Source organism: Synechococcus sp. CBW1002 (genome assembly GCF_015840915.1).
Classification (GTDB): Bacteria; Cyanobacteriota; Cyanobacteriia; order PCC-6307; family Cyanobiaceae; genus CBW1002.
This window is the reverse complement of record NZ_CP060398.1, coordinates 2026945-2082351: the sequence shown is the minus strand read 5'-3', so window position 1 is coordinate 2082351 and position 55407 is coordinate 2026945. Positions and strand designations below refer to the sequence as shown.

The window sequence follows — 55407 nt, the reverse complement described above, 5'->3', positions numbered from 1 at the left end:
CTGCTGGGCTTCCAGCACCATCCGCCGCGCCCGGTGGCGAGCCTCCCAGCGTCGCCGCCGCTGCGACTCCGCCTCCCTCCAGGCCGCGAGAGCCGCCTCGTAACGCTCCCGATCGAGTTCCTGGTCTTCAGGCCGATAGCGAGCCTCAAGCTCCTCATCAGGGGGCTGTGGTCGTGGTGCGGGGGTGTAGGCCTCCAGGCGCTGATCGGCGAGGGTCTGCCGGGTGCGGCGCAGCTCCGTCACCAAGGCGAGCATGGGCTGGCGCTGCTGACGGCAGCGGGCCAGATCGGCCTGCAGCCGTTGCTGAGCCTGCTCCCGTCGCCGCCGTTCCTGGGCTGCCTCTGAGGCCAGGCGCTTGTCCACACCGGGCAGGCAGCGCAGCTCGCGCCAGGGCCCCAGCAGGGGAGGTCCCGAAGCAGCGGCCAGGTTGCGGCAACGCTGCCGGCCAGCCTCACTCACCCCAACCCCTGCCAGGGCACAGCTGCTCAGCAGCAGGGACAGGGCCAGCAAGGGCGTGACCAGGCGGAAGGGTCTCGCGACCAGACCGTCTCCGGCAGGGGGTGGGTCAGGGGAGGGGAAGCGACCGGCAGCCACGCGGTCTAAACCTGCATTGGATCGGCATGGACGCTAGAGCCCGAGCCGGGCGATGGGTTGACTCGTCCCAGGGCACCCTGCCGGCACGCCATCCCGGCAGGGTGGTCATGCGCTGTGGTGCAGCCTGTGCTGATGTAAGTTCTGCCTACCCACGGCGGGCGTCGCCAAGTGGTTAAGGCAGCGGCTTGTGGCGCCGCTATTCGGGGGTTCGAGTCCCCTCGCTCGCCCTCTTTCAGACCGGTGGCTTGTCCACCGGTTTTTTGCTCTGAAGCGTGATCGAGTCGCAAGCGCTGCAGGGGTGCCTTGTCGTTTCGCTTTCCGTCTACGGCTTCGGTGTACCAGGCGATTCCTGTGCCATGGAGCGTGTCTGAGACGCATCGTGCATGGGCCGGTTGGACCACAGCCCCCAAGTCCTGATCAGGAAGCCTCTGTCTCCTGATGCTGGCCCCCCAGGGCATCCAGGAGCCGATCGGCACCCGGCCAATCCCGCACCGGATCAGCGCAGACCAGCCCGGTCTCCTGCGCCACGGCCACCATGGCCGCAGCGGCCTGATCGGCGCTGAGATGGGCGGTGTTCAGAGCAATCGCCGCCACCCGAGGCGGGGGTGTGAGCCCCGGACGTCCCAGGGCAGCCACCGCTTCCAGGGTGGCGATCAGCTCGGCCAGCGCGGGCAGGGCAATGCTGGGGTGGCGCTGGATGGTGGTCTGGCCGGACCGATGCACCAGCAGCAAGGCCGTGGGCTGGCAGCCACGCAGCAGGGGCAGGGTTGCTGTGGAGCCGGGGTGGCAGAGGGATCCCTGGCCCTCCACCACCAGCAACCCCTCACCGCCAAGGCCATGCGCCGTTGCCAGCACGGCCTGCTCCACCGCCCCGGCGGCGTAATCGACCCGCACCGCATCGAGGGGAATGCCATGGCCGCTGATCAGAATTCCAGCCTGGCCGGTGCCCACGAACCGGGCCGGCAGGCCTCTCCTGCCTGCGGCGGCGACCAGCTCCAGGCAGGCACTCATCTTCCCGACCGCCATGTCACTGCCCACCGCCAGCACCCGCCGGCAGGGCAGGGTCGCCGCCCGGGCCGATCCCACCACCAGGCCGGGTGGCTCCTGCCGCAGATCCCAGATCCACTGGCCGGGCTGCAGCCGCGCCGCCAGCTCCGGATCGTCGCCAAGGCGACTGTGCAGGCCACTGGCCACGCACAGGCCCGCCTCCAGGGCCGCGGCCACATCCCCCCAGAGTGCCGGCGGCAACTTGCCGCCGGCGGGGGCCAGACCCACCACCGCCACGCGAGGTCCGAGCGGCAACGCCTCACGGAGGCTGGCCAGAACCGGCAGATCCCGGGGGATTCCTGTCAGCTCCTGAACGCGGCGACCGGCGTTCTCCGGGTCAATCACCGCCACGATCGGCCCATGGCGGTAGCGCAGCATCGCCAGGCCGGTCTTGCCGCCCAGATCCGTGAGCCCGCCGTGCTGCAGCAGCACGATCGGTGCGTCGTCCGTCAGCACGGCAGGTCCCCTAGCGAGGTTTCGGCAAGCCCTCCGTCCACCCCAATCCCCGGGCGATCGGACGGCCGCAGCTGGTCTCCCTCAAGCTCTGGCCCCAGGAAGGGATCGTCGACAAGGTTGAGGTGGCTGTCCAGATCGGGCCAGCGCACCAGTGGCAGCAGCTGGGACGCGGCGCCGTTGAGCAGGGCCGCATCGGAATAGCAGCCGAGCATCACCCCCAGTCCAAGCCGCTCGGCTGTGCGGGCCATCAGCAGGGCCTCGCTCAGACCACCACTCTTGAGCAGCTTGATGTTGATGCCGTCCACGTAGGGGGCCAGCCGCAGCAGATCCTCCACATTCCAGCAGCTCTCATCGGCCACCAGCGCCATCGGACAGTCGAGCTCCAGGGCGGCGAAGCCAGCCGTGTCCGCCTCCGGATCGCTGAGCGGCCCCAGGGGCTGCTCCACCAGCACCACGCCCTGGTGCTCCAGCCAGGGCAGCAGCGACCGGGCCGTTTCGAGGCCCCAGCCACCGTTGGCATCCACCTGCAGCTCACAGGGCTGCCCCGTGACCTGGCGGCGGCGCTCCAGGGCCACTGCCACCGCCTCCACCAGCTGCCGGTCGTGATCCGGCCCATCGGGGCTGCCGAGCTTGAGCTTGATGCGGCTGGCCGGCATCGCCTCCCACCAGCGCTCCAGCCGTGCCAGCACCGCCGCCACCGTTCCCAGGCCAAGGGTCACGCTGGTGGGCTCGCCGGCCTGGCGGTCCAGACCCCAGAGGCGCCAGAGGGGCTGGCCCAGCCGCTGCCCCCACCAATCCCAAAGGGCCAGGTCGACGGCGCAGCGCGCCGGCGGTGAGAGGTCTGCCAGCAGGGGCTGCAAGGCCTGCATCGGCTGGGGGGCCAGAGGCTCGATCCGGGGCAGGAACGCCGCGAGTTCTACCGCCAGTGTCTCGGTCTCGAAACAGCGGTGGCCGGTGTCGAACCCGCCGGTCTCCCCACGACCGATCACGCCCTCATGTTCGATCTCCAGCAGCAGGTGCTGCACCGCCGCCGTAGTGCCGCGGCTGATCGCCAGCGGCACCGCCTTGGTGAGGGTGAAGCGGTGTAACAGGCAGCGCATGCCAGCCAACAGCCCGTCAGGACAGTCAGATTGGAGTCACGCTGACACAATCACCGACGAGGCACCACATCGGTAACAGGAAGCACAGATTCGCGGGCCGAGGTGGCCTCAGATCACGGCAATCCAGACCCCTGCGATCCGCACCTTTGCGGCCCTGTTCACTCCATGCCCCATAGCGATGCGACCGCCTCGGCTATTCAGCAAATCCTGGAGGAGGTACACGCCCGCTTCCTGAACCTGCGTGACGGCGCTCCAGCTGACTACATCCCGGAGCTGGCCAAGGCTGATCCCGATGACTTCGGCATCGTGATCGCCACCACCGATGGCCGGGTCTACGAGGTGGGACAGACCCGCAAACTGTTCACGATCCAGTCGATCTCGAAGCCGTTCGCCTACGGCCTGGCCCTGAAATTGCTCTCGGCCGATCACATGCAGACGAAGGTGGGCGTTGAGCCCTCCGGCGACGCCTTCAACGCCATCAGCCTCCATCCGGTCAGCGGAATTCCCCGCAACCCGATGATCAATGCCGGCGCCATTGCCACCACGGCCCAGATCTGGGCCCACGATCCGGAGCGGGCCGAATCGATGCTGCTCGATTTTCTTTCGGACATGGCCGGCCATCGCCTGGAGGTGGATGAGGCGGTATTCCGTTCCGAGCGGGACACGGGGCACCGCAACCGGGCCATCGGCCATCTGCTGCGCAACTTCGATGTGATCAATGCCTCGCCGGAGCCCGGCCTGCAGCTCTATTTCCGCCAGTGCGCGGTGAAGGTCACCTGCCAGGACCTGGCGGTGATGGCGGCCACCCTGGCCTGCCAGGGCCGCAACCCACGCACCGGTGTGGTCACCCTGGATCCGGCGATCACCACCAATGTGCTGGCGGTGATGGGCAGCTGCGGCATGTACGACTACACCGGCCAGTGGCTCTACAACGTGGGCATGCCGGCCAAAAGTGGTGTGGGCGGAGGTGTGATGGCGGTGGTGCCCGGACGGGTGGGCCTGGCCGTCTACTCGCCGCCCCTCGATTCCTTCGGCAACTCCAGCCGCGGCATCGCCGTGTGTGAGGAGCTCTCCCATCGGCTGGAACTCCATCTGTTCGACCAACCCGCCCGCAGCGGCACCACGATCCGCTCCTCGGCCACCGGCAAGAACCGCTACTCGCGCCGATGGCGGAGCGCCGCCGAATTCGGCCATCTCGATCGTCATGGGGAGCGCATCCGGGTGCTGCAGGTGCAGGGGGTGCTCGATTTCGCCGCGGTGGAGGAACTGTTGTCTCACCTGGAGGCCAGTGTCATCTCCGAGTCGTTTGTGGTGATGGATCTGGCCCAGGTGGTGGGCCTGCCGTCGATCAGCGCCGGCCTGGTGCTGAACCAACTGGAGCTGCTGGCCCAGCGCGGCATCCGCTGCCTGCTCTGCCGGGGCGAGCATCTCGAGGGTTTCTGGCCAGGGGAGTCAGACACCCTTCCCCCCGACTGGTTCACGAGCCTCGACACGGCCCTGGAAACAGCGGAAAACCTGCTCCTTGAGAAGCTGCGGCTGGAAGACGCGCCAAACGCCCTGGAGTCCAACACGATCCACCTGCTCGAGGTTTTGCCGGAGGCCAGTCGGGCGGTCCTGGAACCATTGCTGGAACGGCGATCCTTCACCAAGGGTGAGGTGGTGTTCCGCCGTGGTGATGCCGGCCAGGAGCTGTTCCTGATCGAGGCGGGTTGCTTCAGTGCCGGTGAAGAACTCCAACCCGGTAAACGCATCCGTTTTGCCACATTCAGCACCGGCGTGAGTGTGGGGGAGATTGCCTTTCTCAATGGCACACCCCGCACCGCGGACATGGTGGCCGAGGAAGATGGCAGCTGCCTGGTGCTCCAGCGCGAGGCCTTTGACCGGTTGCATGAGGAGCGGCCGGATTTGGTGATCGAGATCCTGCTGGCCCTGCACGGGGATCTAGCCCTGAAGCTCCAGCGTGCCAACCAGCAGCTCTCGCTGCTGGAGCAGCGCTGAGCCTTCCAGAGCCCCACGGCGGTTGATGTCCGAAACTGGCGTCATGCAGGCCCCCTCCCGCCCCCAACACCCCGTCCCCGCAGAGCCGCTCTCTGCTCCTGTGCTCGACCCGGCAAAGCCACAGCAACGCGGCAGCTACTGGATCACCACCTTTGGCTGCCAGATGAACAAGGCGGATTCCGAGCGGATGGCAGGGATCCTCGAAGCGATGGGCTACGCCCCCGGCCGTGATGAACACACGGCCGATCTGGTGCTCTACAACACCTGCACGATTCGCGACAACGCCGAGCAGAAGGTCTACAGCTACCTGGGCCGTCAGGCCCAGCGCAAACGCGCCAACCCCCATCTCACCCTGGTGGTGGCGGGCTGCGTCGCCCAGCAGGAGGGGGAAGCGCTGCTGCGCCGGGTGCCGGAACTGGATCTGGTGATGGGTCCGCAGCACGCCAACCGGCTCGACACCCTGCTGAGCCAGGTGGAGAGCGGCCAGCAGGTGGTGGCCACCGGCGATCACCACATCCTGGAGGACATCACCACGGCCCGGCGGGACAGTGCGGTCTGCGCCTGGGTGAACGTGATCTATGGCTGCAACGAGCGCTGCACCTATTGCGTGGTGCCTTCGGTTCGGGGCGTTGAGCAGTCGCGCCGCCCCGAGGCGATCCGCCTGGAGATGGAAGGGCTGGCGGCGCGGGGTTACCGGGAAGTGACGCTGCTGGGCCAGAACATCGACGCCTATGGCCGCGATCTGCCCGGCATCACCCCCGAGGGGCGCCGTCAGCACACCCTCACGGATCTGCTCCGCTTCGTGCACGACGTGCGGGGCCTTGAGCGGATTCGCTTCGCCACCAGCCATCCCCGCTATTTCACCGACCGCCTGATCGACACCTGCGCCGACCTGGAGAAGGTGTGCGAACACTTCCACATCCCCTTTCAGAGCGGCGACAACGACGTCCTGCGGGCCATGGCCCGCGGCTACACGGTGGAGCGCTACCGGCGCATCCTCGACCGGATCCGGGAGCGCATGCCCGATGCCGCGATCAGCGCCGATGTGATCGTGGGTTTCCCCGGTGAGACCGATGCCCAGTACCGGCGCACCCTCGATCTGGTGGAGGAGGTGGGCTTCGATGCGGTCAACACCGCCGCCTATTCCCCCCGACCCAACACCCCCGCCGCCGCCTGGCCGGACCAGCTCAGCGAAGCAGTCAAGGTGGAGCGCCTGCAGGAGCTCAACGCCCTGGTCGAGACCCAGGCGAAACAGCGGAGTGCGCGCTACGCCGGCCGCTGCGAAGAGATCCTGGTGGAGGGCTCCAATCCCAGGGATCCGGCTCAGATGATGGGGCGCACCCGCACCAACCGGCTGACGTTCTTCCCGTCCAGCCGGCCTGATGGCAGCGTGATCGCTCCTGGTGATCTGGTCTCGGTGCGGATCGATCAGGTGCGTGCCTTTTCACTCAGCGGCGCCGTGCTCTGAAGCGATCGCTGATACCTTTGGCCCCTCTTCTCTGCCTCGATGGTCGTCGCGCCCACCCACCTCGGCCTGGTGTTCGGGGGGGCCTCCGGTGAGCACGCCGTGTCGATCCGCTCCGCCAACACCGTGGTGTCGGCTCTGCGCCGCGGTGCCAACGCCGAGCGCTATCGGCTCAGCTGCTTTTACATCGATCCCCAGGGCCGCTGGTGGCCGCCGGACGTGGCCGAAGCCGTGCTGGCAAAGGGAACACCTGCCGAACCCGGCGACCTGCCCCAGGCGCCCTCCCGCCCAGGCTTCCAGGGCTTTCCACCGGGTGCTCTGGAGGTGGAGGTGTGGATCCCCGTGTTGCATGGCCCGAATGGGGAGGACGGCACCATCCAGGGCCTGTTCACCCTGATGGGCGTTCCCTTCGTGGGCTCCGGCGTGCTGGGTTCCGCCGTGGGCATGGACAAACAGGCGATGAAGGCCGCCTTTGCCGCCGCCGCCCTGCCCCAGGTGCCCTACGCCTGCGTCGATGCCGCCGAACTCGCTGAGAACTCCGAGGCCCTCTGGACCCGCCTGGAGCAGCAGCTCGGCTATCCCTGCTTCGTCAAGCCCGCCAACATGGGCTCCTCGGTGGGAATCAGCAAGGCGGTCGACAGGCCAAGCCTGATCGAGGGCCTGCGCCAGGCCGCCGCCCTGGATCACCGGCTCGTGGTGGAGCAGGGCGTGGTGGCCAGGGAACTGGAATGTGCCGTGCTGGGGGGTGGAGCCAGGCCGTTGCAGGCATCGGTCGTGGGCGAGATCCGCTTTGATGCCGACTGGTACGACTACACCGCCAAATACAGCGAAGGTCTCAGCCACACTGTGATCCCAGCCGCGTTGGCACCCGAGGTGAGTGAGCGGATCCGCAACCTCGCCATCGCCGCCTGCCGCGCCGTTGGGGCCACAGGCCTGGCCCGGGTGGATTTTTTCTACGACGAGGCTGGTGCTGAGCTGCTGCTCAATGAGATCAACACCCTGCCGGGCTTCACCTCCCAGAGCATGTACCCGATGCTGTGGCAGGCCAGCGGCTTACCGCTTGAGGAGTTGTTGCATCAACTGGTGCAGGGCGCGAGAGAATGGGCTATGGCATCGGCAGCTGGAGACCCAACCCCATGACGCACGGCCTGCTCTGGCTTCCCCTGCTGCTGATCTTCATTCTCCTGCCGGCCCTGGGCTGGCTGGAGCGGCGTCGCCAGCACCTCTTCCGCACCTGGGCCGCCGGTTCGGAACTGGCCAAGCTGGATGGCTGTGGTGCCGCACGGCTCAAAGAGGGGGTGCTGAGCTGGAGCCGTTTTGAAGCCGGCACTCTCAAGCAGGCGGATGCCTTTCCGATCAAGCAGCTCGAACTGGTGGAGCTGCTGTCGCTCCATTCCGGTGAAGCGCCGCTCACCGATGAGAGCCATGGCAGTTGCCGGCTGCGGCTGGTGGGCGATGGCCGGCAGATGGATCTGCCCTTCTCCGATGCCGATCGGGCCCGCCGCTGGATGGATGAACTGATGGCGCGTTCCCGTTGCGACCTGTGAAAGCAGGCTCCCTGCAACCGGGGGTGGAACGGCGGCGTGAGCTGCGGCGCCAGCGTCGCCAGGAACGCCTCCGGAACACCTGGCGCCTGTTGGTGCTCAGCGGCCTCACCGCCGGCCTGGGCTACGTCCTGTTGCGCCAGGGCTGGACCCTCACCCGGCCTGATCAGGTGGAGGTACTGGGCAGCCGTCAGGTGAGCCGCGAGCAGGCCATCCAGGCCGCCGGCCTGCGCTTCCCACAGCCGTTGCTGACGGTCCATCCCCACGCCCTGATGGAGAGGCTTGCGGCGGCCCTGCCGGTGGAGAAGGTGCAGGTGAGTCGCCTGATGCTGCCGCCACGACTCCGCATCAACCTGGTGGATCGCCAGGCCGTCGCCCGTGCCGAACGCCGCACGCCCAAGGGCCTGGAGCAGGGTTACGTGGATCGTCTTGGGAACTGGATGAGTGCCCGCCAGAAGATCGGCGTCCCGTCGGCCGAGGTGATGGGCCTCAAGGTGGTGGGATGGAACGAACGCCATCGTGGCTCCCTGACGCAGCTGCTGGAGAATCGCCAGGCGATTGGGCCAGATCTGCGCCAGATCCGTTTTGAGCCGGATGGCTCCCTCTGGCTGGATACGGCCAGTCTTGGCCGCATCCGCCTGGGTCCGATGGACGGACAGTTGGAGCGCCGCCTGGCGGTGCTGCGCCACCTGAAAGAGGAGCTGCCGGCCCAGGTGAAGGGCCGACGGGTGCAATCGATTGATCTGAGCGATCCGAACCAACCGGAACTGGGCCTGCCGGCTCCAGCCCGTGGTGCGTCGGCCGCCAATGCTCCGGGGGCACCGGCGCCGGTACCGATCGGTGCCCAGTGAGAGGCCTACGGCGGTTTCCCGGGCTGGTTTTGGCCAGCACACCCACACAGGGCCTTGTCATTTCAGGGTTTCAACAGGAATCTATTCACCTCGATTCGGTGCTGGACGCCTTCCGCCGACATAATGCAGCCGCAGACCAACGGCACATGCCCTCCGATGCAGCATGACCAGGACCGACAGTTGCACCTGCCGGCCCATTCCGGCCATGCTGGACTACAGGTCGACGCCGACTTGAGACAGACACTCGTGAGCAGCAACGGCATCGTCCCCAGTCAGTCCGCCCGCATTGAGGTGATCGGTGTGGGTGGAGGCGGAAGCAATGCCGTCAACCGCATGATTGCCTCCGACCTCCAAGGGGTCGGCTACCGGGTTCTCAATACCGACGCCCAGGCGCTGCTTCAATCTGCGGCTCAGCAACGGGTGCAGCTTGGCCAGAAACTCACCCGCGGCCTCGGAGCAGGCGGCAATCCTGTGATCGGCCAGAAGGCCGCCGAGGAGTCGCGCAATGAGCTGCTGGAGTCGCTTCAGGGTTCGGACCTGATCTTCATCGCCGCTGGCATGGGCGGCGGCACCGGCACCGGGGCGGCGCCGATCCTGGCCGAGGTGGCCAAGGAATGCGGAGCCCTCACGGTGGGCATCGTCACCAAACCCTTCAGTTTCGAGGGTCGCAAGCGCATGCGTCAGGCGGAGGAGGGCATCGCCCGCCTGGCCGAACATGTGGACACCCTGATCGTGATCCCCAACGACCGGCTGCGCGAAGCCATCGCCGGGGCTCCTCTGCAGGAGGCCTTCCGCGCCGCCGACGACGTGCTCCGGATGGGCGTCAAAGGCATCAGCGACATCATCACCCGCCCTGGCCTGGTCAACGTCGATTTCGCCGACGTGCGCTCGGTCATGTCCGAGGCCGGCACTGCTCTGCTGGGCATTGGTGTGGGGTCGGGTCGCTCCCGCGCCATCGAAGCCGCCCAGGCCGCCATGAGCAGCCCCCTGCTGGAGGCGGCCCGCATCGACGGAGCCCGCGGCTGTGTGATCAACATCAGTGGGGGTCGGGACATGACCCTCGAGGACATGACCACCGCCTCTGAGGTGATTTACGACGTGGTCGACCCTGATGCCAACATCATCGTCGGCGCCGTGGTGGACGAAGCCATGGAGGGCGAGATTCACGTGACCGTGATCGCCACAGGCTTCGACAGTGGCGGTCCCTACCGCGTGGAGCGCCCGGCGGTGACCCAGTTCACCCCTGCCGAGACTCTCAATGCCGACAGTTCAGACCAAGGCGCCAATATCCCCGCTTTCCTGCTCAAGCGCCAGACTCGCGCCGACTGAGTTCCTGCTGCCAGAAGGCGATCTGGGAAGAATTTTCACAACCTAGACATCCGCTTGAACCAGTGGTTGAGACGAGTTCTCTTCCAGTCCAGACAGCAGTTGTTCAACAGGCAGCTGTCAGGAACCTCCCTGGTTTCCTGGTTGCTACCGCTTGAGCGGAGCAATGTCTGAGAGGCCAGGTTCTGAGTGAAGGGATCATCACTCCGGCTGAAGGAGTCTCTCGCTCCAACAGTTGCCGGACTTCACTCTCCTGTTTCCCCTCCGATGACTTATCCGGAGGACTGTTGCAATCGAATGGGTGACCCGGAGTCCACGCCTGCTCTGAGCATCCCGTGTGGCTGCTCCCTTCCGGTCCTGACCAGATTTAGGCGTCAGGGCCGCGTGGGTCCGAGTCGAGGCAATGCTAGCAATGGGCCCTCCGCTGCCGTTCCGCCGTGCCCCTGCGCCCCGGTGATCTGCTGAGCCGCAAGCAAGCCGGCCTGCCGATCGCCATCCTCACCGCCTGGGATGCCCTCTCCGCGGCCCTGGTTGAGGAGGCGGGGGCCGATGCCGTGCTGGTCGGCGACTCCCTGGCCATGGTGGTGCTGGGGCATCCCACCACCCTGCCGGTGACGCTGGAGGAGATGCTGCACCACTGCCGGGCGGTGGGGCGGGGTCTGCGGCGGCCGCCGGCCCATCAGCCGCTGCTGATCTGCGATCTGCCATTTCTCAGCTATCAGTGCGGTCCCGATCAGGCGATGGCGGCGGCCGGCCGGGTGCTGAAGGACAGTCCGGCCGCCGCTGTGAAGCTGGAGGGGGCCGAACCGGAGACCCTGGCCGTGATGGACCGGTTGGTGCGTCATGGCATCCCGGTGATGGGGCATCTCGGGCTCACCCCCCAGGCCGTGCACCAGCTTGGCTATCGCCAGCAGGCAAACGATCCAGCCAGCCAGGAGCAGCTGAAGCGGCGTGCCAGGCAGCTGCAGGAGGTCGGCTGCTTTGCCCTGGTGCTGGAACATGTGCCATCGGCTCTGGCCACGGAACTCAGTCGGCAGCTGCTGCTGCCGGTGATCGGCATCGGCGCCGGCGATGGCTGTGATGGCCAGGTGCGGGTCACCGCCGATCTGCTTGGTCTGACCCACCGCCAGCCACCCTTCAGCCCGCCGCTGATCGATGGCCGCGGCCTCAGTGTGGAAGCTCTTCGGGGCTGGGTCGCGGGGCTGAACGCTTCGCCTGCCGCTCCTCCCACCCCTGATACCAGTCCAGCAGCTCCCGCAGCACCGCATTGCTGAGGGCAAGCCCCTTGGGATCGCTCAGGCGCCAGCGGGGGCCCTCGATCAGCAGCTGCCCGCCCTCCAGGAAGGACTGCAGTCGCTCTTGCAACGCGATCAGATCAGCTGCCGCCAGCCCATGGGAGCGGGCCAGTGCGGCCAGATTCACCCCCTCCCGCCGCCGTAACCCCACCAGCAGGCGCTCATCCAGCGGCATCCCCATGCTCTGGCTTGCCCCTGCGGCATCGGCGTTGTTCGGATCGGCTGCCGCGGCCAGCCAGGTGGCATAAGCCTCGCGGGTGCGAGGGCGGGCCAGCCGCGCGCCATCGGGAGCGCTGGTGGCCCCCATGCCAAAGCCCCACCAGCCGCCTCCGCTCCAGTAGACGCGGTTGTGGCGCGAGGCATGGCCAGGTCGGGCGTAGTTGGAGATCTCGTAATGGCCGTAGCCGGCAGCCTGAAGCCGCTCCCAGGTGAGCTCCATCAGATCCGCACCAAGATCCCCGTCCGGCAGATCCAGATTCCCCTGCTCCAGGCGACGGGCGAACACCGTGCCCGGCTCCACGATCAGGTCATAAATCGACAGGTGGGGAGGCGCCTGGGCCACCGCCGCCTCCAACTGGGCCCGCCAGTGGCGTTGCACCGCCTCAGCGGCCCCAGCAGCGGTCTCTGAGGCCTCTGGGGCCGCCAGCATCAGGGGCAGACCCTGGATCAGATCCAGGCTCCAGCTGCGCAGGCTGCCGCGTCGTTGGGCGGCGGCCAGCCAGCCGCAGGCCTCCAGCAGATCAGAACGGCGGTGCCGCCGCCCCAGGCCCGCCAGCACGGTGTCGTCGAAGCTCTGGCCCCCCAGGCTGACCCGGTTGATGCCCGCCGACAAATAGCCCTCCAGCCGCGTCTGATCGAAACTGGCCGGATCGAGCTCCAGGCTGAGTTCGGCGCCTGCCGCCAGCCCATAGCGCCTCTGCAGCGACGCCAGCAGCCCCTCCACCTGCTCCGGCGTCAGCAGCGACGGTGTGCCGCCGCCCAGGTACACGGTGGAGAGGGATGGCCCCGGGGGCGACGCGGCGATCTCCGCCTCCAGCAGGGCCAGATAGGCGGGAATCGAGGGTGAGCGGCTGCCATCGGCCCGATCCCCCAGGGGTACCACCGGGAAGTCGCAGTAGAAGCAACGGCGATGGCAGAAGGGAATGTGCAGATAGGCACTGCGCGGTGGCCATGGCCATGGGGCCGTCATGGGCGGTTACCTGGCGCAGCCAAACAGGCGGGGATCCGGCATGCTGCCCGCACCTGCACATTGAGCCCCACCGGGCGGATGCTGGACACCCTCATCCTGATCCTGTTCCTGATCTCCGGCGCCGCCACCGGCTGGCTGGGCGTTGATCTGCTGCCCGAACCGCTGCTGCTGCAGGTCACCAACCTGGAAGGTCTGCGCTGGGTGATGGGGGGCTTCGGCGCCTTCTTCGGGCTGATCGCCGGTATCTTCTTCGGCCAGCTGCGCCGCCGCCTGATGGCCCAGGTGCGCAGCATGCCCACCGATCTGCTGGTCAGCCGGGCGGTGGGGCTCATCCTCGGTCTGCTGGTGGCCAACCTGTTATTGGCTCCGATTCTGCTGCTGCCCCTGCCGTGGGAAGTGGTGCTGGTGAAGCCATTGGCGGCAGTGCTCAGCAACGTGTTCTTCGGTGTGTCCGGCTACAACCTGGCCGAGGTGCATGGCCGCACCCTGTTGCGCCTGTTCAATCCGTCCAGCACCGAAGCGATGCTGGTGGCCGATGGCGTGTTGCAGCCCGCTACGGCCAAGATTCTCGACACCAGTGTGATCATTGACGGCCGCATCCGTGGCCTGCTGGATTCGGGGCTGCTGGAAGGCCAGGTGATCGTGGCCCAGGCCGTGATCGACGAGCTCCAGGCCCTGGCCGACTCCGGCAATGCCGAGAAGCGCGGCAAGGGGCGCCGCGGCCTCAAGCTGCTCACCGAACTGCGCACCGACTACGGCCGGCGGCTGGTGGTGAACAGCACCCGCTACGAGGGCGCCGGCGCCGACGACAAGCTGCTCGCCCTCACCGCAGACACCGGCGGCACTCTGTTGACCGCCGACTACAACCTGGCCCAGGTGGCCCAGGTGAAGCAGCTGCGGGTGCTCAACCTCAGCGAGCTGGTGATCGCCCTGCGTCCCGAGGTGCAGCCCGGCGACGGCCTGCAGCTGAAGATCGTGCGCGAGGGCAAGGAGGCGGCCCAGGGGGTGGGCTACCTGGAAGACGGCACCATGGTGGTGGTGGAAGACGCCAGCGGTCGCATCGGCGAACGCCTGCCGGTGGTGGTGACCGGGGCTCTCCAGACTCCCTCCGGTCGCATGGTCTTTGCCCGCTGCGAACCGCAGCCCTCTGGCGGCAAGACGGGCGGAAAGCCGACCCCCACAGCCCCTCGCGGCAGCCAGACCAACCCCCGCTAGGCTCCTGGCCAAGCCTCAGGTGCTCAGCGGATGTCGGTGTCGGCCCCCTACTACGGCGATTCAGCCGTCCTGCGCACGCCGCCGCCGGACCTGCCCAGCCTCCTGCTGAAGGAGCGGATCGTCTATCTCGGTCTGCCCCTGTTCAGCGACGACGATGCCAAGCGGCAGATGGGCATCGACGTGACTGAGCTGATCATTGCCCAGTTGCTCTACCTGGAGTTCGACAATCCGGAGAAGCCGATCTTCTTCTACATCAACTCCACCGGCACCAGCTGGTATTCGGGTGATGCCATCGGCTTCGAGACCGAGGCCTTCGCCATCGCCGACACGCTCCGCTATGTGAAGCCGCCGGTCCACACCATCTGCATCGGCCAGGCCATGGGCACGGCCGCCATGATCCTGTCGGCCGGCACGAAAGGCCACCGAGCCGCCCTGCGTCATGCCTCGATCGTGCTGCATCAGCCCCGCAGCGGCGCCCGTGGCCAGGCCACCGACATCCAGATCCGGGCCAAGGAAGTGCTGCACAACAAGCAGACCATGCTCGAGATGCTGGCCGCCAACACCGGCAAGAGCGTCGAGCAGCTCTCGCGCGACTCCGACCGCATGACTTACCTCACGGCCGAGGAAGCTGTGGAGTATGGCCTGATTGACCGGGTGCTCACCAGCCAGAAGGATCTGCCCGGCCCCGCCAAGGCGGCCGGCATCAGCTGAGCCGATCAGTTTCGTTCCAGTGCGGCCCCGGCCGCCATCCCCCAGTTCCCCTCCGCCACTCGCACGTCGTCATGCCCATCGGCACCCCCAGCGTTCCCTACCGCTTGCCCGGCAGCCAGTACGAGCGCTGGGTCGACATCTATACCCGCCTTGGGGTGGAGCGCATCCTGTTTCTTGGCTCCGAGGTGACCGATGCCGTGGCCAATGCCCTGGTGGCCCAGATGCTGTATCTGGATTCTGATGATAACTCCAAGCCGATTTATCTCTACATCAACTCTCCTGGTGGATCGGTGACCGCCGGCTTGGCGATCTTCGACACCATGCAGTATGTCAAGAGCGATGTGGTGACCATCTGTGTTGGCCTGGCGGCCAGCATGGGCGCTTTCCTGCTGGCCGCCGGCACGAAAGGCAAGCGGCTGGCGCTGCCCCACAGCCGGATCATGATTCACCAACCCCTCGGCGGCACCAGTCAGCGACAGGCCTCGGACATTGAGATCGAAGCCAAGGAGATCCTGCGCATGAAGGACATGCTGAACAACAGCATGGCTGAGATGACGGGCCAACCCTTTGAGAAGATCGAGAAGGACACCGATCGAGATTATTTCCTCAGCGCCGCTGAGGCCAAGGATTATGGACTGATTGATCGTGTGATTGCCCACCCGAGCGAGGCCTGAGCCGTGAAGGATGCAGCGGCATCCTCAGAACAGGAGCAGGGGGCGTCAGCTCATTCCACCAGGAATCTCCTGCCGGGGCTGCCGCTGGTCGATTCACCGTTGTTCCCCACTCTCCGATCCAAGGGTGCGTTTGGCCAATATCTCGCTGCAGCGGAATCCCTTCACAACAAAGGATATGCCATTGTAGATCTTGATGAAGCCACGATTGCAACCTTTGCGGAACCTATCTGCAGCTCCCTGAAGCCATGCTTCGATCTTGCTGCTTGGCGCCACTCGACGGATCACCATTCCCTTCGCATCCAGGATGCCTGGAAGAACGAAGCCAGCGTGAGGCATCTGGCGCTTCTTCCTGAAATCCTCGATCTTCTGGAGACTGTCTATGGGCGCAAACCCTTTGCCTTTCAGACCCTCAATTTTCCAGTCGGAACTCAGCAGCACTTTCACAGTGATGCGGTCCACTTTCACAGTGAGCCAGCCGGATTCATGTGTGGAGTCTGGATTGCCTTGGAAGACATCCACTCCGATTCAGGCCCCTTGGAGTACTTCCCATGCAGTCACCGGCTTCCCTACCTCCAGCTTCGCGATATCGGCAAGCAGGTGTCGGACGACCTCCCAGCCACTCAGGAGATTTTCCATGCTGTCTGGCAGGCCATGGTCCGCAGTGAAGGACTGCAGAAGCTGACCTTCACGCCTCGGCGGGGTCAGGCGTTGATCTGGGCGGCCAATCTGTTGCACGGGGGGGCGGCCGTCAGGGATCGGGGCCTAACGCGATGGAGCCAGGTCACCCATTACTTCTTCGAAAACTGTCTTCACTACACGCCTCTGCACAGCGACTGGCCATGGGGCTCAATCGCCTGGCGCAGGCCCCTGGATGCGGCGACCGGTGCGATCAGACCAGTCACCATCCCCGACTGGAAAGACGATGCTCTGATCGCACGGTTGGCCGACTTCACTCCTGAGAACTATCTGACGGTCAATCCTGATGTGAAGGCAGCGGGGGTGAATCCCTGGGTCCACCTGCTTCGGCATGGATTGCGAGAAAGACGGTCCTGGTGACGTCTGCTTGAAGGATCCCCTTGGGCGCAGCCGTACACTCGCCGTTTGCCCTGCCCGCCGCCGGATGGCCCAGCTCTTCTACGACTCCGATGCTGATCTCAGCCTGCTGAACGGCAAGACGGTGGCGATCATCGGCTATGGCTCCCAGGGCCATGCCCATGCCCTCAACCTCAAGGACAGCGGCGTCAACGTGGTGGTGGGCCTGTATGAGGGCAGTCGCTCGGCCGACAAGGCCAGGGCCGATGGCCTGGAGGTGCTGAGTGTGGCCGATGCGGCCGCCAAGGCCGACTGGATCATGGTGCTGCTGCCCGATGAGGCCCAGAAAGCGGTGTATGAGGCGGAGATCGCGCCGCACCTGAGCGCCGGCAAGGTGCTGAGCTTCGCCCATGGGTTCAATATCCGCTTCGAGCTGATCAAGCCCCCCGCCGATGTGGATGTGGTGATGATCGCCCCCAAGGGCCCTGGGCACACGGTGCGCTGGGAGTACCAGAACGGCATGGGCGTGCCTGCCCTGTTCGCCATCCACCAGGACGCCTCCGGCAATGCCCGCGGCCTGGCGATGGCCTACGCCAAGGGCATCGGTGGGACCCGTGCCGGCATTCTCGAGACCAATTTCAAGGAAGAGACCGAGACCGATCTGTTCGGTGAGCAGGCCGTGCTCTGCGGTGGCCTCAGTGAGCTGGTCAAGGCTGGCTTCGAGACCCTGGTGGAGGCCGGCTACCAGCCGGAGCTGGCCTACTTCGAGTGCCTGCACGAAGTGAAGCTGATCGTCGATCTGATGGTGAAGGGCGGCCTCACCGCCATGCGCGACTCGATCTCCAACACCGCCGAATACGGCGACTATGTGAGCGGTCCGCGCCTGATCACGGCCGACACCAAGGCCGAGATGAAGCGCATCCTGGCCGACATCCAGGACGGTACCTTCGCCCGCAACTTCGTGGCCGAATGCGAGGCCGGCAAGCCCGAGATGACCAAGGCCCGCAATCGCGACGCCGCCCATCCGATCGAGCAGGTGGGCAAGGGTCTGCGTTCGATGTTCAGCTGGCTCAAGGCCGCCTGATCCCGACCCGGCGCCTGTCACCATTCTGGGTCCGTGCCCTGCCGGCACGGACCGTTGTCGTGACCGCCCCATGCGCTCGCTCCGCCTCTCCCTGCTCTGGGGCAGCGCCCAGGCCGGCACCAGCCTCACCCTGGCCTCCACCGCCTGGATGGTGAGCGGCCTGACGCCGTCGCCGCTGCTCAACAGCCTGTTGCCGGCCCTCGGCACCCTGCCGGTGCTGTTGCCGCTGCGGCGCCGAGCCTCCGGCTATGGACTGCAGCTGGTCAGCGTGCTGCTGCTGCTGGGCGTGAGTCTGGGCAAGGCCTCCAGCTGGCCGGACATCGGGCTGCTGATCGCATCCCTGCTGGCGGTGTTGCTGTTCGGCATCGGCGGGGAACTGAGCCAGTTGCCGTTGCAGCGGCGCCTGCTGCGCAACCCGGAGCTCTCGATCGAACGCCTGCGGCAGGGCAGTGACCTCGGCTCCCTGGCGGGCAACCTGCTCACGGCCGTGTTGTTTCCGGCCGTGAGGCAGTTCGTGCCGGCTCTGTTGTTGCTGCTTCCCCTCGGGGCCACTGCTCTGATGCCGCGGGAGCAGGCTCCGGTTGGCTCGGCTGATGGCGCTGCGGAAGCGACTGCCGCGGCTGCGGCCCTGCCCTCGATGGCCCCGCTGCCCCTGGATCGCCACTGTGTGCTGCAGGGGCTGCTGTTCGGCAGCCTCTTCGCGCTGCTGCCCCTCTGGGTGCGGGCCGTGGGGGCAGGCAACTGCTTTGACTTCGCCATGGTGCTGGCGGCCTACGGCGTGGGCCGCAGCCTTCAGGGCCGCCTGCCGGTTCTGGCGACCTGGGCCCGCTATGGGCTGATGGCTGGCCTGCTGCTGCTGACCCAGGTTCAAGCCTTGCCGGGCTGGGGGGCGGTGCTGCTGTTCGTGCCCATCGGGGCTCTGGCTGCCGCCGCTGATGGAGCCTTGGTGGATCGCCTGGCCGTTCGGGGCGACGCTCCCCTGCGCTGGCAGACCTTGCAGCGCTCCGGCGCTGTGGGCGGCCTGGCCGGCAGCCTGGCGATGGGCCTGCTCACCCAGTCGCTGGGCCTGGGCCAAGCCATTCCGCTGCAGGTGCTCGCCTTTGTGGCGATGGCGCTGCTGCTGGGCCGGCCGCCACGGCCTGCGGTCTCCAGCTGAGCGATGGAGGCCTCTGTCCTGCCGCCGCTGCTGCGGCTGGTCCCCCTCGCCCCGATGCTCGCGGTTCTGGCGGGCGTGGCCCTGGATCGGCTGGTGGGTGATCCGCAGCGCTGGCTTCACCCGGTGCAGGTGATCGGCTGGGGCATCGGATGGTTCCGTCGGGTTGCTGAAGATTGGGCGGGCGATCGGCCCGGACGCTTGCGCCTGGCTGGCACCGGCCTCACCCTGCTGGTGGTCGGTCTGAGCGGCCTGGCTGGTTGGCAGGTCGAGCGGCTGACCCTTGTGCATCCGGTCGCGCTGCCGCTGCTGGTGATCGCCCTGGCCAGTGCTCTGGCCGGCCGCAGCCTGGAGCAGGCTGTCCGGGCCGTCGTCGCGGCTCTGCCGCCGTTCACGTCAGGGCGCTCGCCCGCTGATCTGGAGCTGGCCCGCCAGCGGCTGGCCTGGATCGTGGGCCGCGATGTGGATGGCCTGTGCCGCTCTGAGATCCTGCGGGCTGCCGCGGAAACCGCCAGCGAGAACGCGGTGGATGGTGTGTTCGCGCCCCTGTTCTGGATGCTGCTGGGTGCGCTGCTCTGGTGCGCCTGGCCTGATCGTGCTCTGGTCGTCCTGCCCGGCCCCCTCTGCCTGGCCTGGAGCTTCAAGGCGGCCAGCACCCTGGATTCGATGCTCGGTTACCGCCAGGGCCGTCTGCGTTGGCTCGGCACCGCCGGCGCCCGCCTCGATGATCTGCTCACCTGGCTGCCCTGCCGGCTGGTGGCCCTGAGCCTGCCGTTGGCGGCGGGTCGGCCAGGTTCAGCCCTGGTGAATTGTCGCCGGGCTCTGTTGCAGGGGAGGCCGGACCCGTCCCCCAATGCAGGCGTCTCTCAAGCCGCCTATGCCCTGGCAGCGGATGTGCACCTGGGGGGGCTGAACCATTACGGCGGCCTACAGAAGCTGAAGCCGGTGCTCCATGCCGCCGGAAGGCCCGCCGATGCACTGGCGGTGACCCGCATGCTTCAGCTCACCAGACGGCTCACGGGGCTGTGGTTGCTGTCGGCCCTCGCCATTGCCCTTGCCCTTGGCGGTTGCATTGACGTGTCACCGTGGTCGACTCAGTAAGCGCCGCGGTCCGTGGGGTCGAGGATGACACTGAAGGTGCGCAGGATGATGCGCAGGTCCATCCAGAAACTCCGGTGCCGCGCGTAGGACACATCCAACTTGACCCGCTTGGCATAGGTGAGGTTGTTGCGGCCGGAGACCTGCCATAGGCCGGTCAGACCGGGCCGCACGGCCAACACTTCATCCATACGGTCGGCGTAGCGATCCAGCTCCTTTTCCACGATCGGCCGCGGACCCACCACGCTCATCTCACCGCGCAGCACATTCACGAACTGGGGCAACTCGTCAAGGCTGGAGCGACGCAGGAATTTGCCGAGGCGGGTGATGCGTGGATCCTTGCGCAGCTTGAAGTCGTTGCGGTATTCCTCCTCCAGATCGGGCGATTCCGCCAGCAGGGCGGAGAGCAACCTGTCGGCATCGCGCCGCATCGTGCGGAACTTGATGCAGCCAAAGCTGCGATAGCCCCGTCCCACCCGCTGCTGCACATAGAACACCGGCCCGCGGGAGGTGAGCCTGACCAGAAGGGCGAGCAGCAGGAACACCGGCGCACCCAGGCTGAGCACCGCCAGCGAAAACACGATGTCGCCGCTGCGCTTGATCACCCGCGAGCGCCTCGACTGCAGGCGAATCAGCTGATGGGCGGAGGGTCGCTTCACCAGTATGAGCGGGGAGGGCAGGGACAGCCGCCGCAGGGTTCCTGGCGGGGCCGTCCAGGCACCGACCAGGGAACCACCCCCAGAGAAAGCAGGGGTGGGTGCGGCGGAGATGGACGCGGACCCTGCGTTGGCAGGTCGGGAGGCAGGGGCAAGAAACGTAGCGGCAGACGGCAGCGAAGCCGCACGGCGGTGGCGGCAATCTAAAAATCGGAGTCAGGCCGCCCCATCAATCGGTGGCAGCTCCTCCAGAGGCACAGGGGCCCTGGCATGGGCGAGGCGGTGGCGATGGGCTAGCCACAGGGTCTCCAACCGCTCCTGCATGCGGCGACGGAAGCAGGCCGGGGAGAAACGCTGGGCCCAGTCGTGCTGGGCGTCAGCGGGAAACCGCCGCCAGAGCCGCTCCGTGTGGAAGTGATCCAGGGCCGCCGCCAGGCTCTCCACCGATTGATCAGGGAACAACAGCCCGGTGGGCTGGGCCGCGCCGCTCTCCAGACAACGCACACTATCCAGCAGGCCGCCCTGCCCCAGCGCGATCACAGGGGCGCCGGCCGCCATTGCCTCCACCGGCGCGATCCCGAAATCCTCCAGCCCCGCATAGACGTAGGCACGGCACTGTTGCAACCAGGTGGTCACCTCATCGGCGGGGCGGTGGCCGAGAAACTGGACGTTGGGGCCTGCCATGGCTTCGAGTCGCCGTCGTTCGGGCCCATCGCCGATCACCACCAGCGGTAACCCGAGGCGATTGAAGGCTCCCACCACCAGATCGACCCGCTTGTAGGGCACCAACCTGCAGACGCTGAGATAGGTGTCGCTGCGAGGCTGGTCCCAGCGGAATCGAGCCACCTCGACCGGCGGATGCACCACCGTGGCGGTGCGTCGCCAGCAGCGCTGGATCCGGCGGGCAGTGAAGCGGGAATTGGCGATCAGATGGTCGACCCGGCTGCTGCTCACCACGTCCCACTGACGCAGGCGATGCAGCTGGCCGCGGATCAGCGGTCCGAGCGGACTGCGCGCCAGGGCGGAGCGCGCCAGATAGGCATGCATCTGATCCCAGGCGTATCGAACCGGCGTATGGACATAGCTCACATGCAGCTGATCGGGTCCGGTGATCACACCCTTGGCCACCAGATGGTTGCTGCTCAGCACCAGCGGGTAGCCGCCCAGGTCGAGCTGCTCGATCGCCAGGGGCAATAGGGGCAGGTACTGCTGCACATGGCTGACGCCCCACGGCAGCGTCTGGATGAAGGAGGTCTCAATCCGCCGGCCATGCAGCCAGCTCCCCGGTCGCTGACTCTCCCCATCCACCAGGGCAAAGAGCTGGGGATGGAGCAGGGCATCGAGCTGCTCGACCACGGCCTCCGCCCCCCCCACCGCCCGGGGTGTGAACCACTCGTGCACCAGCGCGATCGAGGTGGGCAGGGCTGTCATGGCGGGAAGGTTAGGCGGCCTTCATCACGAAAACTCTCAGCACCTTGCCCCCTCTGGGTCAGCTGTCGAAGCTGGGGCCACCACTTGGGAGTTCCCGCTACGGGTCACCATGCCCATCCGCGAACTGCTCGAAGACGCCCTGCAGGAACCTGCCATCGGCACGACTCCCTGCTTCAGCTGGCATGCAACCCCGGTCGGTATCGCTGCGCTCTGGTGTGCCGGTGAGGCTCCATCGGCTCCTCCGTTCGATGACGCCCTCAAGGAAGGTCTCCAGGTGGGGCTTGACCTGAGCCGGGAGGAACGTGAATTCCATCAACTCAGCTCAGGGCTGGTGCTGCTGTTCCACTCCTGAGGGGGACCAGCGAGCTCGCCTGCCACCACGCACCACTCGTGCACAACCCAGCGCACGCAGCCCTGGCGCACCAGCGGATCGCAGGAGACCAGCCGTTCGGCCTCGTCGCGATCGCTGGCCATGAACAACAACATCCCGCCAGCTCCACTGAGGCCCTGACGATCCCTCCAGTAGCCGCTGCTGGGGCGATGACCCGCAGCCTCCAGCTCAGCCAGCCAGCCCCGATGGGCCGGCACCGCCGCATCGAAGCGTGCCTTGTCCACGATGCCCTCCTCGAGCTTCACGAACCAGCGCTGTCTTGTCGCCCGCTCCACTGCGCCCATGCCGCTGGCCCCAAAATTAGGAAGCGCTGTCGTATCCAAGGGTGCTGTCGTGACCTGAGGCGCCAGATGCTGAGGTTTAGAGTCTCGTCACCGGGGCGTGGCGCAGCTTGGTAGCGCGGGTGCTTTGGGAGCACTAGGCGGCGCCTATCAGCAAAGATGTCCGCTCAGGGTACTGATCTGAGTACCTCAGAAAGCCTACTCCGGATGGAGGATCATGGGCTTCGAGATCGGATGTTGATCGTCATCGCGCGTTGATCAGGAGCGCAGGCTTGAGCGGCCGGCCCCCGGTCGGAGGCTGAGGCCGGCCCGCCTCTTGCGGGCGGTCCAACCACAACCCCCTGGGGCCTGGGTTTCTGATCTTCAAGCAGCGACAGTGTCCTGCGGTCTGGGATGGTTGACCCGCACGACTGTTGGCTGAGCCCAATCGCGAGGTGGCCTGGCCCAGCGGCGTGGATGTTGCGCACGCGCCTGCTCATAGGTCTGCTGACGGACTCTGCAGATCGCGTCAGCTTCTCCGTAGTGACGTTGATTGGGCGTCACATACTTGATGCCGCTGTGACGATGCTCAGCGTTGTACCAGTCAACAAAACCATCGACCCAGGCACGCACTGAGAGAAGATCCCGGAAACGACGCACTGGATAGCTCTGGTGATATTTCATGGTTCGGAACCATGACTCAACGTAGGCGTTGTCATTGCTCACCCGCGGCCGCGAGAATGACAGGGAGATGCCGAGCTCGGCCAGCTTGGCGGCCAAGGTGTAGGAGCGCATGGGTGCTCCGTTATCGGCGTGCAGGATCGTGGTCGACCCCGAGCTGATCCCTTCATCACGGCAGACACGATCAAAGAAGTGCTTGGCCAGTTCGCCGCATTCACGATCGTGCACCTCAACGCCAAGGATGCGCCGGCTCCACACATCCATCACCATATAAAGGTAGTAGAATTGACCCTTCGCAGGCCCCGGCAACAGGGTGATATCCCAGGCCAGCACTTGATGGATGCCCGTTGCCTCCAGCACGGGTGGCTCTCTTGGCTCCCGCGGTGGGCGGCTCCTGCCGCGATGATTTAACAGGCCTTCCTGGCGCATGATGCGGTAAATCGTTGACTCCGATCCCACGTAGACTCCCTCCTCGGCAAGGATCGCCACGATCTGACCAGGCGTGAGATCGGCAAAGCGTGGATCGTTGACAGTGGACAACACCTGTTGGCGCTCCTCCTCGCTGAAACGATGCATGACATGCCTGGACGCTCCCTTGCGTTGATCGCAGCTGAATCCCTGGGTCCGAATCATCAAGCCCCATCGCCTCAGCGTGCGTGTCGCCAGGCCGAAAAGATCAGCAATGGCCTTGGCCGAAAGGCCACGACTGATGCCTTCCTGTAGAAGCGCGACGATCGCACCGCGATCGCCAGACGGAATCAAGGATCCTCGTCCGGTTGAAAGATCTGGTTGAACTTTTTTGAGAGCATCAACAACGTCGCCGCTTCTGTCAGTGCTTTTTCTTTCTTCTGCAATTCACGCTCCAGCTGGCGATTCCGCCGGACCAGTTCCTGATTCTTGCGTTGCAGTTCCCGCTGATCAGCCATGCTCGGCGCGCTGGGGCCATTGGCATCCTCGGCGGCCTGGCGCCAACGGGCAACCTGCTTGGGGTACAGCCCCCGCTCCCTGCAGAACGACCCGAGCTCGCTTCCGTTCAGTCCTGCGGCCTGGATCACGGCTGCCAGCTTGTCGGCAGCGCTCCACTGCTCCGGCGGCCGGTTCGTGGCAGGCACCAGCTGGCCCTGCTTCTGCCACTGGCTCCGCCAGTTGTAGATGGTCTGCGCCGTGATCCCGGTGTCGCGGGCGATCTCAGCCACGCTCTCAAGGTTCGGAGGGCTCATCCGCAGGCGGACGGCTTGCCGCAGAGCGGCGTCATAGGGCGGTTGCATAGTCGTCGGTTGGGCCCCCAGGTGGACGGGTCAAACCGAGCGGACTTCTTCCTAAGAAACACCAACGGCCAACAGGGATCTCGGCTGACTGACCACACCTCAAGCAGAGGCAACAAGTTGAAAACCAAGGGCAATGGCGCGTCGCTGGAGACCACGAATCTGACGATCCCTTGATTCCTCCTGATATGCGGCAGCACCGGGATCCTGATATACCAAACCATCACGGAGCGTCTTGTAGTAAAGAATGGCAAGCTTTCGGGCAGTAGCAATTAATGCTTTACTCTTTCCGGCACGTGCTGCCAGACGACGTTGAAAAGCACCCAGTGCAGTATTCGTTCTTCCCAGCGGTACGGCAGCCATCCAAAAGGCACTACCTGCTCGCGTAGTGCCCTGTCGTGTTCGTGAAGAAAGTACCTTTCCCCCTGAGATCCTGTTCTGAGGACTGAGTCCCAGCCATGACACAAAATGCTGGGCACTGGGCCAGCGCTTCATGTCCAACCCACACTCACTAATGAGCGTGAGAACTGTTGTTGGTCCTAATCCCGGAAGCCTTAGAAGATTGTGGCCTGACAAGGCTTGAATTAGGTGGGTTGGGTTAAATGCAAAGCCATGTCCGCATATCTTCCAATCCCCAGGTTGACTGCCTGGATCTTGATAGTCCGAGCCGGCAAGCTCTGTCATCAATGATTGTGCCGCAAGCTCGCAGGCCCTGATCTTCTCTGAATAGGTGTCAAAGAGCTCAACTGCGATCTTCAAAGAGAACAAGTGATCGTCTTGGTAGTTCCCCTCAAGAGCAGCCGCAATTGTTGCCGCGCTCTCCTTGCAGCGTCTGTCTCGGAGAGAAGCGAGTCTTTCGGGGTCCCTCTCACCTGAAAGTATGGCATCGATGATTCGCCTACCGGTTAGTCCGCTGATATCTCTGACAACATGATGAAGCTGAAGATTCATAAGCATCAGCGCCTTCTGGATGTGTTGCTGATGAGACGAGCGGTATCGAACAAGTTGATCACGCTGCCGCAGATATGAGCGTAGTTCTGTGATTTTTTGGTCTGGACGAAAGCTTGCTCTCACCAGGCCGTAGCTGTGGAGCTGCTGAAGCCATTGTGCATCGTTGATATCCGTCTTGCGGCCCGGAACATTCTTGGCGTGCCTGGCATTAACAAGAAAGACGTCAATGCCTTTGCCAGAGAGAATCTCGTAAAGCGGAACCCAGTAGATTCCAGTGGACTCCATGGCAATGGTGCTAATTCCAACTGCCAGCAGCCATTCGGCGAGTGCGATTAGATCCTTTGTGAAGCTTGAAAACTTGCGGACGGGATTCGGATCAAGCTCGACAGGAACAGCAACAACGTGGAATCTACTGCCGACATCAATTCCAGCGGAACGAGGGTTAATGACTTTCAGACGAGCTCGGCGCTTGCCTGCTGAAATTGGTTCTCCCATGGCTTAAGGACTCACTAGGTGATCGGGAGGGCATCAGGCAGGATTCGCGCACTAAAATCAGCAAATTCCTAATCGGGATCGGCCGACTAACTCATTGGTCAGTCGAGCCGTCGCCAGGGCAGGGAGCGCAATTCGAATCCCAGGCCACGTTTGCTTTCGGGGTCAGGCCTCCAAAGATGTCATCGGCCATGGCCCGATGTCCTCATGACCAGAGTGGCAAGGGCGCTCTGGCTTGGCCGTGGGTGTTTCGGGCGCGAGGGCGTACGCGCGTACTGGTTCGTTTGCTGACACTGGGGGAGGTCGCAGGTTCGAATCCTGTCGCCCCGACTGACTTTTCACCGATCGACCAAGGGAGATGGGAGAGATTTGGGGAGAGATTCCCGCTCCGCTCCCCGCCGGGTGATCTCTCCCGCTCCAGATGGGAGAGGTTCTCTCCCGTGCTCGGTCGGACCGGATGGGCCACTGAAGCCTGATTGCCGTGAGGCCTCCAGGATTGAGGTCCTGATCCGCCAAGGGCCGAGGTTGTGTCCAATCGCCTGATCATTTCCGACAACCGTGACGACCCGGGCAACCCGCTGGTGCTCGATGGTGAAGCCATTGACGCAGCGGCGCGGGATCCCCTGGCGATCGGCAAGCTGATGGTCGATCAGGTCTGGGCCGAGGGGAGCGATCCCACAGGTGGGGGCCTGTACTACGAGCGCAGCAGCAACCAGCACCGGCGGCTGCAGGCCTTTGAGACCGGCAGCGAAGACTTCATGACCGGCGGCTGGGTGCGGGTGCTGGCCAGCGCCGAGCAGGTCCGCAAGGAGCGTCCTGGGATGGAGCGTGCTGCCAAAGCTGGCCTGGTGAAGATCCATGGCACCCACCGGGGCGTGCTGCTGGTGGAGTTCATGGACGTTCCCTGGGGCTGAGCAACCGCCGCAGGGCTCCGGTCGGATTCGCTGAGCGCACCTCTCGGTGCGACGACGGCCGTCCTTCAGCGTGCCACGGCTGCACCGTGGCGTGCATCGGCCAGCCGCCGCCGCCCTCCGCTCCGGGGCCGGTGTGGGGGTGGTGGGCAGAGCCGCTCTCCCGCGACTGCGGTGGCCGGGCCTTCGCTCGCGTTGATGGGGAGGAGGAAGGCCCCAGGCTTCCTCGCGCGGCTGCGCGGTCAGCTGGGCATTCCGTGCGGAATCTGGCGGGTCTGCTTATCAGCTTTCCGATCCATCAGCGCATGGCTTTGCTTTGCGTAGATCCATTGCCCCGCAAGCACTCTGCTCGCCTCTCAGTGCGTTTGTACTGGTAGAATAAGACCTGCGCCAAAGGCCACGAGCCCATCGCCTGCGGCAACGAAATCCTTGGACAACTTGCCCCGTTCGTTTGCTCTGTAGCCCATGAGCTTGTCCTCTGCTGCAGTGGCCCAGGCCGCTGCATTGTCTCTTCCTGGCCTGTTGCCGCCGCCGGCGTTGGCCCATCGCTCGGTCGTCATCGTCGCCGCTGGTGGCCGTGATCTCGTCTGGCCCCAGGAGCGCATCGCCTCCGCCCTGCTCCAGCGCAGCGGTGGCCGGCCTGTCCATCTGCTGCTGCATGGCGGGGCCCGTGGCGCTGATCGCGCTATCGGCCGCGCCGCCCATCAGCTCGGCTGGCGGGTCCAAGAGCTCGCCGCTGATTGGCGCCGCCATGGCCGCGCTGCGGGCCCCATCCGCAATCGCCTTCTGCTCGAACAGGCCCTGGTGGAGGCCCAGACCCACACCTCCCCAGCGTTCAGCGCCTCGGTGCTGGTGATCGCCTTCCCCGGCGGAGCAGGCACGGCCTCGCTGGTGCAGCAGGCCCGCCGCTGCTCCTCCCGTGCGCCGGTGCCGGTGGTGGTGATGGAAGTACCGCCGCCCTTCTCACCGGAGCCCCTCGCCGCCTGAGCGGCATCCGCCGCCCCGTTCCTCTTGTTCCTCGTTCCCATTCACATCCCCATGGCTGTTCTCACTGCCCCCGCCGCTCCTCTCTCCCCATCTCTCCCCCAGGCCGCCGGGCCGTCCTGCTCCCTGCAGCGCACCGGTTCGCTCTGGCAGCTGGGCATTGAGGCCCAGGAGCTCACCACCGCCATCGGCCAGCTGGCCGAAAAGCTCGAAACCGATGACGACGACGCCCGATCTCATGCCCTCGCTGAGTTGGAGGCCGCCCTCCTTGCGGAAGAGGGCAACAAGCAGGCTCTCGCCGCCAAGGCCGATGCCACCTGCTGGGTGATCGAGCACCTCCGCGGCCAGGCCGCCTACCGGCAGCAGCAGGCAAAGCGGCTCACCGATCTCTCCCGCTCCGATGCCAGCCGGGCCGACGCGCTGGAGGAGTCGCTGGTGTTTGTCCTCACCCAGCTCCAGCCGGCAGCCACCCGCTTCTCGTTCCCGAATCACGAGCTCACCTCCCGCAAGTCCTCTGCCGTGGTGATTGACGACGAGCAGGCCCTCGATCCCGCCTGGTTGAGCTTCACCACCACCAGCAAGCCGGACAAGGCCGCCATCAAGGAGGCCCTCAAAGCTGGCCAGCAGATCACCGGTGCCCAGCTCCTCTCCCGCCGCTCCTGGCGCATCTGCTGAGGGGGCAAAGCCCCCTCACAGGTGGGGTCCTGGCTGAGCAGCCGGGGCCCTCTCCCCTCCTCACACCATTGCTTCCAACGCCATGACCGTCGCCGTTCCATCCGCCAACGGTGCCCGCACCACCAGCCGCCCTGCTCCTCCTCGACCCAACCAGAGGCCTCCATCGGCCCTGGAGCTGATCCGCTCTGCTGACCGCGCCGAGGAGGCCCTACCAGAAGCTGACTCCGCTCCCCAAGCTCATCCCTCCGGCTTCTCCCCAGAACAGCTCGCTGCACTCTCCGCTCCCCTCGATCGAGCCAACGTCCGCCAGCGGGAGCAGGGCCGCAGCCGTGTGAGCTATCTGGAGGGTTGGCAGGTGATCGCGGAAGCGAACCGCATCTTTGGCTTTGATGGCTGGCAGCGGCAGACGATCGCCCTCCGCTGTGTCGCCCAGGCCGAACGGTTGATTGGCCGGGACCAGAAGCCTGGCTGGGGTGTCACCTTCACCGCCCGCGTGCGCGTCACCGTCACCGCCGGAGGCCTGGTGCCTCTGGTCCGCGAGGGGAGCGGCGCTGGCCACGGCATTGACGTGGATCTGGGCCAGGCCCATGAATCCGCCCTCAAGGAGGCCGAGACCGACGCGATGAAGCGGGCGCTCATGACCTTCGGCAACCCGTTTGGCCTCGCTTTGTACGACAAGGCGCAGAGGCAGGTCAGCAGCGCAGGAGGCCAGGGTGATGGAGCTCAGCGGCCAGGCGGGCAGCGGCCTCCCGTGAGCCGGCCGGCAGCTGGCGCTCCTACTGCCGCCGGAACATCCCCGGCCCAAGGCCGCACCCAGGCCGCGGCCCCCACACAACAGCCATCAGCCCCGGCTGATCCCGGCCAGCAGGCCCTCGATGCCGACACGATCCAGCACCTCCACACCAGCCTGCGGGCTCTCCCCAGGCCCCAGCTGGAGAGCCTCACCCGGGCCTTCCGCAAGCGATTCCAGATTCCCGAGGAGGCGGTGACCATCGCCGATCGGATCAACCAGAGGCGACACCACGACTGGATCGAAGCGTTTTTGGTGTCGCACCGGGAGGTGCGCTTGGCAGACCAGCACCAGGCTTGTCACCAGGCCGGCTGACCTCACCAGCTGTGACAAGCCCGCAGCCGCAGCCAGGCAACATCTGCGGCTGCGGCGCGACCTCCATTTCAGATGGGCCAGCCATCCTCAAGGAGGTCAGCATCCGGGTTGTTGTATCTCTTGACAGCGTCCAGCCAGTCCGGCAGCTCATCCTTGATCTGCTGTTTCAGCGAGGTGAACTCTTCAGGCTTGATCAGCCCTCGCTCGGCCATGAAGCCATAGAACTTCTTCAGGCTGGTGGCATTAGCCTTGACCGTGGTTTTGTTGGACCACATGGCCTTGTGAATAAACCAGTCGCCAAGAAACTCGCCAACACAGCTGACTCCATCGGCAGGCGTCAATAGATCTGCGTAGAGCAGGAAGTGATTCAAATAGAAGTCCAGATTGGTGCAATGGCTTCTGATCGTTGCCGCGCCAAGGCCAGCCTTCTTGAGCCAATGACTGAATTCGCCAAGAAGGGCTGCATTCTCCTGGCGGATCTGTTGACAACGTTTGTCGTACTCCGATTCGTCGTCGAGCATCAGATTTCGCTCATCGGTGCTGGCCCTGCCGATGCCGGTCGCATCGGCCATGGACTTCCACCCATGTTGCCGGGAGTACGTCAGCAGCCGAGGAGGACGTTGCAAGAGGCTGTAAGCATGGCCCGATGGCACCGCGGGGAGGCATGAACAAGCCGGTCGCTGGCCGGTCCCGCGGGATGGCGGACACCGCAGCCGAGCCCACCGAGGTGCTGGCCGGCTCGATCGAGCGTGTCACCTTCCACAACCCCAGCAACGGCTTCTGCGTGCTGCGCATCAAGGCGCGCGGTCACCGCGAGCTGGTGACGGTGGTGGGCCATGCCGCCGAGATCAGTGCTGGCGAGTGGGTCACGGTGAGTGGCACCTGGGTGAATGACCGGGAGCACGGCCAGCAGTTCAAGGCCGCCTTCCTGCGCTCCTCACCGCCCACCACCGCCGAGGGGATCGAGAAGTACCTGGGCTCCGGGATGATCCGCGGCATCGGCCCGATCTACGCCAGCAAGCTCGTGGCGGTCTTCGGGGCGGAGGTGTTCGAGGTGATCGAACAGGCCCCCGAGCGGCTGCGGGAGGTGCCGGGCATCGGCAAGGTGCGCGCCGGCCGGATTGCTCAGGCCTGGGCTGATCAGAAGGTGGTGCGCGAAATCATGGTCTTCCTGCACAGCCATGGCGTCGGCACCGCCCGGGCGGTGCGGATCTTCAAGACGTACGGGAACGACGCCGTGCAGGTGATGGCGGAGAACCCCTATCGCCTGGCGCGCGACATCCGCGGCATCGGCTTTCGCACCGCCGATGCCATCGCCGCCCGCCTCGGCATCGAACCCACCGCCACGATCCGGCTGCGGGCGGGGATCAACTACGCCCTGCTGGAGGCCAGCGGTGATGGCCACTGCGGCCTGCCCACCGCCGAGCTGCTCAAGCTGGCGGGTGAGCTGCTGGCGGTGGACCGCCCCGATGAAACCGGCTCCAGCAATCGCGAGCCGCTGGAGCCGGAACAGATCCAATCAGCCCTGGATCTCGAGCTCGCAAAAGGTGCCGTGGTGGCGGACAGCCTGGCGGACGAGCCGGCGATCTTCCTGGCCCACCTGCACAAGGCCGAGCGCCAGATCGCCGAATCGCTTCAGGAGCTGGCGCAGGGGGCTCCGCCCTGGGGCGTGATCGACTCGGCCAAGGCAATCGGCTGGGTGGAGCAGCGGCTTGGCCTGCAGCTGGCCGCCAGCCAGCAGGAAGCGGTGGAGCAGGCCCTGGCCAGCAAGGTGTTGGTGATTACCGGCGGGCCAGGGGTGGGCAAGACCACCCTGATCAACGCCATCCTGCAGATCCTGGCGGCCAAGAAGCTGCGCATCCAGCTCTGCGCCCCCACCGGCCGCGCCGCCAAACGCATGGCTGAGGCCACCGGCCTGGAGGCGAAAACGATCCATCGGTTGCTGGAGTTCGATCCGGCCAGCTACGGCTTCCGGCGTGGCGCCGAGTTGCCGCTGGAGTGCGACCTGCTGGTGGTGGACGAGACATCGATGGTGGATGTACCGCTGATGGCCTCGCTGCTGGCGGCGATCCCGCCGGAGGCGGCGCTGCTGCTGGTGGGCGATGTGGACCAGCTGCCGTCGGTGGGTCCAGGGCAGGTGCTGGCCGATGCGATCAACAGCGGTGCGCTGCCGGTGACGCGGCTCACCGAGGTGTTTCGCCAGGCGGCATCCAGCCGGATCATCACCACTGCCCACGCCATCAACGGCGGCACCATCCCCGATCTGCGGGCCCCGGCCGAGGGCGTAAGCAGCGACTTCTACTTCCTGCCGGCCGAGACGCCTGAGCAGGCGGTGGCCCTGATCTTGAAAGTGGTGGGCGAGCGCATCCCGGCTCGCTTTGGCCTCGATCCGATCGCCCAGGTGCAGGTGCTCTGCCCGATGGCGCGCGGCGGCTGCGGCTCGCGCTCGCTGAACATCGAGCTGCAGAAGCTGCTCAACCCAGATCCGCCCGAGCACGTGGAGCGCTTTGGCTGGCGGTTCGCGCCGGGCGACAAGGTGATGCAGATCGCCAACGACTACGAGAAGGAGGTGTTCAACGGCGATGTGGGCACCATCGATGCGATCGACTCAGACAACAGCGAATTGTGCGTGCTGTTCCCAACCAGCGAGGCCGGCGCCGCCGGCAGCCGGGCCGTGATCTATGGCTGGGGAGAGCTCGACACCCTGGTGCCGGCCTACGCCTGCACGATCCACAAGAGCCAAGGCAGCGAGTACCCAGCGGTGGTGATTCCGCTGCTCACCCAGCACTACGCGATGCTGCAGCGGAACCTTGTGTACACGGGGCTCACCCGCGGCAAGCAGCTGGTGGTGCTGGTGGGCCAGAAGAAGGCCCTGGCCATGGCCGTGAAGAACCACCTGGGGCGGAAGCGCTACACCAAGCTGGCGGAGTGGCTCACTCCGGAGCGGCTTTCAGCGGACATGGGTCACAACCACGGCAGTTGACAACGCCTGCAGGCCTGGCAAAAAGAGGCTGTCGATCCACCCAACTCCCGCATCATGCTGACCGGTTCTGATCTTCTGGCGAAAGTCAAGGAGCTGGGCGATGCCTCCAAGTCTGATCTGGTACGGGGTTGCGGCTATGTGAGCACCAAGAAGGACGGCACGGAGCGCCTGAACTTCACGGCCTTCTATGAGGCGCTGCTGGAGGCCAAGGGCATGAGCCTGGGCACCGGAGCGGGTGGCGGACGTGGTAAGGCAGGCCGCAGCCTGAGTTATGTGGCCAAGGTTCAGTTCAACGGCAATCTGCTGGTCGGCAAGGCCTACACCGCTCAGCTGGGCTTGGAACCCGGCGATGAGTTCGAGATCAAGCTGGGCCGCAAGCAGATCAAACTCATCCCCCTTGGCGCTGCAGAAGAGGATTGAGCGACGGTTTCCAGCACAGGGGGCCTGCGGTGTATGGCCCCTGAGGGCCGTTGAACGAGACAATCGACTCCGGCCGCTGCTTGTCCCTGGCCACGCACACCACCCCCCTGCAGATCCGCCCCTATGAAGCCGCCGACTGGCCGGCGGTGTGGGCGCTGCTGGAGCCGGTGTTCCGCGCCGGTGAAACCTTCCCTCACGACCCGGCCATCACCGAGGCGGAAGCTCAAGTGGCGTGGGTGGAGCAGAGCCAGGCGGTGATGGTGGCCGTGGATGCCGCGGGTGCGCTGGTGGGCACCTACTACCTGAAGCCCAACTCCCTCGCCCTCGGCGCCCACGTCGCCAATGCGGGCTACGTAGTGGCCGACCACTGCAGGCGCCAGGGAATCGGCAGCAGGCTCTGCCAGCACTCCCTGCAGGCGGCGCGGCGACTGGGGTTTCGGCTGATGCAGTTCAACCTGGTGGTGAGCACCAACACGGCCGGCATCCGCTGCTGGCAGCGCAACGGCTTTCAGGTCGTCGGCACTCTGCCTGGGGCGTTTCGCCACCGGCAACGGGGCTATGTCGATGCCCTGGTGATGGTGCAGGCGCTGGTGGAGGGGCCTGGAGCATGAAGGTGGTGCCGTTGCGCCTGCAGCCCGGCGATGACCTGCGCCTGGCTCTGGAGGCCTGGATGGGAGCGCAGCAGGAACTGGCCGGCTGCGTGATCAGTGCCGTCGGCAGCCTGTCGCTGGCCCAGCTGCGCCTGGCAGGAGCGGCCGAGGCCACGGCGATCCACGGCGAGCTGGAGATCGTCAGCCTCTCGGGCACCCTTTCGCCCGATGGCGCCCACCTGCACATCGCCATCGCCGACAGCAGCGGTACCGTGATCGGCGGGCACCTCTGCGCCGGCTCGCTGGTGCGCACCACCGCCGAGCTGGTGGTCGGCCTGCTGCCGGAGTGGCGCTTCCGGCGAGAGCTGGATCCAGCCACCGGCCACGCCGAGCTGCGGATCAGTCCTGGGGATCTGAGCTGAGGGGCGGCAACCGCCGCTCCACCTGCAGGAATACCAACCAGGCCACGCCGGCACTGATGCCGCCGGTCCAGTCGTTGCGGAGCAGCTCCACGATCGACACCGTGCTGGCGCCGATGCGCAGACCGCGCAGCAGGAAGCGGCCCAGTTTCTCCAGCGTGTCGCGGTTCTTCGTCATCGGCTCAGAATGCGTCAGCTCAGGCCGCCGATGGTCAGCACCACCAACTGGCGCAGCTGCTGCAGTTCGGCTGGGGTGATCTGTGAGTAGGTGGCTGCGGTGATGCGTGTCTTGGCCACGCAGGTCAGGCTCTGCGGGAGCAGGTCGCTCACCTTCTTGCAGCCGTTGCTGGGACTGGGCTGCAGCACCACCGTCAGATCGGGGATCGCCAGGGCTGGGTCGCCTGTCATCGGCACCACCAGCACCGTGGGGTAAGCGGGGTCAAACAGCTCGATGTCCTGCACCACGACAGCCGGCCGGAGCTTGTTCGGCTCAGGGGGCTGGGGATCCTGGGCGGGGTGGTCTGGATCCTTGCGCCAGTCAACGGTGACGATCTGCCCAGCCTTGAGCTCCACGCTGGTCGTCAGCGGGTGATGGGCTCAGGGGTGGCCCAGTCGTCAATGAAGGCTTGGGCCTCAGGATCAGCCGCGATGTGATCGGCCACCATTTTGCTCTGGGCACGGATACGGGCTCGCAGGGCATCCATCGCGCTCACCGAGCTGCTCACCGCCACGATTCGTCTGCCGCCGCGTTGGCGGCGGCGAATGGAGAAGGGAGCTTCCGGCTCCTGAATGGCTGAATCGGCTGGGGTCATGACGGCAGCGGCTCTCGCCGACCGCATAGACGTTGCCTCAACCTTAATCGCGGTGTCAGTGTTGGGGTTCATGGCTGCAGCCGCTCGTCCAGCAGCGTCAGGGCCAGGGCCTGTTCACGGGCGCTGCCGCCGCGCACCGCATCGAACAGGGCCAGCAGCTCCCCCAGGGCCGGGTTGCGCTCCGCTGCCTCGGGAACACTGGGATAGAGCGGGTGGAAGGCGATGCCGCGGGCTGTTCCCTTCTTCCACGGCCACACCGGTGGAGGGTCGTTGCCCGGCCGGATCTGCGCGTTGAGGGGGGAGGCGGCGTAGCCGGTGGGAAGACCGCGGCTGAGCCCGCCCTGTGTGGCGGGAAAGCAGTAGCGAGCGCCGTGCTGCACGAAGGTTTTCAAGGCAGCACGAACCACCGCGGGCTTGCCGGCCTCATCCTTGATCGCCAGCCTGGCGGCGACGGCCCGCTCTACGGCTGCATGGGTTTCTGAGGCCGTCATCCCAAGCTCAGCGCCAAGGGCTGCGTAGGTGGGCGCGGGTCCAGGATCCAGGGCAAGGCGCAGCAGCACCACCAGGTCCTGCGGACGCAGGACGAGCTGGGGATTGGACGGTGAGCGGGCCACGGACGCAGAGGCCATTCGGCATTCGCGAATAGCGAATCTAGGGCGCCTGTCGCGGGTTGTCTGCTCTCTCAGGCCTCTGGAGCAGCCGGCGACAGCAGCCGCTCGATCGCCTCATGGGGCACGCCCACCTGCTGGGCGATCAGCAGCACCAGCTGCTCCAGGCGATCGAGGCGCTGCTCCAGGGCCTGCAGCTCGGCACCGCCAGCCTTGCTCCCCGCGGCCTTCCCACCTGCGGTGGTTTTGGTCTTGGGAGGAGGCAGCAGGGACAGGGGCGGCGGGCCGTTGGGATCGGCCAGCAGCAGGCCCACCATCAGATCTTTCCTGGGGCGCTTGGGCACCTTGATGCCCCTCTGGGCACAGAGCTCCTGCAGGGCGTCGTTCTTCAGGGCAAGGAGTTGGGCCTCCGTGGCGGGTGTGCCGCCCTCGGGCTGGATCAGGGCGCGGGGTTCCTCGACTGCCGTGGCGCTGTCGCCCAGCTCTTCCGCCAGGCCGCGATAGAGCCGGGCATCGGCCTGGGCCAGCTGCTGCAGGGTGGAGCGGAGGGTATCGGCGATCTCACCCATGGTCGTCGGCTCCTTTGGCTTGATCCTGGATCTGCGGCTGGCTCTTTGGATCGGGCAGGTTCAGCTGTGGCTGCTGAGGGCCTGTGGGCTCGGCCGGGTGTGGGGGCTGAATGCCGTTGGCGCTCAGGTCGATGGGTCGCTGCGCACTGTCCCCCGGCGGTGTGGGTGTCCCGGCTGCGGGTCCGTGGCCGTTGCCATTGCCGCCGGGGGGTGGCGGTGGCGGCAGAAGCTCCTGCGACTTGTTGATCAGCTCCTGCTGCTTCTGCTTGAGATCGCCGAGGCGGTCCTTGGTGCGGCCCCAACGATTGATGAAATGAATCACTGCACGGACGAGATCACCGATATACCCGCCACCTTGAAAGCTATGGCGACCTTTCTTGTAGCGGCTAAAGCCATTCACCAGATCATCGCCTGCATCTTCAATGTCACCGGCGATGGCCGTCACGATCTCCAGGAGCTCATAGAGTTCCTTGCGCTGGGGCAGATCGCGACTGGCGAGGGCCGTGATCCGTTCCTTGAGCAGGGCGGTTTCATCCTTGGCCTTGTTGGCCAGACGCCGATGCTGGGCGCGGCTTCGCATCAGGCTGGAGTAACAATTGCGCAGTTCCAGGTAGGTGCTGTTGAGCTCCTCACGTTCAAGAGGTTCGGGATCGGGCGGGAAATCGGAGGTTGGGGGCAGGAAGACCATGCCGTGCTGCACATCGGCTTCCATCCTCGGAACGCAGCTGCAGGTGACAGCGATGGCAAGGAGGCTGGATCTATGCGTGGGGTGAATAGTTCCGGCATCGCCCCTTATGACGACTGAGGCGAGAAGGGTGCTGAACGAGCTGCAGATCCGCAGCAATCTTCACAATGTCGCCGGAATCTGCCAAACAAAGCGGAATCAGTCCGCCTACGAGCGCCAGCTCGCTGCCCTGAAGCCACTCAACCGTTCACCTCATCAATGGTGATCTCCTGCTCCCAGGCTTTGGCGATCGAGCGATCCAGCCTCCGCAGCAGCGCCACGAAGCTCTCCCCGTCGCGCCGCACCAACATCACCGGACAGTCGTAGCTGGTGCTGGCGGAGGCCACGCAGTCGATCGGGCCGACGCGTCCGACCGAGATGTCACCGCCTTCTTCCAGGATCGCTTCGATGTTGGGATAAGCCATGAACTGTCTGGTGTGGGGGGCTTAAGGGCAGTTGTCAGCCGTCTGGTTCGGAGAGCTGCAGCATTAACGTCGAGGCGCTGAGCGGCGAGGGGCGAAAGCCAAGCGAGCGGTAGAACGCAGCCGCCTGCTCATCGATCGCGTGCACGAGCAGGGCTCTGGCGCCAATCAGGCGCCGAGCGGCCAGGCTGCGCCGCAGCGCATCGGCCACCAGGGCGCGGCCGAGGCCCTGGCCTTGATGGCGTCGGTCAACCGCCAGGCGGCCCAGCACTACAACGGGAAGCGGGTCCGGCATGTTGCGTCGCAAGGCACCAGGCACCTCTGCCAGCACGATTGCGCCAGCCGACAGGCAGGCGTAGGCGATCACGTTGCTGTCCTCGTCTGAGCAGACCACCACGGTGCGCGACACCCCTTGGCGCTCATTGGCCAGGGCCCGCTGCTGCAGCCAGCGGTTCAATGCGGTGTTGCCGCAGTCGAAGCCTTCCAGCTGATGCTGGGGGCCGAGGGGCTCAGGCGGGCGCATGCCACGGCTGCGGCAGGTCGAGCAGGCGCTCGATGCTGGCCTGATCCTGGGCGGCAGCGCCGGAATCCTCCAGATCAGCCAGCAGGGCCGTGGTCTGCTCCTGCGTGAGGGAGAACAGTGTGCGATCCAGGAGCACATCGCGTGCCCGTTCCTGGCAGCTGCGCAGGATGAATTCGGTGCGGCTGATGCCTTCCGCCGCAGCGGCCTGATCAATCAGCTGGCGCTGCTCAGCCGAGGCCCGCAGCTGCAGCACCTGATCGCGCGCCATGACCCTCCGCTCTGGCTGTCATTACATTGTAGTGCGACTCCTCAGGCTGCTCATACACCGCCAAGGCAGTCTCCAGCTTCTGCCGGTGCTCATCCCGCAGGGCCTGAGGGCTGTCGATGCGGATGCCGGCGCCAAAAGCAAACAGCCAGGTGCGCAGGTCGATGTCAGCCGCCACGGTCCAGCTGGGGAGGTCCAGCTCCACCGGATAGGGGTGGCTGTCGGCCGGCGAGCCGGGCTGCAGTACATGCGGTGCCTTGGGGTGGTGCCACCAGGTGTCGCCAGGCAGGGGGAGCGAGAGGCGGGTGTGCTCGATCGGGTAGCGCTGCAAGCCCTCACGCACGAAAGCGAAGCACCAGCCCTGGCAGCAAAAGCGCAGGGTGACCATCTCCCGCTCGCGACTGCGGCCGCGGGGATGGCACAACCGCAGCTGGGCCGCCAGGTCGTCGCCGAAGTAGATGCCGCCGCTGTGATGCAGCAACAGCTCCAGCCGCTTGAGGCCCTGGGCGTGGGCCTCCTCACTGCGCCGGTTGCCGCGTTCGCTGCGGCGCAGGGCCAGGCGATCGAGGCGTTCGCAGCGGATCAACCCATGCTCCTGGCCGGGGCTGTCCTCTTCAAACACGAGGTACCAGCCGATGGTGTGAAAGAGCAGCTGCAGCGGCCACACCCGCAAGCTCCCCAGGGGGCTGCCGGGGAAGGAGCCCACCGAGGCGTAGCGCTCCAGCTCGATGCGGCGCCGCTCCACAATTGCCGTCTCCAGCGCCTCGGCCTGGCGCTCGGCCGCCAGGGAGTCGGGCCGCACCAGGGCGCTGCTCACGATCGAGCGGTTGGCGAACGCCCGCACCGGTGCCGTGCCGTCCACCGTGATTCCTCCCCAGGCGAGCCGCTGCTCCAGCTCCCGCAGCAGATCCTGGGCGGTGGGATCGGCAAGGCGCCCCGCGGCCTGGCTCACCACCCCATGGATCTCCCGCAGCCGGTGGGCCGACAGCAAGGCGGTGCCGATGGCATAGCCGTGGCGGACGTTGTCGTTGCGGGGCCGGAAGCCATAGGGGGTGAGCAGCTTCTCGAGGTCCTTGCGCAGGGTGGCCGCCTCGGAAGGGAGGTAGGCCCCGGGGATGGCCTCGGTGCGCTCGATCAGGTGCTCCGGCAACGCCACACCCTCGGCCTGATCAAAGGGCTGCTGCAGCAGATGGCGCAGCAGGGTGAACACCCGCACGAACACCGGCGCATCGCCAGTGGGTGGGTAGCCACCATGCACGCCACCCCGCCAGGGGGCTCCGGCGGGCGGCTGGGGTGGGGTTGGCGCCAGCTGGATCGGCGCCAGGGAGGGCTCGGCGCTGCAGAAGCCGTTGGCCTCCAGCCAGGCCAGATCGGAGCGGATGGCAGCTGGATCGCCGTAGCACTCGCCATGCAGCCGGCGCAGGTAGGCGGCGGCCTGATCCGCCAGGTCGCCCTCCGGCAGGGGCGACACGATCGCCTCCAGCTCGGCGCGGGTGGCGGGGTCCGCCGCGGAGAGTTCGGGGAAGGTGGTGAGCAGCCGCAGCAGATGCAGCAGCCGCTCCAGATCCAGGAGGCGCGAATAGCCGTGGAGCTGGAAGCGCTTCTCGCGGTTCCGGGCTGAGCGGATGCGGTGATCGAGGCGGGCCAGTTCTTCGCGCAGCAGGGCCTCCAGCTCGCGGCCGTGGGTGGGCACCACCGCCACCACTGCCGCGAAGCCCTCCGCCCGAGAGGGGCCAAAGGCCGGATCAGCCAGGGCGGCGGACATCTCGCGGATCACCGGCTCGGGCACGAGGCGCTTGCGGGTCTGGTTCCACTGCAGGCAGGTGGACAGCGGCGTGTAGAGCCACCAGCCAATCCACTCCACCGGAGCCGGCAGGCTCAGGGCCTGGGTGATCGCCAGGCGCCAGGGGCGGCGGGCATGGGTGGCATCGAGGATCACTGGGATGCCGGCGGCCACGGCATCCCGGAGGCGCTGGTGCAGCAGGGCCTCGATGTCGCGCCAGGGGCCTTGCACCGCGGCATCGCCAAAGAGCTCGTGGCGCACCACATCGGTGGAGAGCACCACGGCACCGGTGAGCTCGGCCAGCACGCCGGCCAGGGTGGTCTTGCCGCTGGCGGGCGGGCCGATCAGCAGGTGGCAGCGCAGGGGCGCTGTCGAGGGCATGGCAGAGAGTCAGGCATGGACCGCAGCCTGGCGGCAGCGGCATGCAACGGCAAGCCTCTCCATGCGAAAGAGCAGATAGAGATCGTTGCTATCACTGAGGTCTGCTGAGCGGCTTTGCTATTTCGCAGGGGAAAGCGCTCAAAAGTGGCCGGCGCTGCTGAGGCTGCTCCCAGCGCCGCATTCGCCCCATGGCTTCCCCGCGCCCCCCGTCGCTGGCCCAGGCCCCCCACTACCGCCTGCCGGAGTTGCTGCACGACATCCGCCTGCTCGATCTGTTGGAGCTCTGCGGCACCACCGTGCAGACCAGCCGGCTGCTGCAGCTCAGCCAGCCCACCATCAGCCGCCGCTACCGGATCCTCTCGGAGGACTTCGGCCTGGTGCGCGATCGCCGCCAGCTCTGGGGCTGCGGCTACGGCACTTCGGCCTCGATGCGACTGCTGCGGCTGGGCTGCCGCGCCCATCGCCTCGCCGCTGGCGTGGCTCGCATCGGCAGTGATCTTCTCCATCACCCGCTGCTGGCGGGCTGCCCCTGGCTGCTGCCCACCCCCCAGCGGTTCCGGGCGGCAGCCAACTGGCTGGAGCTGGTGCGTCAGGGCGTGCTCGATGGCGCCCTGCTCTCGGGTCTGGAGCTGGAGGAGGCACCAGGGATCAACCGCCAGGAGCTGGAGCTGCTGCCGCTGGGGGAGCTGCCCCTGGCCCTGGGGTTCTGCCCAGAGGCGCCAGTCCTGGTGGGTGCCGTGCCGGAGGTGCTGGTGCCAGATCGGGGCGTCGCGCCCGGCCTGCGGCGGCTTCTACGAGAGCTGGGGCTGACGCTGCGCAGCGGTGGCAACAGCCTTCAGACCCCAGACGACTGGATCTGCCGGATCCATGGCAGTGCCCTGGCGCTGGTGGTGGCGGATTGGGAGGCACACACCTGGGCTTCCTTGCGCCGCAGCCCCTTGACCACAAGGCCCCAGAGTCCGGTGTGGCTGGCGCTGCTGTCCGACTGGCAGGAGCACCCAGTGCTGCGCCACACCGCCCAGGAGCTGGGGCAGATGGGCAGGTTGCAACAGCTGGAGGGCTGAAAGTATGCGCCCCGTGCATAGATCCGAAACTCGCGGCTCCAACTGCTTCTGGTCTGCTGCCGCATTGCTTCCGCTAGGAGCCTGTCGCGCATAGATCAGCACCCAGTCTCTCCACAGCCGCCCATCAATCTGCCCAGATCCCAGTGACTGCAATGGATCTGGGCGATACACTCGGGCATGCAGAAGCGCAAGACCTTTCGCCCCTGGCAGCCGCAGCAGGCCACCCTGCTGCCGCCGTCACCGCGTGAGTGGCTCTCAGAAGACCACCAGGTGTATTTCCTGCTGGACCTGGTGGATGAGCTGGATCTCTCCGCGATCCTCGTACCCGCTCAGGCCAAGGACCCCCGCGGAGAGAAGGGATTCGATCCACGCATGATGACGATGCTGCTGCTTTACGCCTACTGCGTGGGCATCGTCTCCTCCAGGAAGATCGAGCGGGCCTGCTACGAGGATCTGGCATTCCGCGTGCTGACCGGCAACCAGCAGCCGGACCACAGCCGAATCAGCGAGTTCCGCCGGCGCAACCTTGATGCCCTCAAGGGCCTGTTTATTCAGATCCTGCGCCTGTGCCAGAAGGCGGGGATGGTGAGCCTGGGCCATGTGGCCCTCGATGGCACCAAGGTGCAGGCCAATGCCTCCAAGCACAAGGCGATGAGCCACGAGCGGATGCTCAGGGCGGAGAAGGAGCTCCAGAAGGAAATCAACGCCTTGATCCGCAAGGCCGAGATCCTGGATGCCCAGGAAGACCGGCGCTACGGCAAAGGAAACCTGGGCAGTGAACTTCCCGATGAGCTGCGCCACAAGCAGGGCCGCCTCGCAAAAATCCGTCAGGCCCGCAAGGAGATGGAGGCGGAAACCGCTGCAGCTGCAGCGCGGCAGCGGCAGGAGGAAGCCGAGAAGGCCAGAGCCAAAGCGACCGCAGCCGAGGAATCGGATGGATCGGCCCCTGAGCAGGCCGAGCTGAACAGGAAAGCGGAAGCCGCAGCGGCAAAGGCAGCAGCGGCGGGGGACAAAGCCATCGAGGCCGCCGAGAGCGCTGGCCTCGAGCCACCAGATCTGGAGCCACTCGCCTCTGACGCGATGCCCAGGCGTGGTCTGGCGAGAAAGGCTGACGGCACACCGACGGCCAAGACCCAACGGAATTTCACAGATTCCGACAGCCACCTCATGCAGTCCGGCGGCACCTACCTGCAGGGCTACAACTGCCAGCTGGCGGTCGACAGTGACCACCAGGTGATCGTGGCGGTGGGCGTCAGCAACCAGCCACCGGACGTGGAGCACCTGGAGCCCATGCTGGAGCGGATCGCCGCCAGCGCCGGTGAACTGCCGGACGTGATGACGATGGATGCGGGCTACTGGAGCGACGACAACGCAGGTCACTGTGAGGACCTTGGCATTGACGCCTACATCGCCACCGGCCGTCTGCCGCATGGGAAGCCGCCACCGCCACAGCGAGGACCGCTGCCCAGAGATGCCGACGCCAGAACCCGCATGGCCCGCAAGATCAGAAGCAAGAAGGGATCCAGGATCTACGCCCAGCGCAAAGCGATCGTGGAGCCGGTGAACGGCCAGATCAAGGAAGGCCGGGGCCTGCGGCGGTTTCTCTTGCGGGGCCTGGAGAAGGTCGATGGTGAATGGCATCTGATCGCTGCCACCCACAACCTGCTCAAGTTGTTCCGGTACAGGCGATCACAGCAGCAGCTCTGGGCAGCAGCGACGGGATGAGGGGTAGAGACCCTGGCAATGCCGCCAGGGCTGAGTCAACCTCGCCCCAATGAACCAGCTCAGCGGGAGAGGTAGACCTCAGAGCTCACCTCACCGGGATTCGTCGTGACCAGGGGCTCGCTGCTCTATTGGCAACAAACTCCTAGCGGCAGACTGGCCGCAGCGTCCCCACACCCCCATGCCAGTCCCGCCGATGCAGGCGGTGAAACCATGAGATCGAGCTCCCCAAAAATTATCCCCAGTGAGGGCTGTGTGGTCCTCTGCCGCAGCCACCGCTGGCTGGTGGAGAAGGTGGAGCCGTCCGAGCACCCCGAGGGGGACACGGTGGTTGGTCTGGCCTGCCTGGATGACGACGCCAACGGCCAGCGGTTGGAGGTGTTCTGGGAGCGGGAAGTGGATGCCCTGGTGTTGGGTGAAACCACCTGGGACACGGTGGGGCAACGCGGCTTTGATCAGCCTCAGGTGTTCGGCAGCTACCTCAACACCCTGCGCTGGAACTGCGTCACCAGCACCGACCCCGGCCTGTTCCAGGCGCCGCTGCGGGCGGGGATCGACGTGAAGCCCTACCAGCTGGAGCCCTTGCGCAAGGCGCTGCGGATGCCGCGGGTGAGCCTGTTCATCGCTGATGACGTGGGTCTCGGCAAAACGATCGAGGCCGGGCTGATCATGCGCGAGCTGCTGCTGCGCCAGAAGGTGCACCGCGTGGTGGTGGTGGCGCCCCCTTCGGTGGTGCTGCAGTGGAAGGGGGAGATGGAGAGCCGCTTCGGCCTGGGCTTTGCGGTGATGGACCGCCAGTACATCGCCGAGATGCGCCGCCAGCGGGGCTGGGGCATCAACCCCTGGGCCACCCACACCCGGTTTGTGCTCAGCCAGGCGTTGGTGCGCGATGAGGCCTATGCCGGCCCGCTGCGCGACTGGCTCGGCGATGAAGGCAAACAGGCGCTGCTGATCCTCGATGAGGCCCACAACGCCGCACCGGCGAGTGGCTCCAAGTTCGCGATCGATTCCAAGCTCACCCGTGCCATGCGCGATCTGGCCGGGCGGTTCGAGCACAAGCTGTTTCTCTCCGCCACACCCCACAACGGCCACAGCAACAGCTTCTCCGCCCTGCTCGAGATCCTCGATCCCACCCGCTTCTGCCGCGGCGTGGCCGTGCGCAAGCAAGACCTGGAAGACGTGATGGTGCGCAGGCTCAAGGAAGACCTGCGGCAGATCGGTGTGGACCTGCCGCAGCGGCTGGTGACCCCCGAGGTGATCGATGGCCTGCCGAGCGACAACCCCGAACTTCAGCTGGCCGAGCTGCTCAGCCGCTACCGGGAGTTGCGCAACCAACGGCTCGCTGCCGCCGGCAAGCGCGAACGGGCGGCCGAAAATCTGGTGATCTCCAACCTGCAGAAACGCCTGCTCAGCTCGATTGCCGCCTTTGATCGCACCCTCAGCGTGCACATGCACACCTTGGAGAAACGCGCGGCCAAAGCGGAACAACGGCGCCAGGTGCGTCTGGATGCCCTCGATCTGCTGCAAGGCTCCATCGATGGCGACGACGAACGCGCCGACGGCAACGAAGAGGACCTGCTCAAGGAAGCCGACGCCCAGCACGAAGCCGCCCTGGCCTCGGCACTGGAGGCCAGCGAGGAGGAATGGGCCTTGCTGCGCCAGATGCAAGCGATCGCCCAGGAGGCGCGCTACGAGCCCGACAGCCGCGTGCACCGCCTCGAGCAGCTGATCCGCGACCACCTCTGCCCGCAGCTGGGGCAGCCGGGGGCCCCGTGGAGCAACGAACGCCTGCTGATCTTCACGGAATACGCCGACACCAAGGACTGGCTGGAGCGCCGGGTGCGCGAGCTGATCGCCGAAAGCGATCAGGCCGAAGCCCGCATCGCCACCTTCCATGGCGGCATCGGCGATGAACGGCGCGAAGCGATCAAGCGCAGCTTCAACAGCCCACCGGAAAGTGACCCCCTGCGGATCCTGATCGCCACCGATGCAGCGCGGGAGGGCGTGAACCTGCAGAACCACTGCAAACGGCTGGTGCATTTCGACGTGCCCTGGAACCCGGGGCGGATGGAGCAGCGCAACGGCCGGATTGATCGCACCCTGCAACGATCACCGCAGGTGTATTGCCACTACTTCGTGCTGCCCCAGCGCCCGGAAGACACAGTGCTCGACACGGTGGTGCGCAAGACCGATCAGATCCGCAGCGAACTGGGCTGCCTGCCGCCGGTGGTGATCCGCAAGCTCAACGACCTGCTGGCCAAGGGCATCAACCCCACCGCCCTGGCGCACACGATCGCCGAGATCAAGGGGCTGGATCAGGAGGATGACTTCCGGCTCACCCAGGTGCTCCTGGAGGAGGAACTGGAGGGCAGCCGCGAACGCAAGGAGGCCCTGGAGAAACAGGTGGGAACGCTGGAGCGCTACCTGGAGCGCTCTCGCAAGTGGCTGCATTTCTCTACAGAGCAGTTCCGCGACGCGCTCAACACCAGCCTGCAGATCACCGGTGAGCGCCACGGCCAGCAGACCCTGGCGCTGCAGCCGCGCGATCCCCAGCAGGCAGCGCAGGATCCCGAACGGGCCATCTGGGAGTTCCCCAGCGCCACCGAGCTTCCGGGCGGGGAAGCGGCCTGGGGCGATGTACTTGATGCCCTGCGACCGCCGCGCCAGCCGGGGCAGAAGCTCTGGCAATGGCGGCAGGACACCCAGCTGCAGCCGGTGGTGTTCCGCGATCCGCAGGAGGTGAATGCCGATCGCGTGCACCTGCATCTGGAGCATCCGCTGGTGATGCGCTTGCTCAACCGCTTCCTGATGCGCGGCTTCCAGAGCGATGCGCTCAGCCGCGCCGCAGTGGTGGGCACGGCCGATGACACCGCCAAGCTCGTGATCCTGGCTCGCCTGAGCCTCTACGGCCATGGCGCCTCCCGCCTGCACGATGAAGTGCTCGCGGTAGCGGCCGAGTGGGATCCCAGCGATCCCCAGCGCCGGCTGCGCAAACTCAGCAGCGAGAAAACCAGTCGCGCCCTGGAGGATCTGGAGACGTCGCTGCGGCAGCGCCTGGAGGCACCGGAAGGGATCAGCGCCGCTCTCCAGAACAACCTGAGCGTGGATGTGGCTCACTTGCGGGAAGCTCTGGATCAGAAGGTGGAGGAACGCCGCCAGGACGCGGCCGCCAAGCTGGCCAAACGCGCCGACGATGAGGTGGCCCGCTTCATCAAGGTGCTGGAGGAGCAACGCAAGCGGATCACCAGCACCCGCAGCCGCACCAACGAGAACCTCGATCAGCTGTTGCTCGATCTGGGTGGGATCAAGGAAGAACGCCGCCAGCTGGAGGACAACCGCAAGTACTGGGAGCAGCGCCTGCAGACCATCGACAGCGACCTCAGCCACGAACCCGAGCGCATCCGCCGCACCTTCGAGCTCCGCACCCACCGGGTGGAACCCGCCGGTGCGATCTACCTCTGGCCTCAGGAGGTGGCCTGATGCAGGGACATCGCAATGGCGGGGAAGGCGGCCTGCAGGGCACGGTCCTCCGTGATCAGATGCACGCCCAACTGCTCCGCAACGGCCACGAACTCACAGTCGTAGGCACTGCAGCTGCTCTGACTCACCAGATGCAACACATGCTCCGAGGCCACCGCTTGCTCCTCACTGGCGAGAAGCACCTCGGCCTTCTGCATCAGCGCCAGAGCCGCTGGCAGGCTCAGCAAGTCACGGCGAACATGCTGCGTAAGAACGTTGCGGAACTCGCTGCGCCAAAGCGGCGGTGTGGCCCAGTGCCGATCGTGCCGCCGCAAGGCTTCAGCCTGTTCGGTTTTGGGGCCAGGCAGCAGCAGGTAGGCCACCACGTTGGTATCCACAACGATCACGGCCGCCCTTCCCGCTTGAAGGCATCGATGGCCTCAGGGTTAAAGCTGTGGGGTCCCAGGCTCTCGCGCAGGGCTCGGATCTCCGCCAGCTCCTCCTCTACGGATGTGGGGGGTGCGGCCAGGCCCGCTTCCAGGCACACGATGGCCTCATTGTTGAGGCTGCGCCGATGCCGCTTAGCGGCGGCAGCCAGCCGGGCGTGGAGCGCATCGGGCAGGTTCTTGAGGGTGAGCGTTTTGGCCATGGCAACCAGCGATCCACCGGTGGTAGCACCAGTATGGAACCGTTTCGGTTGCGCGAACGATCTGGCGGGGGTGCGCTGATGGCTTACGGAACTCCCGGCATCCACACCCACGAGCAATGGCTCGGCCTGGTGCAACCGGTGGGCCTGGTGGTCGCCCCGGCGGTGCTCAACAAACTCGAGCTGTTCCCCAACCAGGGCACGGCCTATCTCTCGACGCGGCAACGCCAGCTGGAAGCCCTGCTGGAAGAGCGCGACACCGCGGCCGGTGAGCCGATCCAGGTGGTGCCGGGCTTTGGGCAACTGGCCACCGAACTGCTGGATTGGGGCGAGGCCGACCTGCTCAGCGCCGATCAGCTTCAGACCATCCCGGAGGTGGTGCTGAGCGAATACGGCGAAACCCTGCGCCCCACCCACGGGGTGCCGAAGTTTGAAGGCGAAGGCCTGCAGGCCCTGGTGCTCGACCTCACCGCCCTGGGCGAATGGGGCCGCGCCTTCGATCAACCCTGGAATCCCACCGGCAACGGCTGGGATGCCACGCCGCAACAGCGTTTCGAGCGGCTGCTGAAGGAAACCGAACATCCGATCGGCATCCTGTTCAACGGCGCTGATCTGCGCCTGGTCCACGCGCCGCGAGGTGAATCCAGCGGCTGGCTCACGATGCCCCTGGAGCCGATGGCCGAGGTGGCGGGCCGGCCGATGCTCGGCGCCCTGGAGCTGTTGCTGGGGGTCGATCGGCTATTCGGTGGCAACCCGGAGCAACGGCTGCCGGCGCTGCTCGCGGCCAGCCGCAAGAACCAGAGCGAAGTGAGCACCCGCCTGGCCGAGCAGGTGCTCGAAGCCCTGTGGGAACTGCTGCTGGGTTTTGACGACGCCGAACGGCTGGCGCAGGACGCCGGCCGCACGGTGCTCGGCGATCTGCCCCACAGCGATGAGGGCCAACAGCAGCTCTATGGCGGCCTGATCACGGTGTTGCTGCGGCTGGTGTTCCTGCTCTACGCGGAAGACGAAGCGCTGATGCCCGCCGATTCGCTCTACGGGCAGCACTACAGCGTCAGCGCCCTGGCTGATCGGTTGCGCCAGGAGCGGGTGGACCACCAAGGGGCGATGAGCGATCGGCGCGGCGGTTGGGCATCGCTGCTGAGCCTGTTCCGGCTGGTGTACGACGGCGGCGGCGCCGATCCGGCCTACCTGCCGGCGCGCCACGGCGAGCTGTTTGATCCCGATGCCTACCCCTTCCTGGAGGGCCGCGATCCCTACAGCAGCTATCAGGACGCGATCCTCAGCAACCTGCCCGCCATCAGCGACGACGTGGTGGAGAAGGTGCTCAGCAAATTGCTCTGGCTCGATGGCGAGCGGCTGAGCTATCGGGCTCTCGATGTGGAGCAGATCGGCTCGGTGTACGAGGGGATCATGGGCTTCCGCGTGGAGCAGGCCCACGGCCCCAGCGTGGGGATTACGTATCGGCCGCCGCGCCAGAAGATCACGATCACGGTGGTGGTGAATGCGGATCAGCTGCTCGCTCAGAGCGCGGGCAAACGCGAGAGCTGGCTCGATGAACAGGCCGGCGTGAAGCTCAAACTGCCGGCCAGTGTGAAAAGGGAGCTGAAAAGCGCCAGCAGCCTCGCCGAGCTCTGCCTGGCGCTCGACAAGAAACTCTCCCCCCACACCCCGCGCGGGCTGCAGCCGGGATCACTGATCCTGCAACCCACCGCGGAGCGGCGCCGCAGCGGCAGCCACTACACCCCGCGGGCGCTCACCGAACCGATCGTGGCCGAAGCGTTCCGCCCCTGGCTGCAGCGCTGCAACCACCAGCCCACGGCGGAGCAGATCCTCGATCTCAAGGTGTGCGATCCGGCGATGGGATCCGGTGCCTTCCTGGTGGCGGTGTGCCGCTATCTGGCCGGCTGGCTGGTGCAGGCCTGGGAACGCGATGGCTTCCCCGAGGGCTTCCGGCAGGACGCCGACAAAGACACCGTGGCCCGCCGGCTGGTGGCCCAGCAGTGCCTGTATGGGGTGGACAAGAACCCGTTTGCGGTGAACCTGGCACGCCTGAGCCTCTGGCTGGTGACGCTCAGCAAAGACATGCCCTTCACCTTTGTGGATCACGCCCTCAAGTGCGGCGATTCGCTGGTGGGGTATTCCGTGAAGGAGATCCAGGCGGCGATGCAGGAGGTGCAACTCGCTCTGTTCAATGAACAGAACCAGATCATCGCCCAGCTGGGAACCAGCCGGCAAAGCAGCTTTGCCGAAGACAGCCTCTCGGATGAGAGTTACGACCGCAAGAAGGCTCTGCTGCTGCAGCAGATCAAGGCCGCAGATGGCCTGCGTCAGGTTGGCGATCTGATGGTGGCCGCCTTCTTTGATGCCAAGAAGCCGAAAGAACGCGCCGATAAGCAGCAGGTGTATCTGGCAATGCTCAGTGGCGCCTTTGCGGACGATGGGCTACAGGATTCCGTTCAGGAGATCCGCGAGCGGTTGGCGGCGGGCGAGAAGGGGATCACGCCGTTTCACTGGCAGCTGGAGTTTCCGGAGGTGTTTCGCGAGGGGCGGGGTGGGTTTGATGTGTTCGTGGGCAACCCTCCCTTCGCGGGGAAGAACACCATTGCCGAAGGCAGCCCGGAAGGCATCCTCGACTGGTTCAAGCAGCTGCACCCCGAGAGCCATGGCAATGCCGATCTCGTGGCCCATTTCTTCCGCCGCTGTTTCGATCTGCTCCGACCCAGTGGATCACTGGGGCTGATCGCCACCAACACCATCGCCCAGGGCGACACGCGTAGCACCGGCCTGCGCTGGATCTGCCTCAACGGAGGCACGATCTATGCGGCCCGCAAGCGCTACAAGTGGCCGGGCGTGGCGGCCGTGGTGGTGAGCGTGGTGCACCTGCGCAAGGGCGCTTATTCCGGCGCCAAGCTGCTGGAGCGGCGGCCGGTGGAGCAGATCACGGCCTTCCTGTTTGCCAACGGCGGCCATGAAGATCCGAAGCAGCTAGTAGCCAATGCCGGCAAGAGCTTCGTGGGCAGCTACGTGCTGGGCATGGGCTTCACCTTCGACGACTCCAGCCCGGCCGACGACGACACGCCCGGCATCCCCTCGCCAATCACCACGATGGAGCGGTTGATCGGTGAGAACCCGAAGAACGCTGAGGTGATCTTGCCTTACATCGGCGGGGAGGAAGTGAACAGCAGCCCCACGCATGCGCATCACAGATATGTGATCAACTTCGGCGAGCGCAGTGAGGAGGAGTGCCGGCGGGAGTGGCCGGAGTTGATGCAGATTGTGGAAAGCAAGGTGAAGCCTGAACGCCTGAAGGTCAACGACAAAGGAGCGAAGCAGAAATGGTGGCTATTCATCAGGCCAAGGCCTGAGCTGAATGCAGCCGTCGAAGGCAAAGCAAAAGTAATCGTCACCGCGAGGCATCAGCCGAACTGGCAGCTTGCCTTCATGCCACCAACATCTGTCTTTTCGGAGGCCATGGTGGTCTTCGCATTGGAATCAGCGGCATGGATGTTGTTGTGTCAGTCCGATGTACATGAACTCTGGGCTCGATTTCTAGGTTCGTCCATGAAGGATGACCTACGCTACACACCTTCCGACTGCTTCGAAACCTTCCCCTTCCCCGCCGCCCTGCTCGACGCCAACGCTAACGATCCCACTCTCGAAGACACACGCCAGAGCCTCGAAACCAGCGGCGAGCACTACCACCAGTTCCGCGCCGAGCTAATGGTGTCCAATAACGAAGGCCTCACCAGCACCTACAACCGCTTCCACGATCCAGCCGAAACCAGCCCAGGCCTGCTGGAGCTGCGCCGCCTCCACGGCGAGATGGATCAGGCGGTGCTGCAGGCCTACGGCTGGAGCGATGTGCCCACCGGCTGCGGCTTCGGCCTCGACTACCTCGACACCGAAGAAGACGCCCAACTCCCCGACGAACTGCAGGAGTGCATCGACAGCGGCGAGTTGTTCTTCTCGGATGCTGGCGATGCCCTCGATTTCCAGGGCCAGCTGGAGGCCTACGGCGCTATCACCGGTCGCCGCAAGCTGCCCTGGCGTTACCGCTGGCCCGATGCCGTGCGCGACGACGTGCTCGCCCGCCTGCTGGCCCTCAATGCCGAGCGCTACGAGGAAGAGGTGGCCCAGGGATTGCATGGCGGTAGTCGTCGGGGAGGCAGTAGCTCCGGGGGCAGCGGCACGGGTCGGCGCCGCGGGCGGCCACCCCGCAATCCCCAGCCCGAGTCGGGCCAGACTGCCCAGATCGGCCTGGCGCTATGACCCACGCACCCGCCACCACGATTCGCCAGCGCCACAACGCCCTTCGGCCAGAGGTCCTTGCCGTGGCGCACCGCCATGGCGCCTCCAACCAGCGGATCTATGGCTCCATCGCCAAGGGGCAGGTGCACGCCGGCAGCGACCTTGATCTCCTGGTTGACCTGGCCTCCGACCAGTCTCTGCTAGGGCTGATCAGCCTGCGCCAGGACCTCGAAGACCTGTTGGACTGCCCGGTGGACGTCACCGAGGCAGAAACGCTGCATCCGCTGATTCGTAGCGAGATCCTCGATCAGGCCTTGGCACTGTGAGTAAGGATCAGCTCTACCTCGAAAGCATCCGCGACTGCCTGGAACGCATCGCTGAGTACACCGACCTTCGGGCTGCCAATCCCGAGATTCCCTGGCGGCAGATTGCCGGCATGAGAGACGCGCTCATCCATGACGATCTCAAGGTGAATCTTGCCCGTGTCTGGCGCACCGTCGCCACTGATCTGCCGCCCTTGCGGGCGGCCGTGCAGCGCCTGCTCAACCGATGACCCTCGTCGTTCTCGCCAGTTGTGGCGATAGCTCCTGATCTCGCTCGCCGATCAGGCTTCCTGCCCTCGTCCTGTCTGCAACCCAACCACCACACCACCCCCACGACAAGCCATGGCCAGAAAGTCGAAGTCAGCTCGGGGCCTCAATGCCCGTGGGGCCAAAGGGGCACCCCGCGAAAAGCTGGCCAAGGCTGCCGGCTTTCGCAGTGATGCCGAAATCGCCGAGCTCTTCCCCCAGAACCGCCTGAAGCAGGTGCGGCAGCTGCAGCAAAGCCTGGCCGACCTGGTGTCAACGCTCAATCTGGGGGATCAGGGCGCCTCTGCCGTAGCCAGCCACTACGGCGCACTGGTCCGAGCCCTGGCCAATCGTGAAGCCCCCGATGCGTCGAGCCCCCCAGAGCCTGCCAAGGGCGCTGACACCTCTGCTCGGGCCACGAAGCAGGCCTCGCTCGCCACGGATGCCTTGCGGCAGATGGTGCTCGAAGCAGTGCAGACCCCCCTGGCCCTGTTGCCATCGCTGCTCGCAGACGACAGCCTCAGCGATCAGCAGAAACTCCAACGTCTGGGTGTCTACACCGCAGCCCTGGAAGCGGTCTATGAGCCGCTCGACCTTGAACCCATCGGTGAACCCGGAGAGGCCACCCACTTCGATCCCCGCCATCACGACAGCGCTGCTGCGTTGAGTAAGGGAGATGCCTGCACCATCCGCCAGATCGGCTTTCTCCGTGGCGATGCCGTGGTGCGCAAGGCCGTTGTTGTGGGTGCGGAGTGATCAGCCATGCTTCAACACCTCGCCATTGACCTCGGCAACACCAACACCCTGATCGCCACCCGTGATCAGGAGGGCCGCGAAGCCCTGTTGCACCTGCCGCGCATCTCCCAGCTCGACACCCAGCTCTCCAGGAGCCCGGAAAAACCCTTCACCTTTGTGCCCTCGGAAGTGTTTCACTCCGACGACGGACCGGAAGTGGGTGCTCGGGCCTGGGCCAAGCTCTCGGAGGATGAGCGGCCCGACGCCTACCGGCGTTACGGGCGCAACTTCAAGCGTCAGCTGCTCGACTCCTTTGTGCAAGCGCGCCATGGCGAAGAGGGCCACCGCAGCCTGCTGGAAACCAGCACCGATTTCGTGCGCGTTCTCTGCCACGACCTCAAGCAGGAACTGGAGGTGGAGTTCGGCAGCAGCCACGTCCCCAGCCTGATCCTCACGGCGCCCGTGCAGGCTCCCTCCGAGTATCGCGCCTGGCTGCGGGAAGTGTTCAGCGCCAACCTGCAACCCGAAGCGATTCGCCTGATTGACGAGTCCACCGCCGCTGCGCTGTTTTACGGCGAAGAAGCCTTCGGCAGCCGTGTGCTGATCGTGGACATCGGCGGTTCCACCTCCGACATCACTCTCGCTGACATCGGTTTTGCCGGTGACGGCACACCAGAGGAAGCACGCCTGATCACCAAGACAGGCACCTTTGTGGGCGGCTCCACAATCGACGACCTGATCGCCGAGAAAGCCTTTGCACTCCAGGGCCTCAACCCGCCCTCCACCTTTAACCGCAAGACGTATCTGCGTGCCATTCGTGCTGGCGAGAAGGTGAAGAAGAAGCTGAGCTTCAGCAAGCGCGCCTTGGAGCCTTACGAAGACCTCCAAGCCGGCCTCACCATCAACATGGCGTTCCGCAATACCGACCTCGCGTCGATGATCACGGACTCGACCATTGCATCGTCCTTGAAGGACCTGGTCCAGGAGACCGCAACCGAGATCCAAAACCGAGGCATCGCGCAGAACTCCATCAGTGGCGCGATCCTCGTGGGTGGCTGCACCATCTGTCCCCCGATACGCACCGTTCTCAATGAGGCCTTTTCAGGCCTTGATCTTGAGCTCTCCGACTCCCCTACAGAGGAAGAGCGTTTTGCTGCTGTGGTCTTCGGTGCCCTGCGCAGCGTCGATGCGCCCGTATCGAACGACTATCTCCTCCACGACTATGCCATCCGGCTTCGGGCCGTCAATGGCAACTTCGTCTACCAGACACTGTTCCGCCAGGGAACGGTCTTCCCCTGTCTTTCCGACTTTGCGCTGAATTCGGGGCGTCAGACCAGAGAACAGGTTGGCATCCGCATCTCCGTGGGCGAGCTCTATCGGCAGCCCCGGCGGCTGGATGATAGTGCTAACGAAACGGAGACTCCTGGCCCTTTGGTGGCCAACGAGTTTCGCCCCCTAGGAACAGGCGGCCACCTGGTGGTGATCCCCGTGGATCCCAACGCCCCCGTTGGGGACAAGCGCTACCGCATCACCTTTGCGATTGATACGGAACGCCAGCTTCGCATTACGGTTGACGACACCGTGAACCAGATACGCCTGTTCGACAATCAGGTGATCGTGGATCTCAATGAGTCGGCCGCACCTGCCGTGATCCCAACAACGCCTCCCCCTGCGATCACCTACACGGGAACACAGAAAGTCATCGAGTTGAATCCGAATCCTGGCTACAACAACCTGGAGATCGAAGTGGCCAATGTCCTGCGAGACATGGCTATCGAAGGATACCTGATATCGAATATCATCCTCGGGCAGCATCTGCACGAAGTAGATCACCTATTGATTACTCCATCAGGAGAGGCGTATATCATGGAATGCAAAAACTACAGGGGCACATGGACGGGTGGCATCAACTCTCAGTGGATCTGCACCGCCCCTGACGGGAGTGAGCGCGTCATTGCGGCGCGCCCAGTAAACCCCATGCTTCAGTGTCGCCGCTACATCGGTGATGTATTGCGGCGGTTGGCGAGCGAATACCCCGATGTTCAGTTCAGCAAGGCCTGTCTCGTGATCGCCCCAGACCACGCCCATCTTGATGGCGTCAGTGGCTGTGGCACCAACTTAATGAATGTCTCAGCCCTGCCCGCATTCATCACCGCGATGGAAACCAGGCGTCAGGATCGCCCAAGGGTCGACCTGGATCCTGATCGGTTGCGCAAGGCATTCTATTTGGTTGTATCCGTTCAGGGGCCGTGACGCAGCAGCGCAGCATTCCACCCCTGATCGTTGATCAACGAGCAACCACAGACACCACGATCGATGACGGCCGGCTCAGGGATTCGGCAACAGCGATGGCATCTCACCGCCGCGATGATGGGCGATCAAGGCCTGCTCCAGGAACTGCCAGATATCACGGCCCTCTTGCCGCAGGCTGGTGGTGACCGTGAGCAACCTGCTGCGGCAGATTGCACCCTGGCGGGATTGGACGCCATGGCTGATCTTGCGCTGAATCACCGAATGGCGCAGGGCACGCTCGGCTGCGTTGTTGGTGGGCTCGATCCCTTCAATCTCCAGGAAGGTCCAGAGGCCATCGCTCACTTGCAGCAACTGATGGCAGGTACGCACCGTCTTGGCCCACGGCGTTCGCTCGCCGCGCTGGCAGCCCAGCTCCACAACCCGCTGCAGCGTGCCCACAAACGCCTGGCGGATCGGCCGACAGCCCTGCTGCAACGTGGACCAGTCGATCGTTCCGTCTTTGTAGCGGTGCCACTGGGCAAACAGCTGCTGCTGCAGGCCCAGCAGCTCCGCTCCAATCTCACCGCTGGCGCCCT

Annotated in this window: 55 protein-coding genes, 1 tRNA gene and 1 other RNA gene (2 of these 57 cut by a window edge); 32 read left to right on the top strand and 25 right to left on the bottom strand. The window is 65.7% G+C overall.

What is annotated here, in order from left to right; translation table 11 throughout:
* Nucleotides 1-594: the 5' portion of a hypothetical protein gene (locus H8F24_RS10060; RefSeq protein ID WP_197153779.1), read on the bottom strand. Its footprint begins 171 nt before the window's first position; the window shows 594 of its 765 coding nt (coding positions 1-594); its start codon is at nt 592-594; its stop codon lies off the left edge, out of view.
* A gap of 154 nt (nt 595-748) precedes the next feature.
* Between H8F24_RS10060 and H8F24_RS10055 the strand changes: the two genes are divergently transcribed.
* Nucleotides 749-821: transfer RNA gene (locus tag H8F24_RS10055), tRNA-His, on the top strand.
* A gap of 190 nt (nt 822-1011) precedes the next feature.
* Here H8F24_RS10055 and H8F24_RS10050 read toward each other — a convergent pair.
* Together H8F24_RS10050 and H8F24_RS10045 are read right to left on the bottom strand one after the other, a co-directional pair.
* On the bottom strand, nt 1012-2097 hold the full coding sequence (locus tag H8F24_RS10050) for a DUF1611 domain-containing protein (RefSeq protein ID WP_197169608.1): 1086 nt from the start codon (nt 2095-2097) through the stop codon (nt 1012-1014).
* On the bottom strand, nt 2091-3197 hold the full coding sequence (locus H8F24_RS10045) for a dipeptide epimerase (protein ID WP_197169607.1): 1107 nt from the start codon (nt 3195-3197) through the stop codon (nt 2091-2093). Before H8F24_RS10045 ends, H8F24_RS10050 begins: the two co-directional genes overlap by 7 nt.
* 165 nt (nt 3198-3362) lie before the next feature.
* Between H8F24_RS10045 and glsA the strand changes: the two genes are divergently transcribed.
* From glsA to ftsZ, 6 genes are all read left to right on the top strand, one after another.
* Nucleotides 3363-5195 carry a glutaminase A gene (gene glsA / locus H8F24_RS10040; protein ID WP_197153777.1) on the top strand — a complete coding sequence of 611 codons (1833 nt, stop codon included), beginning with the start codon at nt 3363-3365 and terminating at the stop codon, nt 5193-5195.
* 163 nt (nt 5196-5358) lie between these two features.
* Entirely contained in the window at nt 5359-6663 is a 1305-nt protein-coding gene (miaB, locus tag H8F24_RS10035; RefSeq protein WP_231598266.1) for a tRNA (N6-isopentenyl adenosine(37)-C2)-methylthiotransferase MiaB, read from the top strand.
* A 39-nt stretch (nt 6664-6702) separates the two neighbouring features.
* The gene (locus tag H8F24_RS10030; protein ID WP_197169606.1) at nt 6703-7800 is read left to right on the top strand and encodes a D-alanine--D-alanine ligase family protein; all 1098 of its coding nucleotides are present in this window, start codon (nt 6703-6705) and stop codon (nt 7798-7800) included.
* Nucleotides 7797-8207, top strand: coding sequence for a hypothetical protein (locus H8F24_RS10025; protein WP_197153774.1), 411 nt, complete (start codon nt 7797-7799; stop codon nt 8205-8207). Before H8F24_RS10030 ends, H8F24_RS10025 begins: the two co-directional genes overlap by 4 nt.
* Nucleotides 8204-9055: a cell division protein FtsQ/DivIB gene (locus H8F24_RS10020; RefSeq protein ID WP_197153773.1), complete on the top strand. Its 852-nt coding sequence runs from the start codon at nt 8204-8206 to the stop codon at nt 9053-9055. Before H8F24_RS10025 ends, H8F24_RS10020 begins: the two co-directional genes overlap by 4 nt.
* A gap of 246 nt (nt 9056-9301) precedes the next feature.
* Complete coding sequence (gene ftsZ / locus H8F24_RS10015) at nt 9302-10384, top strand: cell division protein FtsZ (protein WP_231597708.1); 1083 nt, start codon at nt 9302-9304, stop codon at nt 10382-10384.
* Between the two features lie 297 nt (nt 10385-10681).
* On the opposite strand, the gene ffs is transcribed toward ftsZ, so the two are convergent.
* Nucleotides 10682-10778, bottom strand: an RNA gene (gene ffs / locus H8F24_RS10010) — signal recognition particle sRNA small type.
* Nucleotides 10779-10824: 46 nt separating this feature from the next.
* Between ffs and panB the strand changes: the two genes are divergently transcribed.
* Nucleotides 10825-11655, top strand: a complete 831-nt coding sequence (gene panB, locus H8F24_RS10005; RefSeq protein WP_197159099.1) for a 3-methyl-2-oxobutanoate hydroxymethyltransferase — start codon at nt 10825-10827, stop codon at nt 11653-11655.
* Here panB and H8F24_RS10000 read toward each other — a convergent pair.
* Nucleotides 11549-12865 carry a coproporphyrinogen-III oxidase family protein gene (locus tag H8F24_RS10000; protein WP_197153771.1) on the bottom strand — a complete coding sequence of 439 codons (1317 nt, stop codon included), beginning with the start codon at nt 12863-12865 and terminating at the stop codon, nt 11549-11551. The genes panB and H8F24_RS10000 overlap by 107 nt on opposite strands.
* 78 nt (nt 12866-12943) lie before the next feature.
* Here H8F24_RS10000 and H8F24_RS09995 point away from each other — a divergent pair, with 78 nt between their 5' ends.
* The 7 genes from H8F24_RS09995 to cbiB all read left to right on the top strand — a co-directional run bounded on the left by H8F24_RS09995 (nt 12944) and on the right by cbiB (nt 19835).
* Entirely contained in the window at nt 12944-14080 is a 1137-nt protein-coding gene (locus H8F24_RS09995) for a PIN/TRAM domain-containing protein (protein WP_197153770.1), read from the top strand.
* A 30-nt stretch (nt 14081-14110) separates the two neighbouring features.
* Nucleotides 14111-14791: an ATP-dependent Clp protease proteolytic subunit gene (locus H8F24_RS09990; RefSeq protein WP_197153769.1), complete on the top strand. Its 681-nt coding sequence runs from the start codon at nt 14111-14113 to the stop codon at nt 14789-14791.
* A 71-nt stretch (nt 14792-14862) separates the two neighbouring features.
* Complete coding sequence (locus tag H8F24_RS09985) at nt 14863-15465, top strand: ATP-dependent Clp protease proteolytic subunit (RefSeq protein ID WP_197153768.1); 603 nt, start codon at nt 14863-14865, stop codon at nt 15463-15465.
* A 3-nt stretch (nt 15466-15468) separates the two neighbouring features.
* The gene (locus H8F24_RS09980; protein ID WP_197153767.1) at nt 15469-16521 is read left to right on the top strand and encodes a phytanoyl-CoA dioxygenase family protein; all 1053 of its coding nucleotides are present in this window, start codon (nt 15469-15471) and stop codon (nt 16519-16521) included.
* Between the two features lie 64 nt (nt 16522-16585).
* Nucleotides 16586-17581, top strand: a complete 996-nt coding sequence (ilvC, locus tag H8F24_RS09975) for a ketol-acid reductoisomerase (protein ID WP_197153766.1) — start codon at nt 16586-16588, stop codon at nt 17579-17581.
* Between the two features lie 70 nt (nt 17582-17651).
* Entirely contained in the window at nt 17652-18737 is a 1086-nt protein-coding gene (locus H8F24_RS09970; RefSeq protein WP_197169604.1) for a hypothetical protein, read from the top strand.
* A 3-nt stretch (nt 18738-18740) separates the two neighbouring features.
* Complete coding sequence (gene cbiB, locus H8F24_RS09965; RefSeq protein WP_231597706.1) at nt 18741-19835, top strand: adenosylcobinamide-phosphate synthase CbiB; 1095 nt, start codon at nt 18741-18743, stop codon at nt 19833-19835.
* Here cbiB and H8F24_RS09960 read toward each other — a convergent pair.
* Both H8F24_RS09960 and H8F24_RS09955 read right to left on the bottom strand, forming a co-directional pair.
* The gene (locus H8F24_RS09960; RefSeq protein WP_370594823.1) at nt 19829-20518 is read right to left on the bottom strand and encodes a sugar transferase; all 690 of its coding nucleotides are present in this window, start codon (nt 20516-20518) and stop codon (nt 19829-19831) included. The genes cbiB and H8F24_RS09960 overlap by 7 nt on opposite strands.
* Before the next feature lie 186 nt (nt 20519-20704).
* Nucleotides 20705-21919 (bottom strand): glycosyltransferase, encoded by a 1215-nt coding sequence (locus H8F24_RS09955; protein ID WP_197169603.1) that lies wholly within the window; start codon nt 21917-21919, stop codon nt 20705-20707.
* Between the two features lie 109 nt (nt 21920-22028).
* On the opposite strand from H8F24_RS09955, the gene H8F24_RS09950 reads away from it, so the two are divergent.
* Nucleotides 22029-22271, top strand: a complete 243-nt coding sequence (locus tag H8F24_RS09950) for a hypothetical protein (RefSeq protein WP_197153763.1) — start codon at nt 22029-22031, stop codon at nt 22269-22271.
* Here the strand turns inward: H8F24_RS09950 and H8F24_RS09945 are convergent.
* The 4 genes from H8F24_RS09945 to H8F24_RS09930 all read right to left on the bottom strand — a co-directional run bounded on the left by H8F24_RS09945 (nt 22232) and on the right by H8F24_RS09930 (nt 25962).
* Nucleotides 22232-22594: a YciI family protein gene (locus H8F24_RS09945; RefSeq protein ID WP_197153762.1), complete on the bottom strand. Its 363-nt coding sequence runs from the start codon at nt 22592-22594 to the stop codon at nt 22232-22234. The genes H8F24_RS09950 and H8F24_RS09945 overlap by 40 nt on opposite strands.
* A 360-nt stretch (nt 22595-22954) precedes the next feature.
* Entirely contained in the window at nt 22955-24013 is a 1059-nt protein-coding gene (locus H8F24_RS09940) for an IS3 family transposase (protein WP_197169602.1), read from the bottom strand.
* Nucleotides 24010-24519, bottom strand: a complete 510-nt coding sequence (locus tag H8F24_RS09935; RefSeq protein WP_197169601.1) for a transposase — start codon at nt 24517-24519, stop codon at nt 24010-24012. Before H8F24_RS09935 ends, H8F24_RS09940 begins: the two co-directional genes overlap by 4 nt.
* 99 nt (nt 24520-24618) lie before the next feature.
* Complete coding sequence (locus tag H8F24_RS09930) at nt 24619-25962, bottom strand: IS110 family transposase (RefSeq protein WP_231597702.1); 1344 nt, start codon at nt 25960-25962, stop codon at nt 24619-24621.
* Nucleotides 25963-26486: 524 nt separating this feature from the next.
* Here H8F24_RS09930 and H8F24_RS09925 point away from each other — a divergent pair.
* The 4 genes from H8F24_RS09925 (at nt 26487) to H8F24_RS09910 (ending at nt 29634) form a co-directional block, all read left to right on the top strand.
* Complete coding sequence (locus H8F24_RS09925) at nt 26487-26873, top strand: hypothetical protein (RefSeq protein ID WP_197153745.1); 387 nt, start codon at nt 26487-26489, stop codon at nt 26871-26873.
* Between the two features lie 462 nt (nt 26874-27335).
* On the top strand, nt 27336-27857 hold the full coding sequence (locus tag H8F24_RS09920; RefSeq protein ID WP_197153744.1) for an SLOG family protein: 522 nt from the start codon (nt 27336-27338) through the stop codon (nt 27855-27857).
* Between the two features lie 51 nt (nt 27858-27908).
* Nucleotides 27909-28529 carry a siphovirus Gp157 family protein gene (locus tag H8F24_RS09915; protein WP_197153743.1) on the top strand — a complete coding sequence of 207 codons (621 nt, stop codon included), beginning with the start codon at nt 27909-27911 and terminating at the stop codon, nt 28527-28529.
* Nucleotides 28530-28611: 82 nt separating this feature from the next.
* Nucleotides 28612-29634 (top strand): RAD52 family DNA repair protein, encoded by a 1023-nt coding sequence (locus H8F24_RS09910; protein ID WP_197153742.1) that lies wholly within the window; start codon nt 28612-28614, stop codon nt 29632-29634.
* A gap of 68 nt (nt 29635-29702) precedes the next feature.
* Here H8F24_RS09910 and H8F24_RS09905 read toward each other — a convergent pair whose 3' ends face one another.
* Nucleotides 29703-30206: a recombinase gene (locus H8F24_RS09905; protein WP_197153741.1), complete on the bottom strand. Its 504-nt coding sequence runs from the start codon at nt 30204-30206 to the stop codon at nt 29703-29705.
* A 92-nt stretch (nt 30207-30298) separates the two neighbouring features.
* On the opposite strand from H8F24_RS09905, the gene H8F24_RS09900 reads away from it, so the two are divergent.
* The 4 genes from H8F24_RS09900 to H8F24_RS09885 are packed head-to-tail and all read left to right on the top strand — an operon-like array spanning nt 30299 to nt 34049.
* On the top strand, nt 30299-32617 hold the full coding sequence (locus H8F24_RS09900) for an ATP-dependent RecD-like DNA helicase (RefSeq protein WP_231597700.1): 2319 nt from the start codon (nt 30299-30301) through the stop codon (nt 32615-32617).
* A gap of 54 nt (nt 32618-32671) precedes the next feature.
* The gene (locus H8F24_RS09895) at nt 32672-33037 is read left to right on the top strand and encodes an AbrB family transcriptional regulator (protein ID WP_197153739.1); all 366 of its coding nucleotides are present in this window, start codon (nt 32672-32674) and stop codon (nt 33035-33037) included.
* Nucleotides 33038-33087: 50 nt separating this feature from the next.
* Nucleotides 33088-33648, top strand: coding sequence for a GNAT family N-acetyltransferase (locus H8F24_RS09890; protein WP_231597699.1), 561 nt, complete (start codon nt 33088-33090; stop codon nt 33646-33648).
* Nucleotides 33645-34049 (top strand): PPC domain-containing DNA-binding protein, encoded by a 405-nt coding sequence (locus H8F24_RS09885; protein ID WP_197153738.1) that lies wholly within the window; start codon nt 33645-33647, stop codon nt 34047-34049. The genes H8F24_RS09890 and H8F24_RS09885 overlap by 4 nt, the downstream gene beginning before the upstream one ends.
* On the opposite strand, the gene H8F24_RS09880 is transcribed toward H8F24_RS09885, so the two are convergent.
* The 10 genes from H8F24_RS09880 to H8F24_RS09835 form a co-directional block, all read right to left on the bottom strand.
* A complete protein-coding gene (locus H8F24_RS09880; protein WP_197153737.1) occupies nt 34027-34224 on the bottom strand; it encodes a hypothetical protein in 198 nt (65 codons plus the stop codon). The two genes, H8F24_RS09885 and H8F24_RS09880, sit on opposite strands and share 23 nt — an antisense overlap.
* Nucleotides 34225-34238: 14 nt before the next feature.
* Nucleotides 34239-34619: a type II toxin-antitoxin system PemK/MazF family toxin gene (locus H8F24_RS09875; RefSeq protein WP_197153736.1), complete on the bottom strand. Its 381-nt coding sequence runs from the start codon at nt 34617-34619 to the stop codon at nt 34239-34241.
* Between the two features lie 8 nt (nt 34620-34627).
* Entirely contained in the window at nt 34628-34858 is a 231-nt protein-coding gene (locus H8F24_RS09870; RefSeq protein ID WP_197153735.1) for a hypothetical protein, read from the bottom strand.
* A gap of 68 nt (nt 34859-34926) precedes the next feature.
* Entirely contained in the window at nt 34927-35487 is a 561-nt protein-coding gene (locus tag H8F24_RS09865; protein WP_231597698.1) for a hypothetical protein, read from the bottom strand.
* Between the two features lie 53 nt (nt 35488-35540).
* Nucleotides 35541-36035: a hypothetical protein gene (locus H8F24_RS09860; protein WP_197169600.1), complete on the bottom strand. Its 495-nt coding sequence runs from the start codon at nt 36033-36035 to the stop codon at nt 35541-35543.
* Nucleotides 36028-36879, bottom strand: a complete 852-nt coding sequence (locus tag H8F24_RS09855) for a hypothetical protein (protein ID WP_197169599.1) — start codon at nt 36877-36879, stop codon at nt 36028-36030. The genes H8F24_RS09860 and H8F24_RS09855 overlap by 8 nt, the downstream gene beginning before the upstream one ends.
* 80 nt (nt 36880-36959) lie before the next feature.
* Nucleotides 36960-37184 (bottom strand): hypothetical protein, encoded by a 225-nt coding sequence (locus H8F24_RS09850; protein WP_197153731.1) that lies wholly within the window; start codon nt 37182-37184, stop codon nt 36960-36962.
* Nucleotides 37185-37218: 34 nt separating this feature from the next.
* The gene (locus H8F24_RS09845) at nt 37219-37704 is read right to left on the bottom strand and encodes a GNAT family N-acetyltransferase (protein ID WP_197153729.1); all 486 of its coding nucleotides are present in this window, start codon (nt 37702-37704) and stop codon (nt 37219-37221) included.
* The gene (locus tag H8F24_RS09840; protein ID WP_197153728.1) at nt 37691-37972 is read right to left on the bottom strand and encodes a DUF1778 domain-containing protein; all 282 of its coding nucleotides are present in this window, start codon (nt 37970-37972) and stop codon (nt 37691-37693) included. The genes H8F24_RS09845 and H8F24_RS09840 overlap by 14 nt, the downstream gene beginning before the upstream one ends.
* Nucleotides 37932-40133 carry an AAA family ATPase gene (locus H8F24_RS09835; protein ID WP_197169598.1) on the bottom strand — a complete coding sequence of 734 codons (2202 nt, stop codon included), beginning with the start codon at nt 40131-40133 and terminating at the stop codon, nt 37932-37934. The genes H8F24_RS09840 and H8F24_RS09835 overlap by 41 nt, the downstream gene beginning before the upstream one ends.
* A 188-nt stretch (nt 40134-40321) precedes the next feature.
* On the opposite strand from H8F24_RS09835, the gene H8F24_RS09830 reads away from it, so the two are divergent.
* The 3 genes from H8F24_RS09830 (at nt 40322) to drmD (ending at nt 46399) form a co-directional block, all read left to right on the top strand.
* Nucleotides 40322-41197, top strand: a complete 876-nt coding sequence (locus H8F24_RS09830) for a hypothetical protein (RefSeq protein ID WP_197153726.1) — start codon at nt 40322-40324, stop codon at nt 41195-41197.
* A gap of 177 nt (nt 41198-41374) precedes the next feature.
* On the top strand, nt 41375-42922 hold the full coding sequence (locus H8F24_RS09825; RefSeq protein ID WP_197169597.1) for an IS1182 family transposase: 1548 nt from the start codon (nt 41375-41377) through the stop codon (nt 42920-42922).
* A gap of 252 nt (nt 42923-43174) precedes the next feature.
* Nucleotides 43175-46399 carry a DISARM system SNF2-like helicase DrmD gene (gene drmD, locus H8F24_RS09820; protein WP_231597692.1) on the top strand — a complete coding sequence of 1075 codons (3225 nt, stop codon included), beginning with the start codon at nt 43175-43177 and terminating at the stop codon, nt 46397-46399.
* On the opposite strand, the gene H8F24_RS09815 is transcribed toward drmD, so the two are convergent.
* The gene (locus H8F24_RS09815) at nt 46384-46785 is read right to left on the bottom strand and encodes a type II toxin-antitoxin system VapC family toxin (RefSeq protein ID WP_197153724.1); all 402 of its coding nucleotides are present in this window, start codon (nt 46783-46785) and stop codon (nt 46384-46386) included. The two genes, drmD and H8F24_RS09815, sit on opposite strands and share 16 nt — an antisense overlap.
* Nucleotides 46782-47027, bottom strand: a complete 246-nt coding sequence (locus H8F24_RS09810; protein WP_197153723.1) for a plasmid stability protein — start codon at nt 47025-47027, stop codon at nt 46782-46784. Before H8F24_RS09810 ends, H8F24_RS09815 begins: the two co-directional genes overlap by 4 nt.
* A gap of 78 nt (nt 47028-47105) precedes the next feature.
* Here H8F24_RS09810 and H8F24_RS09805 point away from each other — a divergent pair, with 78 nt between their 5' ends.
* The 5 genes from H8F24_RS09805 to H8F24_RS09785 all read left to right on the top strand — a co-directional run bounded on the left by H8F24_RS09805 (nt 47106) and on the right by H8F24_RS09785 (nt 54832).
* Nucleotides 47106-51296: a DNA methyltransferase gene (locus H8F24_RS09805; RefSeq protein ID WP_197153722.1), complete on the top strand. Its 4191-nt coding sequence runs from the start codon at nt 47106-47108 to the stop codon at nt 51294-51296.
* Complete coding sequence (locus tag H8F24_RS09800; protein WP_197153721.1) at nt 51293-51601, top strand: nucleotidyltransferase family protein; 309 nt, start codon at nt 51293-51295, stop codon at nt 51599-51601. Before H8F24_RS09805 ends, H8F24_RS09800 begins: the two co-directional genes overlap by 4 nt.
* Complete coding sequence (locus H8F24_RS09795) at nt 51598-51828, top strand: DUF86 domain-containing protein (RefSeq protein WP_197153720.1); 231 nt, start codon at nt 51598-51600, stop codon at nt 51826-51828. The genes H8F24_RS09800 and H8F24_RS09795 overlap by 4 nt, the downstream gene beginning before the upstream one ends.
* Nucleotides 51829-51940: 112 nt before the next feature.
* Entirely contained in the window at nt 51941-52600 is a 660-nt protein-coding gene (locus H8F24_RS09790; RefSeq protein ID WP_197153719.1) for a hypothetical protein, read from the top strand.
* A gap of 6 nt (nt 52601-52606) precedes the next feature.
* On the top strand, nt 52607-54832 hold the full coding sequence (locus tag H8F24_RS09785) for an Hsp70 family protein (RefSeq protein ID WP_197169596.1): 2226 nt from the start codon (nt 52607-52609) through the stop codon (nt 54830-54832).
* A 75-nt stretch (nt 54833-54907) separates the two neighbouring features.
* Here H8F24_RS09785 and H8F24_RS09780 read toward each other — a convergent pair whose 3' ends face one another.
* Nucleotides 54908-55407: the final stretch of an IS66 family transposase gene (locus H8F24_RS09780; protein WP_197169595.1), read on the bottom strand. The gene runs 1015 nt beyond the window's last position; 500 of the gene's 1515 nt are visible here — the last part of the coding sequence; its start codon lies off the right edge, out of view; it ends in the stop codon at nt 54908-54910.

What these genes read in the sequence shown, in the direction of transcription:
- H8F24_RS10045 (WP_197169607.1), bottom strand. Translation starts at nt 3,197, where the DNA reads ATGCGCTGCCTGTTACACCGCTTCACCCTCACCAAGGCGGTGCCGCTG.
- glsA (WP_197153777.1), top strand. Translation starts at nt 3,363, where the DNA reads ATGCCCCATAGCGATGCGACCGCCTCGGCTATTCAGCAAATCCTGGAG.
- miaB (WP_231598266.1), top strand. Translation starts at nt 5,359, where the DNA reads ATGAACAAGGCGGATTCCGAGCGGATGGCAGGGATCCTCGAAGCGATG.
- H8F24_RS10030 (WP_197169606.1), top strand. Translation starts at nt 6,703, where the DNA reads ATGGTCGTCGCGCCCACCCACCTCGGCCTGGTGTTCGGGGGGGCCTCC.
- H8F24_RS10025 (WP_197153774.1), top strand. Translation starts at nt 7,797, where the DNA reads ATGACGCACGGCCTGCTCTGGCTTCCCCTGCTGCTGATCTTCATTCTC.
- H8F24_RS10000 (WP_197153771.1), bottom strand. Translation starts at nt 12,865, where the DNA reads ATGACGGCCCCATGGCCATGGCCACCGCGCAGTGCCTATCTGCACATT.
- H8F24_RS09995 (WP_197153770.1), top strand. Translation starts at nt 12,944, where the DNA reads ATGCTGGACACCCTCATCCTGATCCTGTTCCTGATCTCCGGCGCCGCC.
- H8F24_RS09990 (WP_197153769.1), top strand. Translation starts at nt 14,111, where the DNA reads ATGTCGGTGTCGGCCCCCTACTACGGCGATTCAGCCGTCCTGCGCACG.
- H8F24_RS09985 (WP_197153768.1), top strand. Translation starts at nt 14,863, where the DNA reads ATGCCCATCGGCACCCCCAGCGTTCCCTACCGCTTGCCCGGCAGCCAG.
- ilvC (WP_197153766.1), top strand. Translation starts at nt 16,586, where the DNA reads ATGGCCCAGCTCTTCTACGACTCCGATGCTGATCTCAGCCTGCTGAAC.
- H8F24_RS09970 (WP_197169604.1), top strand. Translation starts at nt 17,652, where the DNA reads ATGCGCTCGCTCCGCCTCTCCCTGCTCTGGGGCAGCGCCCAGGCCGGC.
- cbiB (WP_231597706.1), top strand. Translation starts at nt 18,741, where the DNA reads ATGGAGGCCTCTGTCCTGCCGCCGCTGCTGCGGCTGGTCCCCCTCGCC.
- H8F24_RS09955 (WP_197169603.1), bottom strand. Translation starts at nt 21,919, where the DNA reads ATGACAGCCCTGCCCACCTCGATCGCGCTGGTGCACGAGTGGTTCACA.
- H8F24_RS09950 (WP_197153763.1), top strand. Translation starts at nt 22,029, where the DNA reads ATGCCCATCCGCGAACTGCTCGAAGACGCCCTGCAGGAACCTGCCATC.
- H8F24_RS09945 (WP_197153762.1), bottom strand. Translation starts at nt 22,594, where the DNA reads ATGGGCGCAGTGGAGCGGGCGACAAGACAGCGCTGGTTCGTGAAGCTC.
- H8F24_RS09935 (WP_197169601.1), bottom strand. Translation starts at nt 24,519, where the DNA reads ATGCAACCGCCCTATGACGCCGCTCTGCGGCAAGCCGTCCGCCTGCGG.
- H8F24_RS09930 (WP_231597702.1), bottom strand. Translation starts at nt 25,962, where the DNA reads ATGGGAGAACCAATTTCAGCAGGCAAGCGCCGAGCTCGTCTGAAAGTC.
- H8F24_RS09920 (WP_197153744.1), top strand. Translation starts at nt 27,336, where the DNA reads ATGAGCTTGTCCTCTGCTGCAGTGGCCCAGGCCGCTGCATTGTCTCTT.
- H8F24_RS09915 (WP_197153743.1), top strand. Translation starts at nt 27,909, where the DNA reads ATGGCTGTTCTCACTGCCCCCGCCGCTCCTCTCTCCCCATCTCTCCCC.
- H8F24_RS09910 (WP_197153742.1), top strand. Translation starts at nt 28,612, where the DNA reads ATGACCGTCGCCGTTCCATCCGCCAACGGTGCCCGCACCACCAGCCGC.
- H8F24_RS09905 (WP_197153741.1), bottom strand. Translation starts at nt 30,206, where the DNA reads ATGGCCGATGCGACCGGCATCGGCAGGGCCAGCACCGATGAGCGAAAT.
- H8F24_RS09900 (WP_231597700.1), top strand. Translation starts at nt 30,299, where the DNA reads ATGAACAAGCCGGTCGCTGGCCGGTCCCGCGGGATGGCGGACACCGCA.
- H8F24_RS09895 (WP_197153739.1), top strand. Translation starts at nt 32,672, where the DNA reads ATGCTGACCGGTTCTGATCTTCTGGCGAAAGTCAAGGAGCTGGGCGAT.
- H8F24_RS09885 (WP_197153738.1), top strand. Translation starts at nt 33,645, where the DNA reads ATGAAGGTGGTGCCGTTGCGCCTGCAGCCCGGCGATGACCTGCGCCTG.
- H8F24_RS09880 (WP_197153737.1), bottom strand. Translation starts at nt 34,224, where the DNA reads ATGACGAAGAACCGCGACACGCTGGAGAAACTGGGCCGCTTCCTGCTG.
- H8F24_RS09870 (WP_197153735.1), bottom strand. Translation starts at nt 34,858, where the DNA reads ATGACCCCAGCCGATTCAGCCATTCAGGAGCCGGAAGCTCCCTTCTCC.
- H8F24_RS09865 (WP_231597698.1), bottom strand. Translation starts at nt 35,487, where the DNA reads ATGGCCTCTGCGTCCGTGGCCCGCTCACCGTCCAATCCCCAGCTCGTC.
- H8F24_RS09860 (WP_197169600.1), bottom strand. Translation starts at nt 36,035, where the DNA reads ATGGGTGAGATCGCCGATACCCTCCGCTCCACCCTGCAGCAGCTGGCC.
- H8F24_RS09850 (WP_197153731.1), bottom strand. Translation starts at nt 37,184, where the DNA reads ATGGCTTATCCCAACATCGAAGCGATCCTGGAAGAAGGCGGTGACATC.
- H8F24_RS09845 (WP_197153729.1), bottom strand. Translation starts at nt 37,704, where the DNA reads ATGCGCCCGCCTGAGCCCCTCGGCCCCCAGCATCAGCTGGAAGGCTTC.
- H8F24_RS09840 (WP_197153728.1), bottom strand. Translation starts at nt 37,972, where the DNA reads ATGGCGCGCGATCAGGTGCTGCAGCTGCGGGCCTCGGCTGAGCAGCGC.
- H8F24_RS09835 (WP_197169598.1), bottom strand. Translation starts at nt 40,133, where the DNA reads ATGCCCTCGACAGCGCCCCTGCGCTGCCACCTGCTGATCGGCCCGCCC.
- H8F24_RS09830 (WP_197153726.1), top strand. Translation starts at nt 40,322, where the DNA reads ATGGCTTCCCCGCGCCCCCCGTCGCTGGCCCAGGCCCCCCACTACCGC.
- H8F24_RS09825 (WP_197169597.1), top strand. Translation starts at nt 41,375, where the DNA reads ATGCAGAAGCGCAAGACCTTTCGCCCCTGGCAGCCGCAGCAGGCCACC.
- H8F24_RS09810 (WP_197153723.1), bottom strand. Translation starts at nt 47,027, where the DNA reads ATGGCCAAAACGCTCACCCTCAAGAACCTGCCCGATGCGCTCCACGCC.
- H8F24_RS09805 (WP_197153722.1), top strand. Translation starts at nt 47,106, where the DNA reads ATGGCTTACGGAACTCCCGGCATCCACACCCACGAGCAATGGCTCGGC.
- H8F24_RS09800 (WP_197153721.1), top strand. Translation starts at nt 51,293, where the DNA reads ATGACCCACGCACCCGCCACCACGATTCGCCAGCGCCACAACGCCCTT.
- H8F24_RS09790 (WP_197153719.1), top strand. Translation starts at nt 51,941, where the DNA reads ATGGCCAGAAAGTCGAAGTCAGCTCGGGGCCTCAATGCCCGTGGGGCC.
- H8F24_RS09785 (WP_197169596.1), top strand. Translation starts at nt 52,607, where the DNA reads ATGCTTCAACACCTCGCCATTGACCTCGGCAACACCAACACCCTGATC.